At 70.7% G+C, this 56,439-nt stretch carries 51 protein-coding genes, 2 tRNA genes and 1 riboswitch (1 of these 54 cut by a window edge); of the genes, 32 read left to right on the forward strand and 21 right to left on the reverse strand.

Going from position 1 to position 56,439, the window contains the following annotated elements:
• Positions 1–41 carry the 5' end (the start) of a mycoredoxin gene (locus tag ACFY2Z_RS20375; RefSeq protein ID WP_390745510.1) on the reverse strand. It extends 217 nt beyond the left edge of the window, so only the first 41 of its 258 coding nucleotides appear in the window; the start codon lies at positions 39–41; its stop codon lies off the left edge, out of view.
• Between the two features lie 258 nt (positions 42–299).
• Here ACFY2Z_RS20375 and ACFY2Z_RS20380 point away from each other — a divergent pair, with 258 nt between their 5' ends.
• The 4 genes from ACFY2Z_RS20380 (at position 300) to ACFY2Z_RS20395 (ending at position 3,855) form a co-directional block, all read left to right on the forward strand.
• Positions 300–2,507 carry an ATP-dependent DNA helicase UvrD2 gene (locus ACFY2Z_RS20380; RefSeq protein ID WP_390745511.1) on the forward strand — a complete coding sequence of 736 codons (2,208 nt, stop codon included), beginning with the start codon at positions 300–302 and terminating at the stop codon, positions 2,505–2,507.
• A gap of 166 nt (positions 2,508–2,673) precedes the next feature.
• Positions 2,674–2,991 carry a hypothetical protein gene (locus tag ACFY2Z_RS20385; RefSeq protein ID WP_390745512.1) on the forward strand — a complete coding sequence of 106 codons (318 nt, stop codon included), beginning with the start codon at positions 2,674–2,676 and terminating at the stop codon, positions 2,989–2,991.
• A 175-nt stretch (positions 2,992–3,166) separates the two neighbouring features.
• Positions 3,167–3,535, forward strand: coding sequence for a WhiB family transcriptional regulator (locus tag ACFY2Z_RS20390; protein WP_010984500.1), 369 nt, complete (start codon positions 3,167–3,169; stop codon positions 3,533–3,535).
• Positions 3,532–3,855 carry a hypothetical protein gene (locus ACFY2Z_RS20395; protein ID WP_390745513.1) on the forward strand — a complete coding sequence of 108 codons (324 nt, stop codon included), beginning with the start codon at positions 3,532–3,534 and terminating at the stop codon, positions 3,853–3,855. Before ACFY2Z_RS20390 ends, ACFY2Z_RS20395 begins: the two co-directional genes overlap by 4 nt.
• A gap of 101 nt (positions 3,856–3,956) precedes the next feature.
• On the opposite strand, the gene ACFY2Z_RS20400 is transcribed toward ACFY2Z_RS20395, so the two are convergent.
• Both ACFY2Z_RS20400 and ACFY2Z_RS20405 read right to left on the reverse strand, forming a co-directional pair.
• Positions 3,957–5,309 carry an ABC1 kinase family protein gene (locus ACFY2Z_RS20400; RefSeq protein ID WP_390745514.1) on the reverse strand — a complete coding sequence of 451 codons (1,353 nt, stop codon included), beginning with the start codon at positions 5,307–5,309 and terminating at the stop codon, positions 3,957–3,959.
• Entirely contained in the window at positions 5,302–6,525 is a 1,224-nt protein-coding gene (locus tag ACFY2Z_RS20405) for a TOMM precursor leader peptide-binding protein (RefSeq protein ID WP_390745515.1), read from the reverse strand. Before ACFY2Z_RS20405 ends, ACFY2Z_RS20400 begins: the two co-directional genes overlap by 8 nt.
• A gap of 212 nt (positions 6,526–6,737) precedes the next feature.
• Here ACFY2Z_RS20405 and ACFY2Z_RS20410 point away from each other — a divergent pair, with 212 nt between their 5' ends.
• The 4 genes from ACFY2Z_RS20410 to ACFY2Z_RS20425 all read left to right on the forward strand — a co-directional run bounded on the left by ACFY2Z_RS20410 (position 6,738) and on the right by ACFY2Z_RS20425 (position 10,590).
• Positions 6,738–7,334, forward strand: coding sequence for a M48 family metallopeptidase (locus tag ACFY2Z_RS20410; RefSeq protein WP_311692956.1), 597 nt, complete (start codon positions 6,738–6,740; stop codon positions 7,332–7,334).
• A 141-nt stretch (positions 7,335–7,475) separates the two neighbouring features.
• Positions 7,476–9,125, forward strand: a complete 1,650-nt coding sequence (locus tag ACFY2Z_RS20415; protein ID WP_390745516.1) for a TerD family protein — start codon at positions 7,476–7,478, stop codon at positions 9,123–9,125.
• Between the two features lie 12 nt (positions 9,126–9,137).
• The gene (locus ACFY2Z_RS20420) at positions 9,138–9,818 is read left to right on the forward strand and encodes an AIM24 family protein (RefSeq protein ID WP_390745517.1); all 681 of its coding nucleotides are present in this window, start codon (positions 9,138–9,140) and stop codon (positions 9,816–9,818) included.
• A 16-nt stretch (positions 9,819–9,834) separates the two neighbouring features.
• Positions 9,835–10,590: an AIM24 family protein gene (locus ACFY2Z_RS20425; protein ID WP_390745518.1), complete on the forward strand. Its 756-nt coding sequence runs from the start codon at positions 9,835–9,837 to the stop codon at positions 10,588–10,590.
• 74 nt (positions 10,591–10,664) lie between these two features.
• Here the strand turns inward: ACFY2Z_RS20425 and ACFY2Z_RS20430 are convergent, their stop codons facing one another.
• Positions 10,665–11,180 (reverse strand): NUDIX hydrolase, encoded by a 516-nt coding sequence (locus ACFY2Z_RS20430; RefSeq protein WP_390745519.1) that lies wholly within the window; start codon positions 11,178–11,180, stop codon positions 10,665–10,667.
• Entirely contained in the window at positions 11,177–12,610 is a 1,434-nt protein-coding gene (locus tag ACFY2Z_RS20435; RefSeq protein WP_390745520.1) for a zinc-dependent metalloprotease, read from the reverse strand. The genes ACFY2Z_RS20430 and ACFY2Z_RS20435 overlap by 4 nt, the downstream gene beginning before the upstream one ends.
• 190 nt (positions 12,611–12,800) lie before the next feature.
• On the opposite strand from ACFY2Z_RS20435, the gene ACFY2Z_RS20440 reads away from it, so the two are divergent.
• The 4 genes from ACFY2Z_RS20440 to ACFY2Z_RS20455 all read left to right on the forward strand — a co-directional run bounded on the left by ACFY2Z_RS20440 (position 12,801) and on the right by ACFY2Z_RS20455 (position 16,104).
• A complete protein-coding gene (locus tag ACFY2Z_RS20440; protein WP_390745521.1) occupies positions 12,801–13,964 on the forward strand; it encodes an SDR family oxidoreductase in 1,164 nt (387 codons plus the stop codon).
• Positions 13,965–14,121: 157 nt separating this feature from the next.
• Positions 14,122–14,583 carry a molybdenum cofactor biosynthesis protein MoaE gene (locus tag ACFY2Z_RS20445; protein ID WP_365159840.1) on the forward strand — a complete coding sequence of 154 codons (462 nt, stop codon included), beginning with the start codon at positions 14,122–14,124 and terminating at the stop codon, positions 14,581–14,583.
• Positions 14,584–14,759: 176 nt separating this feature from the next.
• Complete coding sequence (locus ACFY2Z_RS20450) at positions 14,760–14,924, forward strand: hypothetical protein (protein WP_355918258.1); 165 nt, start codon at positions 14,760–14,762, stop codon at positions 14,922–14,924.
• 82 nt (positions 14,925–15,006) lie between these two features.
• The gene (locus ACFY2Z_RS20455; RefSeq protein WP_390745522.1) at positions 15,007–16,104 is read left to right on the forward strand and encodes a PDZ domain-containing protein; all 1,098 of its coding nucleotides are present in this window, start codon (positions 15,007–15,009) and stop codon (positions 16,102–16,104) included.
• 347 nt (positions 16,105–16,451) lie between these two features.
• On the opposite strand, the gene ACFY2Z_RS20460 is transcribed toward ACFY2Z_RS20455, so the two are convergent.
• Positions 16,452–16,994, reverse strand: a complete 543-nt coding sequence (locus tag ACFY2Z_RS20460; protein WP_390745523.1) for a PPA1309 family protein — start codon at positions 16,992–16,994, stop codon at positions 16,452–16,454.
• Positions 16,995–17,169: 175 nt separating this feature from the next.
• Between ACFY2Z_RS20460 and ACFY2Z_RS20465 the strand changes: the two genes are divergently transcribed.
• The 4 genes from ACFY2Z_RS20465 to ACFY2Z_RS20480 all read left to right on the forward strand — a co-directional run bounded on the left by ACFY2Z_RS20465 (position 17,170) and on the right by ACFY2Z_RS20480 (position 22,573).
• Positions 17,170–20,160, forward strand: coding sequence for a UPF0182 family protein (locus ACFY2Z_RS20465; RefSeq protein WP_390745617.1), 2,991 nt, complete (start codon positions 17,170–17,172; stop codon positions 20,158–20,160).
• A gap of 43 nt (positions 20,161–20,203) precedes the next feature.
• Positions 20,204–20,277, forward strand: a tRNA-Met gene (locus tag ACFY2Z_RS20470).
• Positions 20,278–20,527: 250 nt separating this feature from the next.
• Positions 20,528–22,381, forward strand: coding sequence for a tetratricopeptide repeat protein (locus tag ACFY2Z_RS20475; RefSeq protein WP_390745524.1), 1,854 nt, complete (start codon positions 20,528–20,530; stop codon positions 22,379–22,381).
• Positions 22,382–22,499: 118 nt separating this feature from the next.
• Positions 22,500–22,573, forward strand: a tRNA-Met gene (locus ACFY2Z_RS20480).
• A gap of 236 nt (positions 22,574–22,809) precedes the next feature.
• Here ACFY2Z_RS20480 and ACFY2Z_RS20485 read toward each other — a convergent pair.
• Positions 22,810–23,226, reverse strand: coding sequence for a Fur family transcriptional regulator (locus ACFY2Z_RS20485; protein WP_390745525.1), 417 nt, complete (start codon positions 23,224–23,226; stop codon positions 22,810–22,812).
• Positions 23,227–23,369: 143 nt separating this feature from the next.
• Here ACFY2Z_RS20485 and ACFY2Z_RS20490 point away from each other — a divergent pair, with 143 nt between their 5' ends.
• Positions 23,370–24,824 carry a catalase gene (locus tag ACFY2Z_RS20490; RefSeq protein ID WP_390745526.1) on the forward strand — a complete coding sequence of 485 codons (1,455 nt, stop codon included), beginning with the start codon at positions 23,370–23,372 and terminating at the stop codon, positions 24,822–24,824.
• A gap of 108 nt (positions 24,825–24,932) precedes the next feature.
• Here the strand turns inward: ACFY2Z_RS20490 and ACFY2Z_RS20495 are convergent, their stop codons facing one another.
• Together ACFY2Z_RS20495 and hisN are read right to left on the reverse strand one after the other, a co-directional pair.
• On the reverse strand, positions 24,933–25,334 hold the full coding sequence (locus ACFY2Z_RS20495) for a cyclic nucleotide-binding/CBS domain-containing protein (protein ID WP_390745527.1): 402 nt from the start codon (positions 25,332–25,334) through the stop codon (positions 24,933–24,935).
• Between the two features lie 237 nt (positions 25,335–25,571).
• The gene (hisN, locus tag ACFY2Z_RS20500; protein ID WP_390745528.1) at positions 25,572–26,372 is read right to left on the reverse strand and encodes a histidinol-phosphatase; all 801 of its coding nucleotides are present in this window, start codon (positions 26,370–26,372) and stop codon (positions 25,572–25,574) included.
• Between the two features lie 236 nt (positions 26,373–26,608).
• Here hisN and ACFY2Z_RS20505 point away from each other — a divergent pair, with 236 nt between their 5' ends.
• A complete protein-coding gene (locus ACFY2Z_RS20505; protein WP_390745529.1) occupies positions 26,609–27,214 on the forward strand; it encodes a TetR/AcrR family transcriptional regulator in 606 nt (201 codons plus the stop codon).
• Between the two features lie 42 nt (positions 27,215–27,256).
• Here the strand turns inward: ACFY2Z_RS20505 and ACFY2Z_RS20510 are convergent, their stop codons facing one another.
• The 4 genes from ACFY2Z_RS20510 to ACFY2Z_RS20525 form a co-directional block, all read right to left on the reverse strand.
• Complete coding sequence (locus ACFY2Z_RS20510; RefSeq protein WP_390745530.1) at positions 27,257–27,580, reverse strand: DMT family transporter; 324 nt, start codon at positions 27,578–27,580, stop codon at positions 27,257–27,259.
• Between the two features lie 127 nt (positions 27,581–27,707).
• A complete protein-coding gene (rsgA, locus tag ACFY2Z_RS20515) occupies positions 27,708–28,721 on the reverse strand; it encodes a ribosome small subunit-dependent GTPase A (protein ID WP_390745531.1) in 1,014 nt (337 codons plus the stop codon).
• Between the two features lie 16 nt (positions 28,722–28,737).
• Positions 28,738–30,054 (reverse strand): 3-phosphoshikimate 1-carboxyvinyltransferase, encoded by a 1,317-nt coding sequence (gene aroA / locus ACFY2Z_RS20520; RefSeq protein WP_390745532.1) that lies wholly within the window; start codon positions 30,052–30,054, stop codon positions 28,738–28,740.
• A 107-nt stretch (positions 30,055–30,161) separates the two neighbouring features.
• Complete coding sequence (locus ACFY2Z_RS20525; RefSeq protein WP_390745533.1) at positions 30,162–30,893, reverse strand: M50 family metallopeptidase; 732 nt, start codon at positions 30,891–30,893, stop codon at positions 30,162–30,164.
• Positions 30,894–30,942: 49 nt separating this feature from the next.
• Here ACFY2Z_RS20525 and ACFY2Z_RS20530 point away from each other — a divergent pair, with 49 nt between their 5' ends.
• The 10 genes from ACFY2Z_RS20530 (at position 30,943) to ACFY2Z_RS20575 (ending at position 41,242) form a co-directional block, all read left to right on the forward strand.
• Positions 30,943–31,758, forward strand: a complete 816-nt coding sequence (locus tag ACFY2Z_RS20530; protein WP_390745534.1) for an SOS response-associated peptidase — start codon at positions 30,943–30,945, stop codon at positions 31,756–31,758.
• A 64-nt stretch (positions 31,759–31,822) separates the two neighbouring features.
• Positions 31,823–32,470: an alpha/beta family hydrolase gene (locus ACFY2Z_RS20535; protein WP_390745535.1), complete on the forward strand. Its 648-nt coding sequence runs from the start codon at positions 31,823–31,825 to the stop codon at positions 32,468–32,470.
• 255 nt (positions 32,471–32,725) lie between these two features.
• A complete protein-coding gene (gene sigR, locus ACFY2Z_RS20540) occupies positions 32,726–33,409 on the forward strand; it encodes an RNA polymerase sigma factor SigR (RefSeq protein WP_311693176.1) in 684 nt (227 codons plus the stop codon).
• Positions 33,406–33,708, forward strand: coding sequence for a mycothiol system anti-sigma-R factor (gene rsrA, locus ACFY2Z_RS20545; protein WP_311692913.1), 303 nt, complete (start codon positions 33,406–33,408; stop codon positions 33,706–33,708). Before sigR ends, rsrA begins: the two co-directional genes overlap by 4 nt.
• Positions 33,709–33,926: 218 nt before the next feature.
• A complete protein-coding gene (locus tag ACFY2Z_RS20550) occupies positions 33,927–35,405 on the forward strand; it encodes an HD-GYP domain-containing protein (RefSeq protein WP_390745536.1) in 1,479 nt (492 codons plus the stop codon).
• Complete coding sequence (locus ACFY2Z_RS20555; RefSeq protein ID WP_390745537.1) at positions 35,402–36,646, forward strand: HD-GYP domain-containing protein; 1,245 nt, start codon at positions 35,402–35,404, stop codon at positions 36,644–36,646. The genes ACFY2Z_RS20550 and ACFY2Z_RS20555 overlap by 4 nt, the downstream gene beginning before the upstream one ends.
• Before the next feature lie 139 nt (positions 36,647–36,785).
• Entirely contained in the window at positions 36,786–37,766 is a 981-nt protein-coding gene (locus ACFY2Z_RS20560; RefSeq protein WP_390745538.1) for a tetratricopeptide repeat protein, read from the forward strand.
• 99 nt (positions 37,767–37,865) lie between these two features.
• Complete coding sequence (gene def, locus ACFY2Z_RS20565) at positions 37,866–38,516, forward strand: peptide deformylase (RefSeq protein ID WP_390745539.1); 651 nt, start codon at positions 37,866–37,868, stop codon at positions 38,514–38,516.
• A 270-nt stretch (positions 38,517–38,786) separates the two neighbouring features.
• Positions 38,787–39,872 carry an epi-isozizaene synthase gene (cyc1, locus tag ACFY2Z_RS20570; RefSeq protein ID WP_390745540.1) on the forward strand — a complete coding sequence of 362 codons (1,086 nt, stop codon included), beginning with the start codon at positions 38,787–38,789 and terminating at the stop codon, positions 39,870–39,872.
• Positions 39,869–41,242: a cytochrome P450 gene (locus ACFY2Z_RS20575; RefSeq protein ID WP_390745541.1), complete on the forward strand. Its 1,374-nt coding sequence runs from the start codon at positions 39,869–39,871 to the stop codon at positions 41,240–41,242. Before cyc1 ends, ACFY2Z_RS20575 begins: the two co-directional genes overlap by 4 nt.
• Before the next feature lie 16 nt (positions 41,243–41,258).
• Here the strand turns inward: ACFY2Z_RS20575 and ACFY2Z_RS20580 are convergent, their stop codons facing one another.
• The 7 genes from ACFY2Z_RS20580 to ACFY2Z_RS20610 all read right to left on the reverse strand — a co-directional run bounded on the left by ACFY2Z_RS20580 (position 41,259) and on the right by ACFY2Z_RS20610 (position 49,893).
• Positions 41,259–42,221, reverse strand: coding sequence for a GlxA family transcriptional regulator (locus tag ACFY2Z_RS20580; protein WP_390745542.1), 963 nt, complete (start codon positions 42,219–42,221; stop codon positions 41,259–41,261).
• A 211-nt stretch (positions 42,222–42,432) separates the two neighbouring features.
• Positions 42,433–43,443: a ribonucleotide-diphosphate reductase subunit beta gene (locus ACFY2Z_RS20585; protein ID WP_390745543.1), complete on the reverse strand. Its 1,011-nt coding sequence runs from the start codon at positions 43,441–43,443 to the stop codon at positions 42,433–42,435.
• A gap of 58 nt (positions 43,444–43,501) precedes the next feature.
• Positions 43,502–45,898, reverse strand: coding sequence for a ribonucleoside-diphosphate reductase subunit alpha (locus tag ACFY2Z_RS20590; RefSeq protein WP_390745544.1), 2,397 nt, complete (start codon positions 45,896–45,898; stop codon positions 43,502–43,504).
• Positions 45,899–46,041: 143 nt separating this feature from the next.
• Positions 46,042–46,135: riboswitch (cobalamin riboswitch) on the reverse strand.
• 87 nt (positions 46,136–46,222) lie between these two features.
• Positions 46,223–46,729: a GNAT family N-acetyltransferase gene (locus ACFY2Z_RS20595; RefSeq protein ID WP_390745545.1), complete on the reverse strand. Its 507-nt coding sequence runs from the start codon at positions 46,727–46,729 to the stop codon at positions 46,223–46,225.
• Positions 46,730–47,110: 381 nt separating this feature from the next.
• On the reverse strand, positions 47,111–48,739 hold the full coding sequence (gene mctP, locus ACFY2Z_RS20600) for a monocarboxylate uptake permease MctP (RefSeq protein ID WP_390745546.1): 1,629 nt from the start codon (positions 48,737–48,739) through the stop codon (positions 47,111–47,113).
• Complete coding sequence (locus ACFY2Z_RS20605) at positions 48,736–49,002, reverse strand: DUF3311 domain-containing protein (RefSeq protein ID WP_390745547.1); 267 nt, start codon at positions 49,000–49,002, stop codon at positions 48,736–48,738. The genes mctP and ACFY2Z_RS20605 overlap by 4 nt, the downstream gene beginning before the upstream one ends.
• Positions 49,003–49,128: 126 nt before the next feature.
• Positions 49,129–49,893 carry a GntR family transcriptional regulator gene (locus ACFY2Z_RS20610; protein ID WP_311692889.1) on the reverse strand — a complete coding sequence of 255 codons (765 nt, stop codon included), beginning with the start codon at positions 49,891–49,893 and terminating at the stop codon, positions 49,129–49,131.
• Between the two features lie 425 nt (positions 49,894–50,318).
• On the opposite strand from ACFY2Z_RS20610, the gene ACFY2Z_RS20615 reads away from it, so the two are divergent.
• From ACFY2Z_RS20615 to ACFY2Z_RS20630, 4 genes are all read left to right on the forward strand, one after another.
• Positions 50,319–51,593 carry an extracellular solute-binding protein gene (locus ACFY2Z_RS20615; protein WP_390745548.1) on the forward strand — a complete coding sequence of 425 codons (1,275 nt, stop codon included), beginning with the start codon at positions 50,319–50,321 and terminating at the stop codon, positions 51,591–51,593.
• Positions 51,594–51,682: 89 nt separating this feature from the next.
• A complete protein-coding gene (locus ACFY2Z_RS20620; protein WP_390745549.1) occupies positions 51,683–52,669 on the forward strand; it encodes a carbohydrate ABC transporter permease in 987 nt (328 codons plus the stop codon).
• Positions 52,666–53,508: a carbohydrate ABC transporter permease gene (locus ACFY2Z_RS20625; RefSeq protein WP_390745550.1), complete on the forward strand. Its 843-nt coding sequence runs from the start codon at positions 52,666–52,668 to the stop codon at positions 53,506–53,508. The genes ACFY2Z_RS20620 and ACFY2Z_RS20625 overlap by 4 nt, the downstream gene beginning before the upstream one ends.
• 9 nt (positions 53,509–53,517) lie before the next feature.
• The gene (locus ACFY2Z_RS20630) at positions 53,518–55,005 is read left to right on the forward strand and encodes a glycoside hydrolase family 3 protein (RefSeq protein ID WP_390745551.1); all 1,488 of its coding nucleotides are present in this window, start codon (positions 53,518–53,520) and stop codon (positions 55,003–55,005) included.
• Positions 55,006–55,083: 78 nt separating this feature from the next.
• Here ACFY2Z_RS20630 and nagB read toward each other — a convergent pair whose 3' ends face one another.
• The gene (nagB, locus tag ACFY2Z_RS20635) at positions 55,084–55,869 is read right to left on the reverse strand and encodes a glucosamine-6-phosphate deaminase (protein ID WP_390745552.1); all 786 of its coding nucleotides are present in this window, start codon (positions 55,867–55,869) and stop codon (positions 55,084–55,086) included.
• Positions 55,870–56,439: the final 570 nt, after the last annotated feature.

The following is a 56,439-nucleotide window of genomic DNA, read 5'->3' on the forward strand; positions in this document are numbered from 1 at the left end:
CCGCACCACGAGGTGCTGTACATCGTCACAGTGCCCGACATGGCGGTCGCGCTCCTTCACGGCTAGGGATGCGTGCTCTGTTTGCTCGCTCAGAAGGGAACGTACGTGAACGTTCCACCATTCCCGACACCCCTCCGGCGCCTCCGACACCGCCCCCATCCCGCCGCGCGCCGCACGGACACTCCGGCATCTTCCGCCCGGGCACGCACCCGGCAGCCTCCCCGGCATTCGTACGACCGCCGCCGCCCCCCTGTGGACAACCGCAACACCCGCCCCCGGGGACCTGGCAGCATGGCGGGGTGACAGCAGCAACGCACTCCACCCTCTTCCCGCCGGTTCCGGACTCGGCCGACGCGGTGCTCGAAGGGCTCGACCCCGAGCAGCGTGCCGTGGCGACCGCGCTGCACGGCCCGGTGTGCGTGCTGGCCGGAGCCGGCACCGGCAAGACACGAGCCATCACCCACCGCATCGCCTACGGAGTCCGGGCCGGCATCCTCCAGCCCCCCAGCGTGCTCGCCGTCACCTTCACCAACCGCGCCGCGGGCGAGATGCGCGGCCGTCTCCGCCAGCTCGGCGCCGCCGGAGTCCAGGCCCGGACGTTCCACTCCGCCGCGCTGCGCCAGCTCCAGTACTTCTGGCCGAAAGCCGTCGGTGGCAGTCTGCCCCGCATCATCGACCGGAAGATCCAGGTCGTCGCGGACGCGGCCGCCGCCTGCCGCCTCCGCCTCGACCGCAACGAGCTGCGGGACGCGGCCGCCGAGATCGAATGGGCCAAGGTCACCCAGACCGTCCCCGCCGACTACGCCGCCGCGGCCGCCAAAGCCGGCCGTGAAGCCCCCCGCGACCCCGCCGAGATCGCCCAGCTCTATGCCACCTACGAAGACCTCAAGCGCCAACGCGCCGTCATCGACTTCGAGGACGTCCTCCTGCTCACCGTGGGCATCCTCCAGGACCGGCACGACATCGCCGAAGCGGTCCGCGCCCAGTACCAGCACTTCGTCGTCGACGAGTACCAGGACGTCAGCCCCCTCCAGCAGCGCCTGCTCGAACTGTGGCTCGGCGACCGCGACAGCCTGTGCGTCGTGGGCGACGCCAGCCAGACGATCTACTCCTTCACCGGAGCCACCCCCGACCATCTGCTCGACTTCCGCCTCCGCCATCCCGGAGCCACCGTCGTCAAACTGGTCCGCGACTACCGCTCCACCCCCCAGATCGTCCACCTCGCCAACGGCCTCCTCGCCCAGGCCCGCGGCCGCGCGGCCGACCACCGGCTCGAACTCGTCTCCCAGCGCGACCCAGGACCCCACCCCGTCTACACCGAGTACACGGACGAACCCGCCGAAGCCGAAGGCGCCGCCCGCCGTATCCGCGACCTGCTGGCCTCCGGCACACCCGCAGCGGAGATCGCGATCCTGTTTCGCACCAACTCCCAGTCCGAGATCTACGAACAGGCCCTCGCCGACGCCGGTATCCCCTACCAGCTCCGCGGCGCCGAACGGTTCTTCGACCGCCCGGAGGTCCGCAAGGCCGGTATCGCGCTCCGCGGCGCCGCCCGCTTCGGAGCCAACGACTCCCTCCTCGACGACGCCGTCGACCTGCCCTCCCAGGTCCGCGCCGTACTGTCCGGCGAAGGCTGGACCCCTGCGCCCCCGGCGGGCTCGGGCGCCGTCAGAGAGCGCTGGGAGTCCCTGGCCGCACTCGTGAACCTCGCCCAGGACTTCGCCGCGGCGCACCCCCGCGCCACCCTCGCCGACCTCGTCGCGGAACTCGACGAACGCGCGGGCGCCCAGCACGCCCCGACCGTCCAGGGCGTCACCCTCGCCTCCCTGCACTCGGCGAAGGGCCTGGAATGGGACGCCGTCTTTCTCGTCGGCTGCGCCGAGGGCATGATGCCGATCACCTACGCCAGAACCGACGAGCAGATCGAGGAGGAGCGCCGTCTGCTCTACGTCGGCGTCACCCGGGCGAGAGAAATCCTGCACGTCTCCTGGTCGCTGTCCCGCACGCCGGGCGGCCGTGCCAATCGGCGCCCCAGCCGCTTCCTCGACGGACTGCGCCCCGGCTCCTCCGCCACCGCCGGCCGCCCCTCGTTCGGCGGCACGGGCGGAACCGGTGGCATCGAACGCGGCTTCGGCGCCCTCCCCACGAGCAGCGCCCCACGTCGGACCAACAGGACCCCGGCCCGCTGCCGGGTCTGCGGGCGCACTCTGTCCGAGGCCGGTGAGATGAAGCTGATGCGCTGCGACGACTGCCCCTCCGACATGGACGAGGGTCTCTACGAGAGGCTGCGCGAGTGGCGGACGGAGCAGGCCCGGCGCAGCGGCCAGCCCGCGTTCTGCGTCTTCACCGACCGAACTCTGATCGCCATCGCCGAAGCCGCCCCCGACGACGAGGGTGAACTCGCGCGCATCCCCGGAGTCGGAGTCCGCAAGCTCAACCGCTACGGAGCCGATGTTCTGGCCATCTGCGCAGGTGGACACGGAGGCCAGGCTGGCAACGGCGACTGACACCAACTCGTCGAAAAAATAGTTTGCGCATGCCCCAGCAATCCCCATAGGTTCTTAGCCACGGGGACGGCGGCCTTCTCGGAGGCCCCGAATCCGTGCTGTACTTATGTATCCGTCGGACTGGCTCACCCCCAGTCCTCTGAGACGCCGAGAGGAGGCGATTGAAGTGATCAGCATCAAGACCAGCTCCACCCGCACCGTCAAAATGACCGATCGCTCGGTCGTCTCCACGTGCATGCTCGGCGCCTCGGTCCTGGGCACCGGTCTGTCCGGCATTTCCGCCGGCCGCCCGGCGTCCGCCCTGTCTCTCGCGGGTCTTCCCATCCGTGAGCGCAATGAGCGACCGACCAAGGCACTGGAAGCAGTAGCGGCACAGGCACAGGCCTATGCCTTTGCAGCGGCCGGTGCCGGATTCCGGAAGCAGACGCAGCACCACCTGATGTGGGCCTTCCGTGGGCCAGAACCCTGGAGTGATCCAGCCTGATCGCCGATCAGGCCGGCGCCTTCAGGGCCGCGGAACCCCACCCGGGATCCGCGGCCCTTCTGTTTTCCCCGAACGGGGAGAGCGGACCGAAGGGGCCTCGGGACAAGAAAAGAACCCGGTACCAAGCCGCACCCGGCCCAACAGGGCCGGAACGACCAGACGAGGAAGACGACCCGTGCAACTCGAAGCGCACGCCCCGTCCGTACCGCCTTCCGAAACGATCCCCCCGCCCGGCCTCACGGAGGACTCCACCTTGATCCCGCTCACCGCGCTCACCGCGCTCGACGACGCCATCGAGAACCTCGGCGTACCCGTCCCCTGCCGCTCCTACGACCCGGAGGTCTTCTTCGCCGAGTCGCCGGCCGACGTGGAGTACGCCAAGTCCCTGTGCCGCACCTGCCCGCTGATCGAGGCCTGCCTCGCCGGCGCCAAGGAGCGGCGTGAGCCCTGGGGCGTCTGGGGCGGCGAGCTCTTCGTCCAGGGTGTCGTCGTCGCCCGGAAGCGGCCGCGTGGCCGCCCGCGCAAGAACCCGGTCACGGCATGAACACCCCAGGAACGATCGATCACCCCCTCACGCACGACCCCAAGAAGCAGGCCCCGATGAAGCCGTCCGCCAACGAGCCCGCAGGCTCCGCGACCCCTGACGTCACCACCACAGGCGCGAACGCCTCGCGTCAGAACAGGACCCGAGAGATGCAACTCATCCCAGAAGCCTTGGCTCGCGCGCATATGCGCGAGCAACTGCAAGAGGCCGAGCGGCAACGCCGGGCCGTGCGCCTGGTGATGGCCCGCCGGATGCAGCGCAAGGCCGAGCGTGCCTCGCTGCGTGCCCGGCGTGCGCTGGCCATGGCCGTGATGCAGTAGCCGACCACCGTCGGCGGTGGGAAGACCCGGCGGGGGCCGGTCCGAACGGACCGGCCCCCGCAGTGCGTTGACTCAGAGCTCAGAACAGAGCTCCTGGCCCGTCATGCCTCGACCGCCGGCTCCTCCTCCGGCAGGAAGCCCGGGAGCCACTCCTCCAGTTCGTCGCGCAGCCGGACCGTCGCGCCCAACTGGCACAGCACACCGATCGTGCTCAGGGTCACCCGGTGGATGAGGAGGTACGCCGGGGGCAGGTTCAGCTGCTTGCCCAACTGGTAGGCGGGAGAGCGCGGGTCGGCGATACGGGCCGCCTGGCTGCGCATCCAGCCACGGGTGAAGGTGAACTCGTCCATCTGGGCGGGCTCGATGATCGGCACGAGGTAGTCGAGGACCGCATCGGGGTCGAGGTCGATGGACTCCTTGACGAAGCCCTCCTCGCAGAGGAGCTCGTAGACCGACTGAGCGTCGCCCTCGATGGCCATGCGCAGGGACGGGCCGATCGGGGTGGGCAGACCGCCGGGGAGGCGGTCGACCGTGCCGAAGTCGAGGACGCCGAGGCGCCAGTCGTCCTTCCGGGTGGCGCCGGGCAGCAGACGGAAGTTGCCCGGGTGCGGGTCGGCGTGCAGAAGGCCCGTGCGGGCCGGGCCGGAGAAGAGGAAACGGGCCAGCAGCTGACCGGCGCGGTCGCGCTGCTCCTTGGTGCCGTCCGCGATCACCTCCGACAGCGGTATGCCGTCGACCCAGTCGGTCACCAGGATCTGCTCGCACTGGTGCACCACGTTTGGCACCATCACGTCCGGGTCGTCCGCGAACTCCTCCGCGTGCGCCCGTTGCGCCTGTGCCTCCAGGCCGTAGTCCAGCTCCTCGGAGACCCGGTCGCGCAGCTCGGTGATCAGCGGCTTGATGTCCATGCCCGGGATGAGAGGGCCGAGCAGGCGGGCGAATCGACTGAGCTGGTTGAGGTCGGAGAGCAGCGCCTCCCCGGCGCCCGGGTACTGCACCTTGACCGCGACCTCGCGGCCGTCGTGCCACACCGCGCGATGGACCTGGCCGATGGACGCGGCCGCCGACGGCTTGTCCTCGAACTCCTGGAACAGCTCGTGCCAGTCGGGGCCGAGGTGCTCCTCGAGCACGGTGTGCACCGTACGTGTCGGCATCGGCGGGGCCGCCTCCTGAAGCTTGGTCAGGGCGGCCCGGTAGGGCCCGGCGACCTCCTCGGGGAGCGCGGACTCGAACACGGACAGAGCCTGGCCGAACTTCATGGCACCCCCTTTCAGCTCACCCAAAACCTTGAACAGCTGCTCGGCGGTGCGCTGCTGGAGTTCGCGGCCGACGATCTCGGCCGATTCCCCGACGATGCGTTTGCCCAGTCCCCATGTGGCCCGCCCGGCGAAGCCGAGCGGCAGCGCGGCGAGCTTGGCGGTACGGGTGACCGCCTTCCGGGGAAGATCAGACATGCGCCCTCCAGGTCCCAGACAGCCGTGCCGCGTGTGTCCTACGGGACGAGTTGCTCGACGGTCGTTGCTCCGCCATTGTCTCGTGCGGCTCCCCGTCCTTTGAGGTGTGTTCCTCGTTACCTTTCTCCGCCGTGCCGCACCCGCATGCGGGGTGCGGCCATACGGGTCGGGTGTGCCAGTGCAGTCGAGGCACGGATGCCTCCCAGCGTGCGCCGGCGCTGGAGGGCGCGTCGCCGTCGAGAAAGGCGAGCGCGTGTCCGGCGGCGACTCCGGCGACGGCGGTGGCCAGGGCGAGGTCACAGGCCTGGATCTGCCGTGGGCGTCCGGAGCGCCACTGCGCGACCAGCCGGGGCCAGGTCTCGTCCCGGTCCGTGCGGGCCCGGTCCAGGCAGCCGGCGCAGGCCGTTTCACCCGGCAGGACGAACGGGCCGACGACTCCCGTGCCCTCCACGACCCCGGCGTACAGATGGGGCGTGCCGGAGGCGATCAGGGGTTCGGCGGTGAAGGGGTCGGGTGCGTGGACGGCCAGGCCGTCGCGCGGGGCGAGGATCACCAGGGAGTGACCGGGGCCCGGGTCGTCGCGGGGTGAGCGCCGGGAGATGCGCTCCCGGCGGGGCGGCCGGTCCGGGGCGGCCGCCCGCACGGCACGGCGGGCCGCATCCTCGCGGCGTGCCCCGATCGAGTCGGCCGGGAGGCCGCCCGGTGCGACGTCCCACGGTTCGACGCAGCCGACGTCGAGGACGTCGACCTCGCCGACGCCCGCGCCCGCGAGCAGCGAGGCGAGAACGGTTCCCACCCGGCCCGCGCCGCGGACCTGGACGCGATGGCTGCGGCGGGCGGCCAGACGCCGGGCGGGCTCGCCCGGCGCACGGGCGACGAGCGACAGGGAAGCCAGGTCGGGCCGCAGGCGGTCCAGGACGCCGGCCTTCGCGCGCAGGGCGTCGGCCTGTGGGCCGCCGCCCGTGGCGTCGTCCAGCAGGCCCGAGCCGGACAGGCTGTCGACCAGGGCGTCCACATGCCCGTCCGGCAGGCCCATGCGGTGGGCCTCCTCACGCAGCAGAGCCAGACCGCGGGTGCCGTCGAGCAGGCCGAGGAAGCTGCCCGTCGCGGTGTCCACAGGCCCCAGCACCATGGCGTGCGCGGGTGCCATCCCGAACTGCACGGTGTTCAGATCGCGCCAGCCGCGCCGCAGCGCGGGCTTCACCATCGGATGCATGAGCGGCCCCCGTAGCTGTCGTAGGTTCCAGTTCGTCGGCGGGTGTTCGGTGTGCTGACGGATGCCAGGATGCCCCCGGCGGGTAAGGGCGTGCCGAAGGTTGTCCACAGGCAGGGGTGTTGGTCGTACTAATCAAGCGCATGGGGTGCGGATCAGCACGGAACCGTTCCCGAGGGGGGACTTCCCGCTGGTGCAGCGGGTAACGTCGGGGCGTGCCCGCCGATCCACTGCCCCGCGCCGGAAAGCCACAGCGCAGCACGACCAGCCAGCCGCCGAGCGGCTCGAGGGCGAGCGCGATCGAGGTTCGCAGGAGCGCGCGTCGCCGTAGAACGGTCTCCGCGTACCGCGAGGGCGATCGCACCATCGTGCTGATCCCCGCCCGGATGTCCGAGGCCGAGGAGCAGCGCTGGGTGACCGTCATGCTCGACAAGCTCGCCGCCCAGGAGAGCAAGCGGGTGATCGGTGATGTGGAGCTGGCCGAGCGTGCGGAGCGGCTGTCGGCGCAGTACTTCGAGGGGCGGGCGCGGCCCGCGTCGGTGCGCTGGGTCACCAACCAGAACACGCGCTGGGGCTCCTGCACCCCGTCCGAGGGCAGTATCCGTCTGTCGCACCGGTTGCAGGGGATGCCGGAGTACGTCGTGGACTATGTCCTGCTGCACGAGCTGGCGCATCTGCTGGTGCCCGGTCACGGGCCGCGGTTCTGGCGGCTGCTGGAGGCGTATCCGCGCACGGAACGTGCCCGTGGCTATCTGGAAGGGGTCGTCGCGGCCGGCCGGCTGCCGCACCAGCCGGTGCCGCCCGCCGAGTAGCCGGCCGTCGTCGTCCCTCTTGCCGGGTGCGGTCCGTGAAGCGGTTGTGTACCGGGTCTGTACCGGCTGCGTCCGCTGTGGGCGATTGCCGTTAGCCTGGCGCGACGCACTCACACTCGGAATGGGGGACGGTCGTTACGCATGGCCAGGGAATTCCAGCGCGGCCACAAGGCCAGGATCAGTGACCTCACCGCGGGCACGGATCTGTACGTAGGCGTGCAGATCTCCGGGCCCGGGCTGACCTTCGACATCAGCTGCTTCGGTCTGGACGGCGACGAACGGCTCTCGGACGACCGGTACTTCGTCTTCTTCAACCAACCGAAGTCGCCGGAGGAGGCCATTCAGCTCCTCGGGCCGCAGGCGGGCGACACGGAGTCCTTCCGGATCACGCTCGACAGGGTCCCCCCGCAGATCCAGAAGCTGTCCTTCACGGCGACGCTCGACGGCACCGGGCAGATGTCGCAGATCGGCCCCGGATATCTGCGCATCGTGGCGGGTGGCGAGGAAGTGGCCCGATACCCGTTCAGCGGCGCGGAGTTCAGCACCGAGCGTGCGGTCATGCTCGGCGACTTCTATCTGAAGGACGTCTGGCGGTTCGCCGCCGTCGGCCAGGGCTTCGACGGCGGGCTCGAGGCGCTGCTGAAGAACTTCGGCGGTGAGGTCCTCGAGGAGGAGCAGCCGTCCGCGCCGCAGGAGCCGGGGCCCGGTGCGGCTCCCGGGTTCGCCCCGCCCGCCCAGGCGTCCGCGCCGCCCGCGTTCGGCGCGCCGGCCGCGCCCGTCGCCCCGGTGCCGCAGCAGCCGCAGCCGGCGCCGGGTGGCTTCCCGCCGCCCGCGCCCGCCCCGGCCGCACCCTCCGTGCACCACGCGCCCACCATCGTCGCGCCCCTGACCACGCCGCCCGGCGGCACCGTGCCGCCGCCCCCGGGCCCCGCGCCGTACGCCCAGCCGCCCGGGCAGCCGGGCCCGCCCCCGGGCTACGGCGGCCGGCAGCCCGCCACCATGCCGCCCGGCTACGGGCAGCAGCCCCCGGCGCCCCCCGGATACGGTCAGCAGCCGTCCTACGGCCAGGTTCCCGGCCAGGCAGGCGCGCCCGCCCCGTACGGCGCTCCCCAGGGCGCCCCGCAGGCCGGTGCCGGGGTGGCCGCCGCCCTGCAGCTGTACAAGGAGACACCCACCGGTCAGCGGTGGACTCAGCAGAACAAGAAGCTCGTCCGCGTCGACCTCGGCATCGGCGGCCAGCCCGTGCTGGCGCGGCAGGGCAGCATGGTGCTCTACCAGGGCAAGGTCGACTTCAACTACAAGGGCGCCGGTTTCGCCGGGCGCATCGTCGGCAACGCGACCGGCCAGGAGATGCAGCTGATGCGCTGCACGGGCCAGGGCCAGGTGTTCTTCGCCGAGAACGCCACCCATCTGCACCCGATCGAGCTCCAGGGGGACGCGATCTGCGTCTCCTCGGAGAACGTCCTCGCCTTCGACGAGTCCCTCCAGTACGAGGTCCGGCGCATCGAGGGCCACGGCATCCCCGGCGGCGCGCTGTTCACGATGCAGTTCCAGGGGACCGGCACGATCGTCGTGAAGACGCACGGCGCGCCGGTGGTGCTGCCCGTCACGCCGACGACGTTCGTGGACTCCAACGCCGTCGTCGCCTGGTCGGCCACCGCGCAGGTGATCGTCTCCAGCCAGGTGCGGATGCGCCGCAACGCCTACCCGGGGGACACCGGAGAAGGCGTCAACCTTCAGTTCCGTGCCGCGCCCGGCAACTTCGTCGTCGTCCAGCCCTACGAGGTCTAAGGGGAGCCCGTCATGAACCAGCCGCTCGCGGGCTTCGCCCCCGCACCCGTCACCGCCCGCATGGAGAACCACGGCAGCCACATGCTGAAGGTCGCCATGCAGACGGGGAACGACCTCTTCGCGCGCGTGGGGTCGATGGTCGCCTACGAAGGGTTCGTCACCTACGAGCCCAACCCGCCAGCCGTGCGCCAGATCGCACGGGACTGGCTCACCGGTGAGGGCGCGCCCCTGATGAAGTGTTCCGGGGACGGCCTGCTCTACCTCGCCGACTACGGGGCGAACGTCGTCGTCATCGACCTGGCCGGGGACGCGATCTCCGTCAACGCCACGAACCTGCTCGCCTTCGACGCGCATCTGCAGTGGGGTGTCGAACGCGTCAAGGGGCTCGCCAAGTTCGCCGGGCAGGGTCTGTGGAACACGAAGATCTCCGGTCAGGGCTGGGTCGCCCTGACCTCCCGGGGCACGCCCATCGTCGTCGACTGCGGCGGCGGTGAGGACGAGACGTACGTCGACCCGGACGCGCTCGTCGCCTGGTCCCCGAACCTGAAGGTGAAGGGCAAGCGCAGCTTCAAGGCGCAGTCGCTCATCGGGCGCGGCAGCGGCGAGGCGTACCAGATGGCGTTCTCCGGGCAGGGCATCGTGGTCGTCCAGCCCAGCGAGGACAGCACCGACCGCCTCCGGATCCGGGGCTGAGGGGGAACCGCACACCATGCAGAGCACGCTTTTCGGCTACAACGAGCAGCAGACCCAGGAGCGCTACAGCCTGCAGAACCCGCAGCTGCTGCGCGTCCTGCTGGAGGGCCACGACGACATCCTGGCGCGCAAGGGCACCATGGTCGCCTACCAGGGGCTCATCGAGTTCGACGCCGAGTACCAGAGCAGCGGCCAGCACCGTGCGCGCGCATACACCGGCGAGGGGCTGGACCTGATGCGCTGTCACGGACAGGGCACCGTCTACCTCGCCAATCTCGCCCAGTACGTCCACCTCATGGACGTCGAACAGGACGGGCTCACCGTCGACAGCAGCTATGTGCTGGCGATGGACTCCTCGCTGCACCACGAGGTCATCGCCGTGGACAGCCAGTACGGCATCTCCGGCTCCGGCAAGTACCAGCTCAACATCACCGGGCACGGCAAAGTCGCGCTCATGACGTCGGGCGCGCCCCTGCTGATGCAGGTCACGCCCGACAAGTACGTCAACTGCGACGCGGACGCGATCGTCGCCTGGTCCACCGGCCTGCGGGTGCAGATGCAGGCCCAGACGCACACCTCAGGGGTGTGGCGCCGGCGCGGCAACACCGGTGAGGGCTGGGAGCTCAGCTTCATGGGCAGCGGCTTCGCGCTGGTGCAGCCCAGCGAACTGCTGCCGCCGCAGAACGCGGTGATCGGACAGGGGCTGCGCGCCCAGTACGGCATGGGCCAGCACGGGGCACGGGCGCAGAACCAGGGCAACGTCTGGAGCTGACCACCCGGAGAAGCGGGACCGGGTAAGGGGCGACCGCCATGGCGACCGCCCCTTACGCGCATCCATACCTGCCGTCACAGCCTCGCGCGCGTCGTCTCCAGCAGACGTACGACCGAGTCGTCCGCCACGGTCGCCACCTCGTCGTAGGCGAACCAGCGCAGGTCCAGCGATTCGTCGCTGATCGCCTCGACGGCACCGGCCGGAGCGAGCGCCGCGTACTGGACGTCGAGATGCCAGGCGCACGGAGTGTGATGACGGTCCAGGCGCGCCGGGCCGCCGGGCAGCAGGGTGAGCCCCGCGATGCCCGACTCCTCCGTCGCCTCCCGCAGGGCCGCGTCCGCCAGCGTCGCGTCGGACGGCTCGCAGTGGCCGCCCATCTGCAGCCACATCCGCAGCTTCCCGTGCAGGGTCAGCAGCACCCGGTCGTGCTCGGGGTCGATCACCAGGGCGCTCGCCGTGACATGCCCGTCACGGCAGGCCTTCCACATGCCGTCCGGATGCGTCGCCAAGTGGTCCAGGTAGCCCTGGCGCAGCTCTTCCTGGCCCTCGTATCCCTTCAGGACGAGGACCGCGTCGTCATGGAGGCTCACTCGGCGTCGTCGCCCTCGGCGTCGCCCTCGTCCTTCTTGGTCAGGTCGGTCTTCCCGGTGGAGCCGCCCGCCGCCTCGCCGAGCATCTTGTCCAGCTCGGAGAAGTCGAGCTGCTCACGGTGCACAAAGCCGTCCGGGTCGTCCAGGTCGGACGCCGTGGGCAGCATGTCCGGGTGTGCCCACAGGCCGTCCCTGCCGTCCACGCCACGCGCGTCGGTGAGCGAGGCCCACAGACGGGAGGCGTCCCGCAGCCGGCGCGGACGCAGCTCCAGACCGATCAGCGTGGCGAACGTCTGCTCGGCGGGGCCGCCCGAGGCGCGGCGGCGACGCAGGGTCTCGCGCAGCGCGTCCGCGGAGCCCAGGCGCGGCTTCGCCGCGGCGTGCACCACCGCGTCCACCCAGCCCTCGACCAGTGCCAGCGCCGTCTCCAGACGGGCCAGGGCCGCCTTCTGCTCCGGGGTGTCCTCCGGCTGGAACATGCCCTGCTGGAGCGCCTGCTGCAGCTCCTCCGGGTTCTGCGGGTCGAACTGGCCGACCACGTCCTCCAGCTTGGCCGTGTCGACCTTGATGCCGCGCGCATAGCCCTCGACCGCGCCGAACAGGTGCGAGCGCAGCCACGGGACATGGGCGAACAGACGCTGGTGGGCGGCCTCCCGCAGGGCGAGATACAGCCGCACCTCCTCCTGGGGCACGCCCAGGTCCTTGCCGAGCGCCTCGATGTTCAGCGGCAGCAGCGCGGCCTTGCCGGCCGGGCCGAGCGGCAGACCGATGTCGGTGGACCCGACGACCTCGCCGGCGAGCACGCCGACGGCCTGCCCGATCTGCGTGCCGAACATGGCGCCGCCCATGGAACGCATCATGCCGATCAGCGGGCCCGCCATGGCCTGCATCTCCTCCGGCAGGACGTCGCCCATGGCCGCGCCGACGCGCTCGGCGACCGGGTCGACGAGCTCCTTCCACACCGGCAGGGTCGCCTCGACCCACTCCGCGCGGCTCCAGGCCACGGCGGAGCCGGCGCCCGACGGCAGCGACGTCACATCGTCGAGCCACAGGTCGGCAAGGCGGACGGCCTCCTCGACCGCGGAGCGCTCGCCGGGGCTCACGCTCGCGTCCTTGGTGCCGTCCGGGGTGCCCTGGGAGACCGTCTGGCGGGCGATCTGCTTGGCCATGTCCCAGTTCACCGGGCCGCCCTCGTAGGAGAGCATCTGACCCAGCTGCTGGAACGCGGCGCCCAGGTCGGTGGGGTTCAGGGAACCGAACATCGCGGCGAGCGGGTTGTCGGCGCCGGCTCCGCCGGCTCCGGACAGCCCGAAACCGAACGGGTTGGCCGGTCCCTGACCACCACCGCTCTCCTGGTCCTTCTTCTTGCCCTCGTCGCCGTTCTCCGGCTCCTCCGGCGGAAGGCCGAATCCGAATGGGGTGTCACTCACGGGATTCCTCGGCTGGTAAGGCCACCGGCTTTCTCCGGCGGCTGGCTGCCCGACAACACACCCAGCGTAGACACCCCGGCGCGATCGGGCCTGGGTGCTTCATCGACACCTGGGCTGCGGCAGGATGGATGCCACCTGGTACGGCCGCGTGTGCCGCGCCCGTACTGAAGACAACCGCTGGAGACGCCCGGTGAGTTCCCCAGATCCACAGGTTCGCGCAGCGCGAAACCATTCGGCCCGCCCGTCGCCCGACGACCGTCCCCGCCCGGCGGCGCAGCGCGGTGACCAGACGCCCGCCCTCCGCGGGCCCGTCGTCGCGGTCACCGGCGCCGCGTCCGGCGTCGGCGCGCTGCTGACCGAGCGGCTCGCCGCGTCCGACGAGATCAAGCAGGTCATCGCCATCGACGAGCGGCGCGGGGAGTGCGCGGCGGCGCAGTGGCACATCCTGGACGTGCGGGATCCGGCGATCGCCGACAAGCTGCGCGGCGCGGACGTCGTGGTGCACCTGGCCCTCGACCTCGACCTGGAGACGGATCCCGCGGCGCGCACGGCGTACAACGTGCGGGGCACGCAGACCGTGCTGACCGCCGCCGCGGCCGCCGGGGTGCACCGGGTGGTGCTGTGCACATCCGCGATGGTCTACGGGGCGCTGCCGGACAACGAGCTGCCGCTCTCGGAGGACGCCGAGCTGCGGGCCACGGCGGAGGCGACCGGGGTCGGGGACCTGCTGGAGATCGAGCGGCTGGCGCGGCGGGCGCCGCGCGCGCACCCGGGACTCAATGTCATCGTGGTACGGCCGGCCGTGCTGGTCGGCGGCACGGACACCGCGCTGACCAGGTATTTCGAGTCGCCCCGGCTGCTGGTGGTGGCGGGGTCGCGGCCGGCCTGGCAGTTCTGCCATGTCGAGGACCTGTGCAGCGCCCTGGAGTACGCCGTCCTGGAGAAGGTGGAGGGGGAGCTCGCCGTCGGGTGCGACGGATGGCTGGAGCAGGAGGAGGTCGAGGAGCTGAGCGGGATCCGGCGGATGGAGCTGCCCTCGGCGGTCGCCCTGGGGGCGGCGGCCCGGCTGCACCGGATCGGACTGACGCCGTCGCCCGCCGGTGACCTCGCGTACACGATGTACCCGTGGGTGGTCAGCGGCAGCCGGCTGCACGACGCCGGATGGCGGCCCCGGTGGACGAACGAGGAGGTCCTCGCGGAGTTGCTGGAGGAGGCGTCCGGGCGGCACACCGTGGCGGGCCGGCGGCTCGGCCGCAAGGACGCGACGGCGGCGGGTGCCGCGGGCGCCACGGTGGCTCTGCTCGGTGCGGCCGCGGTGGTGCGGCGGGCGCGCAAGGCCCGGCGGCGCATCTGAGGGCTCGCCTCTCGCGCGCGTGCCGGCGGATCTCTGCCTCGGGGCACCACTCCGCGTGCGCGTACCGGCGGATCTCTGCCTCGGGGCACCACTCCGCGTGCGCGTACCGGCGGATCTCTCCTTTTCTCGCCCCGGAGGCGTACGGCACGATGGGGGCATGGCACCCCACAGCAACCACCCCGGTGAGCGCGCGGCGGACGATCCGATCAAGCTGCTCGCGATCCGCGACACCCCGCTCTCTCTCGACGAGGTCTTCCGGGCGGTCGGGGACGACGCGGCCGGGGGGACGGCGCTGTTCGTCGGGACCGTGCGCAACCACGACGCCGGGGCGGACGTCGAGGAGCTGGCGTACTCGAGCCACCCCAGCGCCGAGGCGGAGATGCGGCGGATCGCCGAGAAGGTCGCCGCCGACCATCCCGTGCGGGCCCTCGCGGCCGTGCACCGCGTCGGGAACCTGAGGGTCGGCGACCTCGCCGTGGTCGTCGCCGTGGCCTGCCCCCACCGGGGCGAGGCCTTCGAGGCGTGCCGCAGGCTGATCGACGATCTCAAGCACGAGGTGCCGATCTGGAAGCACCAGACGTTCTCCGACGGGACGGAGGAATGGGTGGGCGCGTGCTGACCCCCGGGCGCCGTCCGGCGGCGCCGTCCGCCCCCGGCGCACTCCGCTCATAGGGTTAACCAAGCTCTCACCGGGCTCCGGTTGCGTAACCGCACCCCTGACGCGAGCGTTGACAGGGCGGATGGTTAATCTGCTGATCAGTCAGTTGCGGTCGCTCATGGGGTTGGGAGGTCGGCATGGCGGCGCTCGCCTGGTTGCTGATTCCGCTTTTGGCTGCGATCGGTGCCGGACTGTGGGGCGGCTGGGCCGGTCGTCATCGCAAGACCGCGGGTGACGGCACCGAGCTCGCCGGATACGCGCGATTCCGCGAAGCCATGGAGAAATCCCACTCAGGCACCTGAGATCCTGCCGCCCGAGGGGCCGCCCACACGGATGGGACGGCCCCGGGGGTGCACTGACAGGACCGTCCCGTACTGTCGTTCCATGCCACGCCGCACCGCGACGATGCTCGCCTCCACCCTGATGCTGATCGCGCTCCTGTGCGCGGGAGTGTTCATCAAAGTGCCGTACTCGGAGATGTCCCCGGGGCCGACGGTGAACACCCTCGCCGAGCACGACGGCGAGCCGGTGCTGCAGATCTCCGGGCGCAAGACCTATCCGACGACCGGCCATCTGAACATGACCACCGTCCGGGTCACCAGCGCCGACTACAACATGAACCTGGTCGAGGCCGTCTACGGCTGGCTCGCGCACGACGACAAGGTCGTCCCGCACGACACGCTCTACCCGGACGGCAAGACCGAACAGCAGTCCACGCAGGAGAACGCCGAGGAGTTCTCCCAGTCCCAGGAGAGCGCCAAGGTCGCCGCCCTCAAGCAGCTGGGCATCCCAGTGAGGTCCTGGGTGATCGTCGCCACCGTCCTCAAGGGCTCGCCCGCCGAGGGCAGGCTGCACGCCGGTGACGTCATCAAGGCCGTCGACGGGGCGCCCGTGAAGGGGCCCGACGACGTCGCCAAGCTGGTCACCAAGCACAAGCCGGGACAGGACGTCGTCTTCACGATCGTGCCCGCCAAGGAGCAGGCCGCCGCCGAGAAGGCGCAGAAGACGGCCACCAGGACCCAGAATGTGACGATCACCACGGCGAAGTCTCACGACAGCGGTCGGCAGCGGGCCATCGTCGGGATCTCCGCCGGGACGGACCACACCTTCCCGTTCACGATCGACATCAAGCTCGCCGACGTCGGCGGTCCGAGCGCGGGGCTGATGTTCGCCCTCGGCATCGTCGACAAGCTCACCCCGGACGACCTCACCGGCGGAAAGTTCGTGGCCGGCACCGGCACCATCGACGACGACGGGAACGTCGGTCCGATCGGCGGGGTCGAGATGAAGACCGTCGGCGCGCGCGAGAAGGGCGCCCAGTACTTCCTGACGCCCAAGGACAACTGCGCGGCCGCCGCCCACGACACCCCCGAGGGCCTCACCCTCGTCCGGGTCAACACCATCGGCGACGCCCTGAACGCCCTCAAGGACATCCGCACCGGCAAGACCGCCGACCTGCCGAAGTGCACCACCAAGGGCTAGGTGTTCTTCCCGCCGGGCGCGCGACTCCCCCGGCCCGGCGGCTGGGAGGTGCCCCCAGGCACGGCACCTCGTCGCGTGGTCGGGTCACCCGAGTACGTCCGGTGCGCGGATGAGCCTCCGCCTTGCGATGCTCCCCCGGCTACCGCTGGGAGGCCTGCGCCGGACGCCGCGCGCTGATCCGGCGTGAATTGTCAGACACTCCCTAAAGACGCACGAACGGGCTCCGCGCGCCCGGGCGCAGGGCCCGCGCTCCCGGGCGCGCGCCGCGCCGCGGGGCGCGTACTACGACGGCGGGGGCGCCCCCTGATCATCAGGGGGCGCCCCCGCCGTCGTAGTACGCGCGGGCCTCAGTCCGCGAACGTCGCCGTCAGTGCCTCCGCGAGCCCCGGCACCAGGTCCGGACCCGTCAGCACCTCCGTCGGCGAGTCCTTCTCGCGCAGTCGCAGGGCCGAGTCGCGCGCACCGTCGCGCAGCACCGCCACCGTCATCCGCACCTCCTGGCGGTCCGGGTGCTCGGCGACCCACCGGGCGAGCTTCTTGTCGCTCAGCCCCTGCGGGACCGTGGCTTCCGCGGACGGCGGCAGCATCAGCCGCTCCACCGCGAGCGCGCAGCCGACGACCGCGTCGGGCCAGGCGATGGTGGCGAGGAACTCGTCCAGCGGCCTGTCGGCAGGGACCTCCTCCTGCTCGATCGGGGTGAGGCCCGCGGACTCGGACTCGTCCTCCAGGCCGAGCTGGGCCGCGAGCGAGGGTTCCTGGGCCCGCAGTCGCGCGGTGTCGACGAGGGCGAAGAGGCGAGCGGGCTGGTCCCACCCGAGGCCGGAGACGTACTCGTCGATCTCGAGTACGGCCCGGGTGAGGGGGCTCGCTGCCATGGGAGTGTTGGACATGGTCACAATCCTGCCTCGTTCACACCCGGAATCGGGAACCGAGTAAAGCGCCAGTAAGTTGCATAGGTGGGGCTCCGCGATGGTGGAGCCTCATCCATGGTCCGCGTTCACGGGGGCCTGACGGATCAACACGGATCAACCAGCGAACTTCGAGGTGCGCACCTTGGCTTTCCAGATGCCGGACCGCGGCGGAGGCCCGACGGGGCCGCGGATCAGAGTGGGCCGTCCGTCCGGGCGCGCCCGGACCCTGCTCATGACACTGGGGGTCCTCGCCGTCCTCGGTATGGCGTTCGTCATGTTCGCCGGCTTCTGGACGGACTGGCTCTGGTACCGGTCGGTGAACTACTCGTCCGTCTTCACGACCACACTGTGGACCAAGATCGGGCTCTTCTTCGTCTTCGGTCTGCTGATGGCGGCCGCGGTCGGCTTCAACGTCTGGCTCGCGCACCGGATGCGTCCGCCGCTGAGTGCCATGTCCATGGAGCAGCAGAGCCTCGACCGCTACCGGATGGGGATCGCGCCCTACAAGAGGTGGCTGCTCCTCGCGATCACCGCCCTGGTGGGCCTGATCGCGGGCGCCTCCGCGGCCGGCCAGTGGCAGACCTGGCTGATGTGGGTCAACGGCGTGCCCTTCCACCAGAAGGACCCCCAGTTCCACCTGGACGTCTCCTTCTACGCCTTCGACCTGCCCTGGTACCGCTTCCTGCTGGCCTTCGGCTTCGCCGCCACGGTGCTGTCGCTGATCGCCGCCGCGCTCACGCACTACCTCTACGGCGGTCTCCGGCTCACCTCCCCGGGAGCGCGCGCCACGGCCGCCGCGACCGGACACCTGTCGGTGCTGCTCGGCGTCTTCGTCGCCCTGAAGGCGGTCGCCTACTGGCTCGACCGGTACGGACTCGCCGTGAAGTCCAGCGACTTCAAGGCGACCGGCGACTGGACCGGCCTGAGGTACGTCGACGCGAACGCCTACCTGCCCGCCAAGACCATCCTGTTCTGCATCGCGGTCATCTGCGCGCTGCTCTTCTTCGCCACCCTGTGGCGGCGCACCTGGCAGCTGCCCGTCATCGGCTTCGGCCTGATGGTCCTGTCGGCGATCCTCATCGGCGGGCTGTACCCGGCGATCGTGCAGAAGTTCCAGGTCCAGCCGAACGAGCAGGCCAAGGAAGCGCCGTACGTCGCGAAGAACCTCAAGGCGACCCGCGAGGCCTACGGCATCGACGACGCCCAGGTCACCGAGTACGACGGCACGAGCAACACCAAGGACAAGGACAAGCTGCGCACGGACGCCGACGCCACGGCGAGCATCCGACTGCTGGACCCGAACGTCGTCTCGCCGACGTTCCAGCAGCTGCAGCAGATGAAGAACTACTACGCCTTCCCGACCAACCTGGACGTCGACCGCTACACCAAGGACGGCAAGGACCAGGACACGGTCATCGGTCTGCGTGAGCTGAACCTGGCGGGCATCCCGAAGCAGAACTGGATCAACGACCACTTCCGCTACACCCACGGCTACGGTGTGGTCTCCGCCAAGGGCACCACCGCCGACGGCAACGGCCAGCCCGTGTTCACCGAGTCCGACCTGCCGTCCTCCGGCGATCTCGGCACGTACGAGCAGCGGATCTACTACGGCGAGAAGACCACCGAGTACTCGATCGTCGGCGGTCCCCAGAAGGAGATCGACTACTCCGACGACAGCGGCGAGAAGACCACCTCCTACCAGGGCAAGAGCGGCGTCAGCCTCTCCAACCCGATCAACCGGGCCGCGTACGCGGTCGCGTTCGGGGAGCCGCAGATCCTCTACTCCGGCGCCATCGGCGACGGCTCGCGGATCCTGTACAACCGCACGCCCAAGCAGCGCGTGGAGGCGGTCGCGCCCTGGCTGACCATCGACGGCGACGCCTACCCTGCGGTCGTCGACGGCCGGATCCAGTGGATCGTCGACGCCTACACGACGACGAACGGCTATCCCTACGCGTCTCGTACGACGCTCGGCGACACGACGGCCGACTCGCTCACCGCCGGCAACACCCAGCGCGCGGTGATGGCCCAGCAGAACCAGGTCAACTACATCCGCAACTCGGTGAAGGCGACCGTCGACGCGTACACCGGCGAGGTCAAGCTCTACCAGTGGGACACCGAGGACCCGGTGCTGAAGACCTGGATGAAGGCGTTCCCGGGGACCGTGAAGCCGCGGACCGACATCTCGCCCTCGCTGATGTCCCATCTGCGGTACCCGCAGGACCTGTTCAAGGTTCAGCGTGAACTCCTCACCCGCTACCACGTGAAGGACGCGCAGACGTTCCTCAGCGGCAGCGAGGTGTGGCAGGTGCCGGACGACCCCACCAACAAGTCGGGCAACGCGGTGCCGCCGTACTACCTGAGCATGAAGATGCCCGACCAGTCCGCGCAGGCGTTCTCGCTGACGACGACGTTCACACCGAACGGCCGCGACAACCTGAGCGCCTTCATGTCGGTCAACGCCGAGGCGGGCAGCCCCGATTACGGCAAGATCAGAGTCCTGAAGCTGCCGACGAGCAAGACGGTCGACGGCCCCAAGCAGGTCCAGAGCCAGTTCAACTCCGAACAGGACATCGCCGAGTCGATCAGGCTCCTCAAGGGCGGTGACTCGGACATCGAGTACGGCAACCTGCTCACCGTCCCGATCGACGGCGGCCTGCTGTACGTGGAACCGGTCTATGTGCGCGGTGGCGGCCTCAAGTACCCGCTGCTGCGCAAGGTGCTGGTGACCTACGGCGGCAACACGGCGTTCGAGGACACCCTCGGCCAGGCGCTCGACAAGGTCTTCGGGGCGCAGACCTCGACCTCCCCGCCGGGGACCGGGACCACCAACCCGCCGCCGCCGTCCGGAAACCCGACGGTCCAACAGGCGCTCCAGGACGCCCAGAAGGCGTTCGACGCCGGCCAGGAGGCCCTCAAGAAGGGTGACTGGGGGGCGTACGGACAGGCGCAGAAGGATCTTCAGGACGCGCTGAAGCGGGCCGCGGAGGCACAGTCCAAGGCCGGCAAGACCACCGGCGGCAGCAGCGGGGCGAAGGGCGGCACGAGCCCGTCCGCCGGTCCGAGCGGCTCGCCCGGCAGCTCACCCAGTGGTTCACCGAGCAGCAGCCCGAGCGGTTCGCCCAGCGGTTCGGGCGGCGGCTGAACCGAGAGCCCTCCCGCGCCGTGATACTGTTGCACAACAACGGCGCGGGGTGGAGCAGCTCGGTAGCTCGCTGGGCTCATAACCCAGAGGTCGCAGGTTCAAATCCTGTCCCCGCTACTGAAGTCGAGGGCCCGGATCCTGATCAGGATCCGGGCCCTCGACGTGTGCGGACGCATGACGGGGGCGTGCGAAGACACGACGAGGCGTACGGCGTGACCTGGCGACTCATGTGAAGTGGGGCGGAATGCGCGGGCAGTTGGCCTCCTCTGTGTTTGACTTGTCTCTCTGTGGGCATGTCGACAAAACGCTGAAGTGACCTCACTGGCTGCGGTATACCAGGTGTACCCAGGTTGCAGGTGGTGCGACGATGGACGTTATGGGGGACAAGGCAACTCTGTTCGAATCAGGGCGAATTGTGCAGCCCGCCAGGCGGGACGAGGTGGGCGAAAAAGGCGAGGCCGTCGAGACCGGGGAGGCCGTCGTCGAGACCGGTGAGGCCGTCGAGGAGGTACGCAACCGACTCGCCGCGGAGGCCGGTGACATCGAGGCGATGAGCGTCCTCGGGGCGATGCTGCTGCGCCGTGGCGATCTGGACGGGGCCGAGCCCCAGCTGCGTGCCGCCACCGCCGCGGGTGACCGTGCCGCGGCCAACAACCTGGGTGTCCTGCTGCACCAGCGGGGGTACGCCGACGAGGCCGCGGGCTGGTGGCGGGTCGCCGCCGTCGCCGGGTCGGCCGCCGCGGCGCACGCGCTCGGCCGGCACCACCGCGAGCGCGGCGACGAACCCGCCGCGGAGTACTGGCTGCGCCAGTCCGCGGAACAGGGTCACACCCTCGGCGCGTACGCGCTCGCGGATCTGCTGGAGCACCGTGGTGACGAGAGCGCCGAGCGGTGGATGCGGGCCGCCGCCGAGCGCGGTCACCGCGAGGCCGCCTACCGGCTGGCGCGGACACTGGACCGCAGGGCCCTGGAGGTCCAGGAGACCGTCGGTGACAACGGTGTCAGGGCGTCCGGCCCGGAGGAGGCCGAGCAGTGGTATCGGCAGGCCGCCGCGCGCGGCCACCGCCGGGCCGCGCTGCACCTCGGCGCGATCCTGGAGAAGCGGGGGGAGCTGAAGGAGGCGGGGCGCTGGTATCTGACGAGCGCCAAGGACGGCGAGGCGCGGGCCGCCTGCGCGCTCGGCTTCCTGCTGCGGGACGCGGGGGACACCGAGAGCGCCGCCGTGTGGTGGCTGCGGGCCGCGCAGGAGGGCGACGGCAACGCGGCGAACGCACTCGGCGCGCTGCACGCCGAGCGGGGCGAGACGCAGACCGCCGAGCGCTGGTACCGGGCCGCGATGGACGCGGGCGACATCAACGGCGCCTACAACCTGGCCCTGCTCTGCGCGGAGCAGGGCCGCACCGCGCACGCCGAGCAGTGGTACCGGCGGGCGGCCTACAGCGGGCACCGCGAGGCGGCGAACGCGCTCGCCATCCTGCTGCTGCACGGCGGGGACACGACGGGCGCCGAGCCGTGGTTCTCCAAGGCCGCGGAGGCGGGGAGCGTGGACGCCGCCTTCAACCTCGGGATTCTGCACGCCGGGCGCGGCGACGACACGACGGCGCTCGCCTGGTACGAGCGGGCGGCGGCCGCCGGGCACACCGAGGCCGCCCTCCAGGTCGGGATCGCGCGGCTGCGGGACGGGGACGAGCAGACGGCCGAGCGGCATCTGCGGTGCGCCGCCGGGGGCGGCAGCGCCGAGGCCGCCTATCGGCTGGCCACCGTGCTGGACGCGCGCCGACCGCCCCCGCCCGCCCACGAGCTGGGGGAGGCGTCGCAGGAGAAGAGCGAGTGCGAGGAGTGGTACGAGCGGGCGGCGACGCAAGGACACCGGCGGGCGCAGGTGCGGGTCGGCATGCTGGCCGCGGCGCGAGGTGATGTCGTGGAGGCGGCCCGGTGGTACCGGGAGGCTGCCGAGGGCGGATCGCGCAACGGGGCGTTCAACCTGGGACTGCTGCTGGCCCGGGAGGGGAGCGAGCCGGAGGCCGCGCTGTGGTGGACGCGGGCGGCGGACGCGGGCCACGGCCGGGCGGCGCTGCGGCTGGCCCTTGTGTACGCGCGACGGGGAGAGCTGGCGGAGGGTCAGCGGTGGGCCGACCGGGCCGTGTCGCTCGGGCCGGCCGAGGTGTCCGAACGGGCCGAGCGACTGCGGGACGCACTGCGGCAGGAGCTGTCGGCGTGACGACCTGCGCGACCCGTGGCGGCGAGGGCCGCGCCAGGCCCGTCCCGCCCCGGCGGCCCCGCCTCGCGGGAGTGATTTGCCTCTGTCCGCGCTGTTGACGTAATGTTGCGTTCACCGACGCGGGGTGGAGCAGCTCGGTAGCTCGCTGGGCTCATAACCCAGAGGTCGCAGGTTCAAATCCTGTCCCCGCTACTGAAGGCCAGGGCCGGAATCCGAAAGGGTTCCGGCCCTGACTTGTATACGGCCGCTGATCGCCTGTCTCGTCCGCCGGAGCACGGATTTTCGTCCGTCGGAGAACAGCCGAATCCCGCCCCCCGGGGGATGAGTACGCGAGCGAGCCCCGGGGAAGATCACCCGCCATGGACGCGGCCCGCACAGCAGACAGCCCCGGCACCTGTGCGGTGCCGGGGCCCCCGGGAGAGCCGTGCTTATGCCGTCACGCAGTCCGGGCACAGCCCGCGGTACGTCACCTCGACGTCCGAGACCGTGAAGCCGAAGCGCTCCGAGGTCGGAAGGTCGGCCATCGGGTCGCCGGTCGGGTGGACGTCACGGATCGCGCCACAGCGGGCGCAGACCAGGTGGTGGTGCGGCCGGTGGGCGTTCGGGTCGTACCGCTTGGCGCGCTTGTCCGTCGCGACCTCGAGGATCTCACCGAGGGACACGAGCTCACCCAGCGTGTTGTAGACGGTCGCCCGGGAGATCTCGGGCAACCTGGCGACGGCCCGCGCATGCACCTCGTCGGCCGTCAGGTGGACGTGTTCACCGTCGAGGACCTCGGCCACGACACGCCGCTGCGCGGTCATCCGCCATCCGCGTCCGCGCAGCCGTTCCAACAGGTCACTCATACAGACCAGCCTAACAGCAAGGGGACCAGGTCCCGAATGGGTGTGACTTTGGAGCTTTGCTTGACTTAGACATTGTCCATTGTAGGATCGACATCGACTTTGGCCAAGAGACAGGGTTGGTCAGAAACGATGCAGGAGGCGCAGTGACGCAGGGACCGCTCACGACGGAAGCCGGTGCTCCGGTAGCCGACAACCAGAACAGTGAGACCGCGGGCGTCGGCGGCCCGGTTCTCGTTCAGGATCAGCACCTCTTCGAGAAGCTGGCCCACTTCAACCGGGAGCGCATCCCGGAGCGTGTGGTGCACGCCCGTGGCGCGGGCGCCTATGGCACCTTCACCCTCACCGCCGATGTCACCCAGTACACGCGTGCCAAGTTCCTCTCCGAGGTCGGCAAGCAGACCGAGGTCTTCCTGCGCTTCTCGACCGTGGCGGGCAACCTGGGTGCCGCGGACGCCGTGCGTGACCCCCGCGGCTTCGCGCTGAAGTTCTACACCGAGGAGGGCAACTACGACCTCGTCGGCAACAACACCCCGGTGTTCTTCGTCAAGGACGCCATCAAGTTCCCCGACTTCATCCACACCCAGAAGCGCGACCCTTACACCGGTTCGCAGGAGCCGGACAACGTCTGGGACTTCTGGGGTCTGTCGCCCGAGTCCACCCACCAGGTGACCTGGCTGCACGGCGACCGCGGCATCCCGGCGTCGTACCGCCACATGAACGGTTACGGCTCGCACACCTACCAGTGGAACAACGAGGCGGGCGAGGCCTTCTGGGTCAAGTACCACTTCAAGACGGACCAGGGGATCAAGACCCTCACCAACGACGAGGCCAACAAGCTCGCCGGTGAGGACCCCGACTCGCACCAGCGCGACCTGCGCGAGGCCATCGAGCGCGGCGAGTTCCCGAGCTGGACCGTGCAGGTCCAGATCATGCCGGCGGCGGACGCGGCGACCTACCGCTTCAACCCGTTCGACCTCACCAAGGTGTGGCCGCACGAGGACTACCCGCCGATCGAGATCGGCAAGCTGGAGCTCAACCGCAACCCGGAGAACATCTTCGCCGAGGTGGAGCAGTCGATCTTCAGCCCCGCCCACTTCGTGCCGGGCATCGGTCCCTCGCCGGACAAGATGCTCCAGGGCCGCCTCTTCGCCTACGGCGACGCCCACCGCTACCGCGTCGGCATCAACGCCGACCACCTGCCGGTGAACCGTCCGCACGCCACCGAGGCGCGCACCAACTCCCGCGACGGCTACCTGTACGACGGCCGCCACAAGGGTGCGAAGAACTACGAGCCGAACAGCTTCGGCGGCCCGTTCCAGACGGACCGTCCGCTGTGGCAGCCGTTCGACGCCTTCACGGCCGGCACCGGCACCCACGAGGCTCCGGTCCACGCCGAGGACAACGACTTCGTGCAGGCGGGCAACCTCTACCGGCTCATGTCGGAGGGGGAGAAGGAGCGCCTGATCGGCAACCTCGCGGGCGCCATCTCGAAGGTCTCGCGCGACGACATCGTCGAGCGCGCGATCAACAACTTCCGTCAGGCCGACGGGGACTTCGGCAAGCGCCTGGAGGCCGCGGTCCAGGCCCTGCGCGGCTGACCCGGGTTGGACCGCTTGTCGTAGGGGACGGGCCGGACTCCCGAGGGAGTCCGGCCCGTTCGTGTGCCCGCGGCGGGTCGGAGGGGTGTCCGCGGGCTGAGGGTGGCTCTACCGGGCCCCGGCGGGCACCCGCTGTCGGGCCGGGGCCCAGCAGCGGATGATGTCGCGGACCGAGACGACCCCGACCGGTTCGTCGCGGTCGAGCACGATCAGATGCCGGAAGCCGCCGTGGGCCATGGCGGCCGCGGCCTCTTCGAGGGTCCAGGTGGGCGCGGCGAAGACCACGTCCGTGGTGGTGTGGGCATCGGCCCGCTCGGTGTCGGGGTTCTGGCCGAGGCCGACGGAGTTCAGGATGTCACGTTCGGTGAGGATGCCGAGCCCGCCGGCGTCCGGATCGAGGACCACGGCCGAGCCGACGCGGCGGGCCGACATCAGGGTTGCTGCCTGGCGCAGGGTGTGTGCGGGGCCGATGGTGAGGACCATCGTGCTCATGGCGTCGCGGACGAGCATGGACGAAGCCACCTCCTGGGGTGTGCGGAATGCACTGGCTCAGGGCCCCGGATCCGAAGGATGCCGCCCGCCGGAGGCGCCTGTTCCGCGCTTCACAAATTCACAAGTGGGGGATTCCCAGGGTTGCAGGCAAAGCGCGGGTCAACAAGAGGGCGCGCGTCGTGAGTTCAGGGGCGCTTGCGGTGCACAACAGCACCGTTGGACGCACCGATGGCGGACCGACGGCGGCAGAGACGTCTAGTAGCGGCCGCTCAGATAGTCCAGCAGGGTGTCGTGGAGCAGCCCGTTCGACGCGGCCGCATTGCCGCTGTGCGGGCCCGGGCGGCCGTCGAGACCCGTGAAGGAGCCGCCGGCCTCGGTCACGACGATCGCGGTCGCCGCCATGTCCCACAGGGACAGCTCCGGCTCGGCGCAGATGTCCACCGAGCCCTCGGCGACCATCATGTACGGCCAGAAGTCGCCGTAGCCGCGGGTGCGCCACACCGCGCGCGTCAGGTCCAGGAAGCCGTTCAGCCGTCCCTGCTCCTCCCAGCCGGACAGCGAGGAGTACGCGAAGGAGGCGTCCGACAGCTCCGCCACGCGGGAGACCCGCAGCCGGGACGCCGAGGACAGGCTGCGGCCGGTGAACGCGCCGTGCCCCTTGGCGGCCCACCAGCGGCGGTTCAGCGCGGGCGCGGAGACGACGCCGACGACAGGCTGATAGCCCCCCTCGCCCGCTTCCATCAGGGAGATCAGGGTGGCCCAGACCGGCACTCCGCGCACGTAGTTCTTGGTGCCGTCGATCGGGTCGACGACCCAGCGGCGCGGCCCCGTGCCCTCGATGCCGTACTCCTCGCCGAGGATCGCGTCCCGCGGCCGGGCGCGCTGCAGCTGGCCGCGGATCAGCTCCTCGGCGGCCTTGTCGGCCTCGCTCACCGGTGTCATGTCCGGTTTGGTCTCGACCTTGAGGTCGAGGGCCTTGAACCGGGCCATGGTCGCGGCGTCCGCGGCGTCCGCGAGTACATGCGCGAGCCGCAGGTCATCGAGATAGTCGGGCATGAACGAACCGTATCCGCCCGTTCCGGGGCAGGGCCAGACGACCCGGGGGTCTTCCAGGGCTCCCCGAGGTCGCGGCCGTCCAGGGCTGCGGCGTGCGCCGCGCTGGCCAGGCGCGGTGGCGTGATCGCGGCGTGTACCGGACCCTGGGCGCCCCCTTGCACCGCCGCGAACCCTTGACAGTGCTGGCCCGCACGTCAAATCTGTGCGTCAGAGCCGCCGGCCCGAGGGAGGCGATGATGCCTGCAGCGCGGGAATCCCTACTGGACGCCGCTTATACGGCGCTCGCGCGGCGCCCGTGGGCCGCCGTGCGCATGGTGGACGTGGCCGCGGCGGCCGGTGTCTCCCGCCAGACCCTCTACAACGAGTTCGGCAGCAAGGAGGGGCTCGCCCGGGCCCTGGTGCGGCGGGAGGCGGACGGCTATCTCGCCGGTGTCGACCGGGCGCTGGCCGTGCACACGGACCCCCGGGAGCGGCTGGCCGCGATCGCCGAGTGGATGACCTCCGCCGCCCACGGCAACCCACTCGTACGCGCCATGCTCACCGGCTGCTGGAGCGAGCGGCTGCCCGCGCCGACGCTCGCGGCCGTGCCGTCCACCTCCGCGGTGCCCGCGCAGCGCCGGGCCGACGGGCCGCTGCCGTCCCCGGCGGACTTCGTGTCCCTGGTGCGCGACCGTGCCGTCACGGCGGTGGCCGGACCGGTGCCGGCCAAGGCGGAGGCGGCGGAGCTGGCGCGCGTCTGCGAACTGGTCGTACGGCTGTCCCTGTCCTGTGTCGCGGCCCCGCCGGGAGAGGGCGGGGTCACGGAGCTGGTGCGTCAGGCCCTGCCGCGGCCGGTGCGGTAAGGGCGCGCCCAGCGGTCCCCACGCCCTGGACGGGTGCGTTCCTCAGTGGGCCGATCCGGACAGCTGGAGGCCGATCACGCCCACGATCACCAGCGAGATCGAGACGATCTTCAGGGTCGAGACCAGGTCGCCCAGGAACACCATGCCGTAGATCGCCGTTCCCGCCGCGCCGATCCCGGTCCACACCGCGTACGCCGGGCCCACGTCCAGCTTTCTCAGGGACAGGGTGAGGAGACCGAAGCTGCCGAGGGCGAAGCTGCAGAACGCGACCGTGGGCCAGAGTCGGGTGAATCCGTGCGAGAGCTTGAGACAGACGGCGAAGCCGGTCTCCAGGAGTCCGGCCACGATGACCAGCAGCCACGCCATGTCTCGTCCTCCCGCGTCCCCACGTCGACTGCCTCGTCGGCCGGTCAGGTCCGGTGCGAGTTAAGCAATTACCTGAGTGCGGTGGACGCAAACACGAGCAGGCCAGACGCGAGGGGGTCGGGGGAGGTCAGTCCCCGTCCTTCCGCTCACGCGTGGCCAGCAGCCGGCGCAGCGAGTACAGCCGTGCCGGGTCCGCGTGCCCCTCGGCCACCCAGGTGTCCAGCGCGCAGTCCGGCTCGTCGTGGCTGCACGCCCGCGGACAGCCCTCGGTGCCGGGCTCCAGGTCCGGGAAGGCGTGGATGACGCGGGAGGGGTCGATGTGCGCGAGGCCGAAGGACCGCACCCCCGGGGTGTCGATCACCCAGCCGTCGCGGCCGTCACCCAGGGGCAGCGCGAGCGCCGACGTGGTGGTGTGCCGCCCACGGCCGGTGACCGCGTTGACATGGCCCGTCGTGCGCCGCCGGTCCTTGGGCACCAGTGCGTTGACCAGCGTCGTCTTGCCCACGCCGGAGTGCCCGACGAACGCCGTGACCTTGCCGTCCAGATGCTCGCGCACGTGGTCCGCCGCGCCGCCGCTCTCCAGCTCCTCGCGACTGGTGACGACGTACGGTATGTCCAGTGCCCCGTACAGCTCCAGGAGCTTGTCGGGCGGGGCGAGGTCGGACTTCGTCATCACCAGGAGCGGTTCGAGGCCGCCGTCGTAGGCGGCGACCAGACAGCGGTCGATCAGCCGCGGGCGCGGCTCCGGGTTGGCGAGGGCGGTGACGATGGCCAGCTGGTCTGCGTTGGCGACGACCACGCGCTCGTACGGATCGTCGTCGTCCGCCGTACGGCGCAGGACGGACGAGCGTTCCTCGATGCGGACGATGCGGGCGAGGGTGTCCTTGGCGCCGGACAGATCGCCGACCAGGGCGACGCGGTCGCCGACCACCGCCGCCTTGCGGCCGAGTTCCCGGGCCTTCATCGCGACGACCGCACGGCCGTCGACGAGACAGGTCAGCCGGCCGCGGTCCACGGTGAGGACCATGCCCTCCGCCGCGTCCTCGTGCTTGGGGCGGATGTGCGTACGCGGCCGGTTGCCCTTGCGGTTGGGGCGGCTGCGGATGTCGTCCTCGTCGGTGTGCTTGCCGTAGCGGCGCATGATCTCGGTCCGCCCGTCAGTTCCCGAGCATCCCGGCCCACAGCTCGGGGAAGTCCGGCAGGGTCTTGGCCGTCGTCGCCACGTTCTCGATCTGCACGCCGTCGACCGCGAGACCGATGACGGCGCCCGCCGTGGCCATCCGGTGGTCGTCGTAGGTGTGGAAGACGCCGCCGTGCAGGGGGCGCGGGCGGATGTGCAGTCCGTCGGCGGTCTCGGTGACGTCGCCGCCCAGCTCGTTGATCTCCTTGGTGAGCGCGGCCAGCCGGTCCGTCTCGTGCAGTCGCAGATGCGCCACCCCGCGCAGGGTCGACGGGGAGTCGGCCAGGGCAGCGACCGCCGCGATGCCCGGGGTCAGCTCGCCGACCTCGCTCAGGTCCACATCAATCCCGTGGAGGGCACCCGAACCGGTGAATTCGAGGCCGCGCTCGGTCAGCTCGCAGGCGCCGCCCATCTCGGTGAAGATCTCGCGCAGCCGGTCGCCGGGCTGGGTCGTGCGGGCCGGCCAGTCCGGGATGACGACCTTGCCGCCGGTGACCAGCGCGGCCGCGAGGAACGGCTGGGCGTTGGACAGATCCGGCTCGACGGTCAGATCCCGGCCCAGCAGGGCGCCCGGCGTGACCCGCCAGACGTTCGGCTCGCCGCCCGACTCCGGGGTGTCCACCTGTGCGCCCACCGCGCGCAGCATGTCCACGGTCATACGGATGTGCGGCATGGAGGGCAGCGTCGAGCCGGTGTGGCGGACCTCGACGCCCTGGTTGAAGCGCGGCGCCGACAGCAGCAGGGCGCTGACGAACTGGGACGAGGAGGACGCGTCGACGGACACCGGGCCGCCGTCCAGCGCGCCGCCGCCGTGCACGGTCAGCGGCAGGGCGCCGCGGCCGTCGTCGTCGATGCGGGCGCCGAGGACGCGCAGGGCGTCGATCACGCCGTTCAGGGGGCGCTCGTACGAGCGGGGGTCGCCGTCGAAGCGCACGAGGCCGTCGGCGAGCGCGGCCACCGGGGGCAGGAAGCGCATCACGGTGCCGGCGTTGCCGACGTCGACCGTGGCCGGTCCGTGCAGCGCGGCCGGAATGACCCGCCAGGTCTCCCCGGAGCCGTCGGGGCCGACCCCCTCCTCGATGCCGACGCCGAGCGCGCGCAGGGCGCCGGCCATGAGCAGGGTGTCGCGCGAGCGCAGGGGGCGGCGCAGCCAGCCCGGCTCGGAGGCGAGCGCGGCGAGGACGAGGGCACGGTTGGTGACCGACTTGGACCCGGGCACGTGGACCGTCGCGTCGACGGCTCCGCTCGCGTGCGGGGCGGTCCAGAGGGCGGTGTGCGCGGGGTTCACGGTCATGCGCCCCACTGTAGTGGCTGGGCCAGTCCGTAGATCTTGATCAAAAAGGGCGAAACCGGAGCGAAATCCTGGTCTGGTAGTGGCCCGGAACGTGCAGGTGCGGTCCGTCAGAGCCGCAGCAGCCACTGTGCGCCGCCCATCAGCGAGCACAGCGACACCACGTGGAACAGGAAGAGCCACATCGCCGCAGGTACATGGGTGAGCCGGGACAGCTGGTCCGCGTCCGAGTCCCCGGCGCCGCCGCGCGAGCGCTTCGCCTGGAGCTCGAAGGCCGGGCGTACGCCGCCGAGCAGCAGGAACCACACCACCGCGTACGCGAACGCCGCCTGCACCTGAGGGCCGGCCAGCCAGGACACCAGCAGGAAGGTGCCGCCGGTGAGGACCACGGTCAGCACCCCGTACGCGTTGCGGATCATCACCAGCATGATCAGCAGCAGTGCGGTGGCCAGCCACAGCAGCAGTGTGATGTGCCCGGCGGCGAGCAGCGCCGCGCCGCCAAGACCGAGCAGTGGGGGAGCGGTGTAGCCCGCGGCGGCGGTGAGGATCATGCCGAGGCCGTACGGCTTGCCACGGCTGACCGTGAGGCCGCTGGTGTCGGAGTGGAGCCGGATGCCCGTGAGCGTACGGCCGGTCAGCAGCGCGATCAGTCCGTGGCCGCCCTCGTGCGCGATGGTGATGGCGTTGCGGGCGATCCGCCAGGCACCCCGCGGGACGACCACGGCGAGCGCGGCGACCAGGGTGGCGATCACCACCCACAGATCGGGATCGGGCTGGCTTCCGAAGATCCGGTCCCACAGGTCGGGGAGGGCGCTCAGGGATGTGGAGGCGAGGCTGTCCATTGCGGTGAGTGGCTCCTGGGCTGTGGGCGGATCTGGCAGGGTGGCACGTATGTGCGGACGGTATGCAGCGAGTCGCAGGCCCGAGGATCTCGTAGGAACCTTTGACATCGAGAAGTGGGAGCCCGAGGAGACGCTGGCACCCGACTACAACGTGGCCCCGACCAAGCAGGTCTACGCGATCCTGGACCGTCCACTGAAGGACGCCGACGACCAACGGCCGGTTCGCCAGTTGCGCAGGCTCACCTGGGGCCTCGTCCCGTCCTGGGCCAAGTCGCCCGAGGGCGCCGCGCGGATGATCAACGCACGCGCGGAGACCGTGCACGAGAAGCCGTCCTACCGCCGCGCCTTCGCCGCCCGCCGCTGCATCGTCCCCGCCGACGGTTACTACGAGTGGGTCACCGGCGCTCAGGAACGCGACCTGGAGGTCGAGGGCCGGAAGAAGAGGCCGCGCAAGCAGCCGTACTTCGTGCTGCCCGCCGACGGCTCGGTCTTCGCGATGGCCGGTCTCTACGAGTTCTGGCGGGACCGGACGCTGCCCGACGACCACCCGCGCGCCTGGTGGGCGACCTGTTCGGTGATCACGACGGAGGCGGAGACGACCCCGCTGGCCGTGGCCCCCGCCGACGGGCCGGGCTCCCTGGCCGAGATCCACCCGCGCATGCCCCTGATGCTCACCCCCGACCGCTGGGACGCCTGGCTGGATCCCGCCCGCACAGACCCGGACGATCTGCGCTCCCTGCTCCAGGCGCCGCCCACGGGTCTGATGCGCGCCTACCCGGTCTCCACGGCGGTCAGCAGTGTCCGCAACAACGGCCCGGAGCTGCTGAAGGAGCTGGCGGCCCCCGAGGAGGGCACACTCTTCTGACGTGTCCCGAGGGGACGCGGGACCGAGGCGACAGGCCGCGCAGGGCGGCCGGAGGGCGGCGGACGTGACGGATGACGCGACGCAGAGCGTGGAGACCGAGGCCGGTACGGCCCGTGTCACCTGGCACCGGGCGCGCGAGGCCGCGCTGGTGCTCGCCCTCGGCCATGGCGCCGGCGGCGGCGTCGAGGCGCGCGACCTCCAGGCGCTCGCCCGGGTCCTGCCCGCGCACGGGGTGACCGTGGCGCTGGTCGAGCAGCCCTGGCGCGTCGCCGGCAGGAAGGTGGCCCCCGCGCCTAAGACGCTGGACGCGGGCTGGCACGGGGTGTGGCCAGCCCTGGCGGGGCCGGGGCTGCCCGTGGTCGCGGGCGGTCGCAGCGCCGGGGCCCGGGTCGCCTGCCGCACGGCCGCCGACCTCGGTGCCGTCGCGGTCCTCGCGCTGAGCTTCCCGCTCCACCCGCCGGGCCGGCCCGAGAAGTCCCGCGCCGACGAGCTGCTGGGGGCCGGTGTGCCCACCCTGGTGGTCCAGGGCGGCCGGGACCCCTTCGGCGGACCGGAGGAGTTCCCGCAGGGCTCCTACGAGATCGTCGAGGTGCCGTACGCCGATCACGGCTTCGCGGTCCCCAAGCGCGCGGAGCTCGGCCAGGAGCAGGCGCTGGAGATCATCACCGGCGCCGTGACGAAGTGGGTCATGTCACTCGAGTCGTCCGGGTGACGCCCGGGAATGTTGCGGGGCGGACCACTGTTGTGCGGAATCAGACAGCACCGGCCGTGCTGCACCGCACGACGAGAGGAAGTCCGCCGCATGGGTTCGACCATCTGCCCGAGCCGCAGCAGCAGCGTTGACCTGGACTGGACGGTGCTGCACGCGTCGAAGGCCGCCTCTGTTCAGGCGGCGGCGAGCAAGGGTGTTCGTCTATCCTCCGATCTCAGTGGGACCGGTTTCGGTTCTGCCACGTCGCTGGAGGAGGTGGGTCCGGTCACCGGTACCGACGCAGGGACCGAACACGGCCAGGCGGAGCAGCCCGAGGGCCGGGGGACGAGCGCGGAGTCGTCCTCCGCGCGCAGTGCGCGCTTCGAGCGGGACGCGCTGGAATTCCTCGACCAGATGTACTCCGCCGCGCTGCGCATGACGCGCAACCCGGCGGACGCCGAGGACCTGGTGCAGGAGACCTACGCGAAGGCGTACGCGTCCTTCCACCAGTTCCGCGAGGGCACCAACCTGAAGGCCTGGCTGTACCGGATCCTCACCAACACGTTCATCAACTCGTACCGCAAGAAGCAGCGCGAACCCCAGCGCAGCGCGGCCGACGAGATCGAGGACTGGCAGCTGGCGCGCGCCGAGTCGCACATGTCGACCGGTCTGCGCTCCGCCGAGTCGCAGGCGCTCGACCACCTGCCCGACTCGGACGTCAAGGAGGCGCTGCAGGCGATCCCCGAGGAATTCCGCATCGCCGTCTATCTCGCAGACGTAGAGGGCTTTGCGTACAAGGAGATCGCGGACATCATGGGGACACCCATCGGTACGGTGATGTCCCGGTTGCACCGGGGCCGCCGTCAACTGCGCGGCATGCTCGAGGACTACGCCCGCGAGCGCGGGCTGGTCCCGGCCGGCGCCGGAGAGTCGGACGAAGCGAAAGGCTCGGGCTCATGAGCTGCGGAGAGCCGCACGAGACGGACTGCACTGAGGTCCTCGACCATCTCTACGAGTTCCTCGACCGTGAGATGCCGGACGTGGACCGCACGAAGATCCAGCACCACTTCGAGGAATGCTCGCCGTGCCTCGAGAAGTACGGTCTGGAGCAGGCCGTGAAGAAGCTGGTCAAGCGGTGCTGCGGCCATGACGACGTGCCGAGCGACCTTCGGGCGAAGGTCATGGGCCGCATCGAGCTGATCCGTTCGGGTCAGACGGTGCCCGAGCACGATGTGACGGCGACGCAGCGGGAGTCCTGAACTCCTGACCGCGACAGCCCTTGAACTCTTGTTCGAAGCGGCGGTCAATCCTTGACGGTTCGTCACCCGAACGTGCTAATCCGTGGGTCATAGGCCCACGGATTCCCCCCAAAGCCACCCTCCTGGGCTGCGCTCCCCTCTAGGCTCCCGAGCCTGAACGGGGCATGACCGGACCCACCCGGTCCGGGACAACGGCGCGGGTTCGGGGGAGGTACGTCATGGGGCCGGTCCGGCCGTCGGCAGTCGTGTACGTCGGCTGCGCCGTGCTCGGCGCCCTGGGGTGCCTGGCCCCCCTGCCGGACCTCTCCGTCTCCTGGTGGGCGGTCGCGCTGCTCGCCGCGCTCTACGTCGGCTGCGAACAGCTGCCCCTGCCCCGGACCCTCGGCCGTACCCGAGCCGGACGGACCACCCCCGCGCCCCCCGGCGGCCACCGGGTCCCGGACGGCATGGGCACCTTCTACCCCGTACTCCTCGCCGGGGCGTTTCTGCTGCCGCCCGCGGCCGCCGCGCTCGTACCGCTGCCGGGTGCCCTGGGGGCCCACGGCGCCGAACGGCCGTCCTGGCCGCGCCGCGCCTGGCGGGCCGCACGGCTCTCCCTCGCCGTGTGGGCCGCGTCCAGCGTCCACCGGTCCCTCGGCGGCCCCACCGCGGTGACCGGTCCCCACTTCCCGCACGCCCTGCTGACCGCCGCGGCCGCCGTCGTGGCCTTCTGTCTGGTGCTCACCGCCCTCGACGGCGGCATCCTGGCGCTCGGCGTGGGAGCACCGCCCGAACCCTCGCGGCAGCGGTGCCGGGCACCGGCGCGCACCGCCTGGCGCGGGCTGTTCCTGCGCTCCCTCGCACCCGTCTCCGTGCACGGGCTCGCCGGGCTGATGATGGCCGTGCTGTGGCGCAGCCCCTACGGGCCGGCGACCGCGCTGCTCGTGCTGCTGCCCATGTACGTCTCCTGCTGGGTCTTCGCCCAGTACCACCGGGAACGGGCCGCCCACCAGGCGACGATCCGCGCGCTCGTCCTGGCCGTCGACCTCAAGGACGGATACACCCGCGGCCACAGCGAACGCGTCGGACAGGCCTCCATGATGATCGCGCGTGAACTGGGTCTGGACGACCACCGGGTCGAGGTGCTGCGGTTCGCTGGGATCCTGCACGACGTGGGCAAACTCGGCGTGCCGACCCGGCTGTTGCGCAAGGACGGACCGCTCACCCCCGAGGAGCGCCGGATCATCGAGCTGCACCCGGAGTACGGCCATGAGATCGTCCGCGGCATCGGGTTCCTCGGCGAGGCACGGTCCGCGATCCTCCACCACCACGAGCGGCTCGACGGCACCGGATATCCCTACGGGCTGAGAGGCGGCCATATCCCGGAGTCCGCACGGGTGGTCGCGGTCGCCGACGCCTTCGACGCGATGACGTCGACCCGCTCCTACCGGCGCGCCCGGCCCGTCGCGGCGGCACTGGAGGAACTGCGGCGGTGCGCGGGCACGCAGTTCGACCCGGCGATGGTGCACGCGCTGATCCGCGCGCTGGAGCGCTGGGGGCGTCCAGGCTCGGACGAGACCGGGAACGGCCAGGGCTGGTACCCGGCGGTGACCGCCGACGAGCAGCACCGGGACGGGCGGCCCGGGGACGTAACACCGTCGGCCCTGCCCGTGGCCGGTCAGCCGGCCGGGCGGTGGCACGGCGGGGGCGGCGCATGACCGCCGGCCGCCTCCCTCTCGCCCTCGCCCACACGACCGCAGCGCTGCTCGCCGCCGGCTGCCTCGGCCTGACCCTCTGGCACGGCCTGGAGGAACCCGCCGCCGCCCTCGCCTTCGGCGTGCTCATCGCCGTCGGGGAGCTGTCCCGGTGGAGCGGCAGCGACGAGCGGGAGCCCGCACCCCTCGGCGCGGCCGGGGCGCTGTCCTACGCCCTGCTCGGGCAGATCGCCGGACGGCCCACCCACCAAGGGGTGCCGCAGGTCGTCACCGTGGTCCTCGCGGCCGCCCTCGCCGGCTGTGTCCCGCATGCGGCCCGGGGCCGCGGCTCCACCGCCGACCACCTCACCCGCCGCCTGCTGACCGTGGGCTTCGCCGCCCTCTGCTTCCAGCCGGTCTACCGCCGACCGGGACCGCACGGCTGGGGCGGACCCGCGTACACCCTGCTGGTCGTCTCCCTGCTGGTGCTCACCACCCTGTGCGACGCCGTGCTCGCCGCCGCCCTGGCGCACTCCCGCACCCGCTGGCCGTTCGGGCCGCTGCTGCGGGACGAACTGCGCGCCAGGCTCGGCATCGGCTCCGCCGTCTGCGCGACCGGCGCCGTGATGTCGCCGGCCGTCGCGGTGGTGGGCCTGTGGGCGCTGCCCGTGTTCTCGCTGCCGCTGCTGCTCACCCAGCTCTCCTACCGGCGCTACGCGGCCGTGCGCACCACCTACCGGCAGACCATCGCCTCCCTGGCGCGCGCCACCGAGATCGCCGGGTACACGCCCCCCGGGCACGCCCGCCGGGTCGCCGCCCTCAGCCGGGCCGTCGGCCGTGAGCTGGGCCTGAGCGAGCCCGAGCTCACCGTGCTGGAGCACGCGGCGCTCATGCACGACATCGGGCAGCTCAGCCTCGTCGACCCGGTGCCGGCTGGCGCCACCGCCGCGCTGCCCACCGAGGAACAGCGGCGTATCGCGCTCCTCGGCGGCGCCGTGGTCCGGCAGACCGGGGTGGACGCCGAGGTCGCGGTCGTCGTGGAACGGCAGGCGGACCCCTACCGGGACCAGCCGGTCAGCGCCAGGATCGTCCGGGCCGTGAACGCCTACGAGGAGATGGCACGGGAGACAGCGGGTCCCGGGGGACCTCTCAGCGCGCTGGAGCGGCTGCGTCTCGCCTGTGCGCGCGACTACCAGCCCGAGGTCGTGGAGTCACTCGCGAGGGTGTTGCAGAGAGACGGTCTGACCTTGCCTACAGCGGGGTAACCCATGGGTAATGAGCGCCCGTCCGGCGGTACGTGGTTGGATGCGAGGAGAGGGTGTTCGGGGGCACTGCTCGCGCGTGACCCCGCAAACGGCAGGGAACCGGCAGGCGGGAATCGCAAGGGACTGGCAGGCGGGAATCGTGAGGATCTTCGGGAAGGGACGACACCGGCCCTCCGCCTCCTGGCGGCAGGCCACCGACCGCGCGTTCACGCTGATCGGCGACGGCCGGTACGAGGACGCGGGTGCGCTGCTGACCCGCGCCGCGGACCTGGAGCCGTGGCTCTCGGAGTCCTGGTTCAACCTCGCCCTGCTGCACAAGTTCCGCCACGACTGGGAGCAGGCGCGCGCGGCCGGACTGCGCGCCGTGGCCCTGCTCGACCGGGAGACCGGCGCACCGGACTGGTGGAACGTGGGCATCGCGGCCACCGCCCTGCAGGACTGGCCGCTGGCCCGCCGCGCCTGGCAGGCCTACGGGCTGCGGGTGCCCGGTGGGGCCACCGTCTCCACCGAGCCCGCCGGGATGGATCTGGGCAGCGCCGCCGTGCGGCTGTCGCCGGAGGGCGAGGCCGAGGTCGTGTGGGGGCGCCGGCTGGATCCCTCACGGATCGAGGTGCTGTCCATCCCGCTGCCGTCCTCCGGGCGCCGCTGGGGCGAGGTCGTGCTGCACGACGGGGTGCCCCACGGGGAGCGCACCACGAGCGCCGGGCACGCCTATCCCGTGTTCGACGAGATCGAGCTGTGGGCGCCCTCGCCCGTGCCCACCTGGGTCGTGCTGCTGGAGGCCGCGACCGAGGACGACCGGGACGCCCTGGAGCAGCTGGCCGCCGACGCCGGTTTCGCCGCCGAGGACTGGTCCTCGTCGGTGCGGCTGCTGTGCCGCGCGTGCTCCGAGTCCCGGATGCCGTCCGACGAGGGCGACGGCGAGCATCTCGATCCGCACGACCACAGTGAGCCCGGGCATCCGGGACCGCTCGGGCACCGCACGAACGGGCAGCTGTGGGTGCCGGAGCGGGAGTGCGGCATCGCGGCGCCCGACTCGCTGGTGCGGGGGCTGCTCGACGGCTGGGTGGCGGACAGTCCGGACTCCCGGGACTGGCGGGATCTCGAAGAGGTCTGCTGACCAGCGGCTCGGCCCGGGCAATCCCGGGGAAGCACCCGGGCGTGCCCCGTAGTCTGTACTGGCAGGATTTTCATGGTTGCAGGAAGGCGTACGTCGGTCATGGCGCAGCAGGACACCGATCAGCAGCACGGGGGCGTGCTCCCCGTGGACGACGAGGGCTTCGTCATCGACACCGAGGACACCGAGGAGCGTGAGGCGGCCTGGCGTGAGCGCGGCACCTCGCGGCCGATCACGGTCGTCGGGAACCCGGTGCTGCACAAGGAGTGCAAGGACGTCACCGAGTTCGGCGCGGAGCTGGACCAGCTGGTCGCGGACATGTTCGCCAGCCAGCGCACGGCCGAGGGTGTGGGCCTGGCCGCCAACCAGATCGGCGTCGACCTGAAGGTCTTCGTCTACGACTGCCAGGACGACGAGGGCGTGCGACACGTCGGCGTCGTCTGCAACCCCAAGCTCGTCGACCTGCCCGCCGACCGGCGCCGCCTCGACGACAGCAACGAGGGCTGCCTGTCCGTCCCGACCGCGTACGCGCCGCTGGCCCGGCCCGACTACGCCGAGGTGACCGGCCAGGACGAGAAGGGCAACCCGATCAAGGTGCGCGGTACGGGCTACTTCGCCCGGTGTTTGCAGCACGAGACGGACCATCTGTACGGCTACCTGTACATCGACCGGCTGTCCAAGCGCGAGCGCAAGGACGCCCTGCGGCAGATGGCCGAGAACGAGCCCCGCTACCCCGTGGTGGCCAACGACTGAGGTCCCTCAACGACGACGCCTGGCCGGGCACTGCTCCCGGCCGGGCGTCGCTCATGTGTGCGTCGCACATTCGATCCTGTGTACGTCTGAACTGACCCATATTCAGTCACACAAGGGATATTCTCGGCACGGTCGGAGATGGGTGGGCCAAATCCGTTCCCAGACCGGTCAGTTGTGGTGCTGAATGGAAAGCGCGGGGATACGCAACGGCGCGCGCCCGGCACGGCGGGAGGGGCGTGACGCCAACCGGCGGCTGAGAGGGGTTTGTTCGTGCCAGCTTTCCCACACAGCACTTCACCGACGACGATCGCGGTTGCGGTACCACCGGCGCTCTGCTTGCCGGTCATCGAGACCGCGTTTCCCCGTCGACTGCACCCGTATTGGCCCCGTCTGCAGGAGAAGACACGTTCCTGGCTGCTGGAAAGGCGGCTCATGTCGGCGGACAAGGTCGAGGAACACGCCGACGGGCTCCGTTACACCGACCTCATGGCGGGCTACTACCTCGGGGCGCCCGACGAGGCGCTGCAGGCGATAGCCGACTACAGCGCGTGGTTCTTCGTCTGGGACGACCGCCACGACCGTGACATCGTCCACCACCGGCCGGGCGCCTGGCGGAAGCTGAGGCTCCAGCTCCATACGGCCCTGGACGCACCCGGGCACCATCTGCACCACTCCGATCCTCTGGTCGCAGGGTTCGCGGACAGTGTGGGACGCCTGTACACGTTCCTGGGCGAGCGGTGGAACGCGCGCTTCGCCCGGCACTTCCACGCGGTGATCGAGGCGTACGACCGGGAGTTCCGCAACCGCACCCGCGGGACCGTCCCGACGGTCGAGGCCTACCTGGAGCTGAGGCGGCTGACCTTCGCGCACTGGATCTGGACCGATCTGCTGGAACTCGGCGCGGGATACGAACTGCCGGACGCCGTTCGGAAACACCCCGCATATCGACGGGCGGCACTGCTCAGTCAGGAATTCGCCGCCTGGTACAACGATCTGTGCTCGCTTCCCAAGGAAATCGCGGGAGACGAGGTCCACAATCTGGGGATCAGTCTCGTTCAGCACGAGGGGCTGACGCTCGAGGAAGCCATCGGAGACATGCGCCGGCGGATCGAGGAATGCATATCCGGTTTCCTCGCCGTCGAAAAAGAGGCACTACGGTTCGCCGATTCCCTCGCGGACGTGTCCGTGGAGGGAAAGGAACTGAGCGATGCCGTGAAGGCGATCGTCGCAAACATGCGGAACTGGTTCAGCGCCGTCTACTGGTTCCACCATGAGTCCGGCCGCTACCGGGTCGACAGTTGGGACGACCGCTCGACACCCCCGTACGTCGACAACGAAGCGGCAGGTGAGAAATGACCCTGGAATCGGTCGGATCGAAGGCGCCCGAGGCGCCGGCGCCCCCGCGTGTCGCCCCGCTCGCCGCGGGCGGCGTCCCCCTTCTCGGCCACGGCTTGCAACTCTTCCGCGACCCGCTCGGATTTCTGGGCCGGCTGCGCGACGACGGCGGCGTCGTCCGGCTGAGGCTCGGGCCCAAGACGGTGTACGCGGTCACCACTCCCGCGCTCGCCGGGGCCCTCGCGCTCAGCACCGACTTCCAGATCGGCGGCCCGCTGTGGGAGTCCCTGGAGGACCTGCTCGGCAAGGAGGGCGTCGCCACCAGCAACGGTCCGCTGCACCAGCGCCAGCGACGCGCCATCCAGCCCGCCTTCCGGCAGGAGGCCGTCCCCGGCTACGGGCCGGTCATGGCCGAGGAGGCGCGCGCGCTCGTGGAGCGCTGGCGGTCCGGCGCGACCATCGACGTCACGACGGAGTCGTTCCGTGTGGCCGTGCGCATCGCCGCCCGCTGTCTGATGGGGGGCACCTACATGGACGAGCGGGCCGACCGCATCTGTGCCGCGCTCGCCACCCTCTTCAGCGGCATGTACCAGCGCATGGTGATACCGCTCGGACCGCTGTACCGCCTGCCGGTTCCGGCCAACCGGGCATTCAACCGGGCACTGGCCGATTTGCATCTCCTGGTCGATGAGATCGTCGCCGCCCGCCGGGCATCCGGTATAAAGCCGAACGATTTGCTCATGGCTTTGCTGGACGCGAAGGACCACGACGGTGAGCCCATTGGGGAACAGGAGATCCACGACCAGGTCGTCGCCATCGTCACGGCCGGGAGTGAAACAGTGGGCTCCATGGTCATGTCGCTTCTCCAGGTGCTCACGGATCACCCGGAACAGGGGGACAAGATCCGCGACGAAGTGAAAGCCGTGACGGGCGGCCGACCCGTCGCATTCGAGGACATCCGGAATCTGACGTACACCGCCAATGTCATCGTCGAGACAATGCGGCTGCGCCCCGCCGTATGGATTCTGACGCGGCGGGCCGTGACCGAAACCCAGCTCGGCGGGTATCGCATTCCGGCCGGGGCGGACGTCGTGTACAGCCCCTACGCGATCCAGCACGACGCGCACTCCTACGAGGAGCCGGAGCTGTTCGACCCCCACCGCTGGCTCCCGGAGCGCGCCAAGGACGTCCCGAAGTACGCGATGACCCCGTTCGGGGTCGGCAACCGGAAGTGCCCCGGGGACCACTTCTCGATGGCCGAACTCACCTTGATCATGGCGGAGATGGCGTCCGCCTACCGTTTCGAGGAGGTGCCCGGGTCCGACCCGAGGCTCCGCATCGGCATCACCCTCCGCCCGCGCAGGCTGCTGCTCAGGGCACTGCCGAGGTGACCTTCCGGGCGCACGTTCAGGCGGCCTCGGGGCCCCTGAACGTGCGCCGGTAGGCGGCCGGCGTCGTCCCCAGGGCGCGCCCGAACTGATGGCGCAGCGCCGCCGCGGTGCCGAATCCCGTGCGGTCGGCGATCGCGTCCATCGTCTCGTCGGTCCGCTCCAGCAACCCCTGGGCCAGCAGGACCCGTTGACGCAGGATCCAGCGGTACGGCGTGGTGCCGGTCTCCTGCTGGAAGCGTCGGGCGAAGGTGCGCGGGGACATGTGCGCGCGGGCGGCCAGCTGCTCGACGGTCACCTCCTGGTCGAGATGGCGCTCCATCCACACCAGCACCTCCGCGACCGTGTCGCACTGCGACCGCGGCAGCGGCCGCTCGATGTACTGGGCCTGGCCGCCGTCGCGGTGCGGCGGCACCACCATCCGCCGGGCGATCCTGTTGGCCACCTCCGGCCCCTGCTCCTTGCGCACGATGTGCAGACAGGCGTCGATCCCGGCGGCGGTGCCCGCGGAGGTGATCACCGGGTCCTCGTCGACGTAGAGCACGTCCGGTTCGACGACCGCCCGGGGGAAGCGGCGCCCGAGGGTGTCGGCGTGCCGCCAGTGAACCGCGCACCGCCGCCCGTCCAGCAGCCCGGCCGCCCCGAGCACGAAGACGCCGGAACAGACGCTGAGCACCCGGGTGCCGCGCGCGACAGCTCGGCGCAACGCGTCCAGCAGCTCCGGCGGATACTCCCGGGTCGCATAGGTGTCACCGGCCGGCAGGGCGATCAGATCGGCCTCCTCCAGCCGCTCCAGTCCGTGGGGCGTGGACACGGTGAATCCGCAGTGGGTGCCCAGCGTGAGGGTCTCGGCCGAGGCCACCGCGAAGTCGTACACGGGCAGGCCCTCGTCGCTGCGGTCGATGCCGAACACCTCGCACACGACGCCGAGTTCGAAGGGGTGCACACCGTCGAGGAGGACGGCGACGACGTTCTTCAGCATGCTGCCAGTGTGCCCGGGAAGTGGCAGCAATTCGAGGGTGGAGGGCAGTCCTGCCACTGTCAGGAGCATCGGCCGTGAACGACAGTTACCGCATGAACGCATTCACGGGATACGCGACCGTCCTGCTCCTCCTCCTTCTGCTGGCGGGCCCGGCGCTCGTGGGTCTGCTCCACGAGCGCCGGACCGACCGTCAACTGAGGGCGGCCGGGGCTCAGAAGTCCTCGTCGAGGTCGACGGTGCCCTCCACCGCCACCTGGTACGCCGAGGGACGCCGCTCGAAGAAGTTGGTCAGCTCCTGAACACCCTGCAGCTCCATGAAGGCGAAGGGGTTCTCCGAGCCGTACACCGGGGCGAAGCCGAGGCGCGTGAGGCGCTGGTCGGCGACACACTCCAGGTACTGGCGCATCGAGTCGGTGTTCATGCCGGGCAGGCCGTCACCGCACAGGTCCCGGCCGAACTGCAGTTCGGCCGCGACGGCCTCCCCCAGCATGTCGGTGACCTCCTGCTGGAGCTCGTCGTCGAAGAGCTCCGGCTCCTCCTTGCGGACCGTGTCCACGACGTCGAAGGCGAACGACATGTGCATCGTCTCGTCCCGGAACACCCAGTTGGTGCCGGTGGCCAGACCGTGCAGCAGACCCCGGCTGCGGAACCAGTAGACGTACGCGAAGGCGCCGTAGAAGAACAGGCCCTCGATGCACGCGGCGAAGCAGATGAGGTTGAGCAGGAAGCGGCGGCGGTCGGCCTTCGTCTCCAGCCGGTCCAGGTTCTCCACCGAGTCCATCCACTTGAAGCAGAACTCGGCCTTCTCCCGGATGGATGGGATGTTCTCCACGGCCGCGAAGGCGGCGGTGCGGTCCTCCGGGTCGGGGAGGTAGGTGTCCAGCAGCGTCAGATAGAACTGGACGTGCACGGCCTCCTCGAACAGCTGGCGCGACAGATACAGGCGCGCCTCGGGGGAGTTGATGTGCTTGTACAGCGTCAGCACCAGGTTGTTCGCGACGATCGAGTCGCCGGTCGCGAAGAAGGCCACCAGACGGCCGATGAGGTGCTGCTCGGCCGGCGTCAGCTTGGCGAGGTCGGCGACGTCCGAGTGGAGGTCGACCTCCTCCACGGTCCAGGTGTTCTTGATGGCGTCCCGGTAGCGCTCGTAGAAGTCGGGGTAGCGCATCGGGCGCAGGGTCAGTTCGAAGCCCGGGTCGAGCAGGTTGGTGTTACGGGTCATTTGTCTGTCGGCGCGAAGCGCCGTCCTCCAGGGGCGGTGGTCGGGCGACGGGTGGGCATTACTGGCAGGCCTCGCAGGACTCGGGGTTCTCAAGGGAGCAGGCGACCGCGTCGGGGTCGGCGACCTGCTGCGCGGGGATGGTCGCGGGGGTCTGCGCCTGGGCCGCGCGGGCGATCCGGGTCGCCGGGCGCGAGCGCAGGTAGTACGTCGTCTTCAGACCCTGCTTCCAGGCGTACGCGTACATCGAGGAGAGCTTGCCGATGGTCGGCGTCTCCATGAACAGGTTCAGGGACTGCGACTGGTCCAGGAACGGGGTGCGGGCCGCGGCCATGTCGATGAGTCCGCGCTGCGGGATCTCCCAGGCCGTGCGGTACAGCGCCCGGACGTCCTCGGGGATCCACGTGAAGCCCTGCACCGAGCCGCCCGAGTCGCGCAGCGCCTCGCGGGTGCGCGCGTCCCAGACGCCGAGCTGCTTCAGGTCCTGCACCAGGTAGGAGTTGACCTGAAGGAACTCACCGGACAGCGTCTCGCGCTTGAACAGGTTGGAGACCTGCGGCTCGATGCACTCGTACACGCCCGCGATGGAGGCGATGGTCGCGGTCGGGGCGATCGCGAGGAGCAGCGAGTTGCGCATGCCGACCGTGGCGATCCGCTCGCGCAGGGCCGCCCAGCGCTCGGGCCAGGTCAGCTCGGCGCCGTAGTGGTCGGGGTGCAGGACACCCCGGGCCGTACGGGTCTTCTCCCAGGCGGGCAGCGCGCCGTTGCGCTCGGCGAGGTCGGCGGAGGCCTCGTACGCGGCGAGCATGATGCGCTCGGCGATCCGCGTGGACAGCGCCTTGGCCTCGGGCGAGTCGAAGGGCAGGCGCAGCTTGAAGAAGACGTCCTGCAGACCCATCGCGCCCAGGCCCACCGGGCGCCACTTGGCGTTGGAGCGGCCGGCCTGCTCGGTCGGGTAGAAGTTGATGTCGACGACGCGGTCGAGGAAGGTGACGGCGGTGCGGACCGTCTCGTCCAGGCGCTTCCAGTCGATGTCCCCCTCGCTCACGAACGCACCGAGGTTGACCGAACCCAGGTTGCAGACCGCGGTCTCGCCGTCGTCCGTGACCTCCAGGATCTCCGTGCAGAGGTTGGAGGAGTGGACGACATGGCCCGCGGTCGCCGTCTGGTTGGCCGTGCGGTTGGCGGCGTCCTTGAAGGTCATCCAGCCGTTGCCGGTCTGCGCGAGGGTGCGCATCATGCGGCCGTACAGGTCACGGGCGGGGATGGTCCGCTTCGCGAGCCCCGCCGCCTCCGCCTCGCGGTAGGCGGTGTCGAACTCCTCGCCCCACAGGTCGACCAGCTCCGGCACGTCCGCCGGGGAGAACAGGGACCACTGCTCGTCGGCGTCGACCCGGCGCATGAACTCGTCCGGGATCCAGTGCGCGAGGTTGAGGTTGTGCGTACGCCGGGCGTCCTCACCGGTGTTGTCGCGCAGCTCCAGGAACTCCTCGATGTCGGAGTGCCAGGTCTCCAGATAGACGGCGGCCGCGCCCTTGCGCCGGCCGCCCTGGTTCACGGCGGCGACGGAGGCGTCCAGGGTCTTCAGGAACGGGACGATGCCGTTGGAGTGCCCGTTCGTGCCGCGGATCAGCGAACCGCGGGAGCGCACGCGGGAGTAGGCGATGCCGATGCCGCCGGCGTGCTTGGAGAGGCGGGCGACCTGGTGGTAGCGGTCGTAGATGGAGTCCAGCTCGTCCAGCGGGGAGTCGAGCAGATAGCAGGACGACATCTGCGGGTGGCGCGTACCGGAGTTGAACAGCGTGGGGGAGGAGGGAAGGTAGTCGAGGCGGCTCATGAGCCCGTAGAGCGCCGCGACCTCGCCCATCGCGCGGGCGCTGTCGTCCTCGGCGAGACCGGCCGCGACCCGCAGCATGAAGTGCTGCGGCGTCTCGATCACCTGACGGGTGATCGGGTGGCGCAGCAGATAGCGGCTGTGCAGGGTGCGCAGCCCGAAGTAGCCGAAGCGGTCGTCGGCGGCGGGGTCGACGAGGGCGTCCAGCCGGGCGGCGTGCCGGTGCACGAAGGCGGCGGTCCGGTCGGCGATCAGGCCCTCCCGGTGCCCGACGGCGACGGACTCGGTGAACGACGTGACGCCCTGGGAGGCGGCCTCGGCGCGGACGGAGATCGTCAGCAGCCGGGCGGCCAGCCGGGAGTAGGCGGGGTCCTCGGAGATGAGACCGGCGGCCGCCTCCGTGGCCAGCTCGCGCAGTTCCGCGGCGATGCCGGAGTCCGTGCGCCCCGACCGGCCGCGCAGCGCGGCGGCGGCGACCCGGCCGGGGTCGGCGTCGGGGAGGTCGGCGGTCAGTTCCATCAGGGTCCGCAGCAGCGCGGCACCGGGACCGTCGGTCTCCTCGGTCACCGCGGACGACACCGTAGCCGGTGTCGCTGAAGCCGGGTCGGCTGGCGCGATGGTCACGTGGGGCTCTCCCTCGCTGGGCTCGAGGCCTGGCGGAGGGCAGGGGCAGCTCACGAGCGCACGCGGGCGTCGCGTCCACCGGCCCATTCCACGAGGCCCGGACGTCAGGCGCCCGGACCGGTCGGCCGGGCGCGCTGTCGGCAGGTCCTCGGACTGACGCTTGTGCCGCACCGTCACAGGGACGGACATGCACAAGTACACCGTTGCGGGACAGTTCCGGATTCGCACCGGATTCCCCTGCGACGACAGCGAGCATGAGCATACATCTTGTGCCGGGTCGCGGCGTCACCCCCAGATGTTGTGCCGTGTCGGCTCCGGAGCGTGTCAGAGTGTCAACGCATAGGTGAGCAGCCTGAGGTCGAACAGCTCCGGGAGCGGGTTCCAGTCCCGCTCTGGTGTGCGAAGGAAGCCGAGGCGGGCGTAGATCCGGTGGGCGGTGTGCATGGTGCGCTGGGTGGACAGCACCACGCTCAGACAGCCGGGGACCGTCCGGGCACGGTCGACGCAGGCGCGCACCAGGGCCTCGCCGGCGCCGCGCCCCCGCGCGGCGTGGTCGACGGCCAGCATCCGTATCTCCGCCTCGCCGGGACCGGCGATGTCGGCCATGGGCCCGCCCGCCGGTACGAAGGTGACCCCGCCGAGGACCCGCTCGCCTGCCACGGCGACCAGCACCTCGGCGGCGTCGGCCCGCTTGGCCACGTCTCTCAGCTCGTCGAGGTAGGAGTCGCTCTCGCCGAAGTCGAGCAGCCCGTCCCGGAGGTAGGCCTGAGCGGTGATCTCGCCGAGGGTGGCGTACTCCTCGGGCAGTGCCTGGCGGATGGTGAGGTCCATTGGCCGAGTGTGCCCGACGGACACGACGGCGGGCCGCCGGATTTCTCCGACGGCCCGCCGCCTGCTCCGGGTCCCTGTGGCCCGAGACCCGGTCGTCCGGGGTCTGGTGCCGCGACCGGAAGGGTTCACCGGTTCCGGCGAACCTTCCCGGCCACAGCACCAGGGCCTGTCGTCACACTCCCGCCTGCCCCGCGACGCCATGCACGCTCCCCCACGCTCGGCTTCGCTCGCGCGGGCGGTGCCCCTACGGCCGCACCGGGCGAGACCCCACGCACCTCCAGTACGAGGGCCCCCCGAGCTCTTCGAGCAGGGGGTCCCCCGAGCACGCACCTGACGCCGCGGGCCGCCCTCCGGGCGACGACGCGAGTTCGACGACAGGCCCTAGTGGGACGTACCGGCCGTCGCCGGAGGCAGTTCCACCTGCACCCCGGGGTCGCCCGCGTCCGCCGTGTAGTCGTCCGGCCTGGTCTCGTCGACGCCCTCGGGGGCCTTCACGGCCTTCAGGACGAAGGTCAGGACCACCGTGACGACGACGTTCATCGCGAACGCCGTCAGGCCGATGTAGCCGATCTCGCCGATGCCCGGGATCTCCTTCGCCGAGCCCCCGAAGTGCTTCTGCGTCGGGGAGGCGACGCCGTACGCCGCGAGGGTGCCGTAGACCATGCCGACCGCCCAGCCCGCGAGCAGTGCCCAGCGGTGGAACCAGCGGGTGAAGAGCCCGCCCACCAGGGCCGGGAAGGTCTGCAGGATCCAGATGCCGCCGAGCAGCTGGAAGTTGATGGCCACCGTCTTGTCCATCGTCAGCACGAAGACCAGGGCGCCCACCTTCACCAGCAGCGACACGATCTTGGAGACCCGGGTCTCCTCCTTCGGTGTGGCGTCCGGCTTGATGAAGTCCTTGTAGATGTTGCGGGTGAACAGGTTGGCGGCCGCGATGGACATGATCGCCGCCGGGACCAGCGCCCCGATGCCGATCGCCGCGAACGCCACGCCCGCGAACCAGTCCGGGAACATGTCCTCGAACAGCTGCGGAATGGCCAGCTGCCCGTTCTGCACCTTCACGCCCGCCGCGATCGCCATGAAGCCCAGCAGCGCCAGCAGACCCAGCATCAGCGAGTACAGCGGCAGGATCGTGGTGTTGCGGCGGATCACCTCACGGCTGCGCGAGGACAGGGTCGCCGTGATCGAGTGCGGATACATGAACAGCGCGAGCGCGGAGCCCAGGGCGAGCGTCGCATAGGTCCACTGACCCGCCTCCGGCGGTGCGAGGGCCCCGCGCGGCTTCCCGGTCAGCGGACTGGTCTGCGCGAACGCATGGCCCGCCTTGGCGAAGATGTCGTCGAAGCCGCCCAGCTTGATCGGGATGTAGATGATCGCCACCGCGATGACGAGGTAGATCAGCCCGTCCTTGACGAACGCGATCAGCGCGGGGGCCCGCAGACCCGACGAGTACGTGTACGCGGCGAGCACACCGAAGGCGATCAGCAGCGGCAGGTCCTTGACGAACCAGTTGGTGTTCTCGCCGCCGCCCACGCCCATCACGTCCAGCACGGCCTGGATGCCCACCAGCTGGAGCGCGATGTACGGCATCGTCGCCAGGATGCCGGTGACCGCCACCGCCAGCGACAGCCCCTTGGAACCGAACCGGCCGCGTACGAAGTCGGAGGTGGTGACGTATCCGTGGCGGTGCGACACCGACCACAGCCGGGGCAGGAAGGTGAAGATCAACGGATAGACGAGGATCGTGTAGGGCACGGCGAAGAAGCCCGACGCGCCGGCCGCGTAGATCGCCGCCGGTACGGCCACGAAGGTGTACGCCGTGTACAGGTCCCCGCCGAGCAGGAACCAGGTGACCCAGGTGCCGAACGAGCGGCCGCCGAGGCCCCACTCGTCGAGGCTGTGCTCGTTCTCGGCCTTGCGCCAGCGGGCCGCCAGGAAGCCCATCACGGTGACGGCCAGGAAGAAGAAGACGAAGACGCCGAGCGCGACGCCGTTCACGCCGTTTTTCACTCCGACGCACCCCCCTCGCGGCCGGCGCGGGCACGCTGGTCACGCCGCCACAGCTGGTAGGCGAGCATGGTCAGCGCCGTGGAGATCAGCACCCACAGCATCTGGTACCAGTAGAAGAAGGGGATGCCGATGAACGTGGGATCGGTCTTGGCGTAGGAGCCGACCCACAGCATGGCGACAAAGGGTGCTACAAGACAGAGGGCGATGATGACGCGTACAGGCGTCACTCTCGCCTCTCCTGTCACATCCGACTGATCTGACATCCGGTGGCTCCGCTCCCCTCACAGTTCACCTGTGTAATGCGCAGGCAATCTAGGTGACGGGGTGCCAGGGCGGAAGACCTCGTCCGGATATCGGCCCTCAACGGTGAGGAAAGGCCGCCGGGCGGCTCACTCCTGGGGCCGCTTGAGCCTTGCCACGAACTTGTACCGGTCCCCGCGGTACACCGACCGCACCCACTCCACCGGCTTGCCCTGCCGGTCCAGCGAGTGCCGGGAGAGCATCAGCATCGGCAGGCCGACGTCCGTGCCGAGCAGGCCCGCCTCACGGGGGGTGGCCAGCGAGGTCTCGATGGTCTCCTCGGCCTCCGCGAGATGGACGTCGTAGACCTCCGCGAGCGCCGTGTAGAGGGAGGTGTACTTGACCAGCGAGCGGCGCAACGCCGGAAAGCGCTTGGCGGACAGATGCGTCGTCTCGATCGCCATGGGCTCGCCGCTCGCCAGCCGCAGGCGCTCGATGCGCAGCACCCGGCCCCCGGCCGCGATGTCGAGCAGCCCGGCGAGGGTGTCGTCGGCGGTGATGTAGCCGATGTCCAGCAGCTGCGAGGTCGGCTCCAGACCCTGGGCGCGCATGTCCTCCGTGTACGAGGTGAGCTGCAGTGCCTGGGAGACCTTCGGCTTGGCGACGAACGTGCCCTTGCCCTGGATGCGCTCCAGCCGGCCCTCGACGACCAGCTCCTGCAGGGCCTGGCGCACGGTCGTGCGCGAGGTGTCGAACTCCGCGGCCAGTGTGCGTTCGGGCGGTACCGGCGTCCCGGGCGGCAGCGTCTCCGTCATCTCCAGCAGATGCTTCTTCAGACGGTAGTACTTGGGCACGCGCGCGGTGCGGACGGTCGCCCCGCCCTCGCTCTCCGCACTGCTGACGTCGGTGCTCATGGTCTGCCTTCCCGGCTCCGGATGCCGAAGCGACCGACACTCCGCCGGTCGCGGCTCACATCGTGGCACGGCCTGATGCGGGGGGTCCCCGCATGTTCCGCGATCCCCGTCACGCGTCCGGGGATCCCTTCTGTATACCGTCGGCACTCCCGCTGGTCTAGTCCACCGCCCCGAAGTGGTCCAGTCGGCAGGCTGCCGCTGGCCTGCCCTTTTTGCTGGGTTCCTACTTAAAGGTCCTTGCATATGTAGGTCCCATAACGGACGCCCGGACCGCGCCGAACACCCTTGACACTCCTATTGGTCTGGGCCAAGCTCCCCCGTACTGGTCTACACCATTGGTCCAGGTCCCGGCCCCACGGGCGGTACTCGTCATCAAGTCGCCGCGGGGACAAGGGGGGTTGGTGGCATCCCTGAGGAGGGTGGGCGTGAAGCGCAAGCTGATAGCCGCGATCGGAATCGCGGGCATGATGGTCTCCATCGCGGCGTGCGGGAGCGGGGACAAGAAGTCCGGGGGGTCGGACGCCAAGGAACTCACCGTCTGGCTGACGGTCGACGCGCAGAACAACTGGCCCGAGCTGGTGAAGGCCGCGGACGACGCCGTGACCAAGAAGCACCCCGGTCTGAAGATCAAGCACGAGTACTACGGCTGGCCGGACAAGAACCCCAAGCTCGACGCCGTCCTCGCCACCGACAAGGTGCCGGACGTGGTGGAGATGGGCAACACCGAGATGCTCGGCTACATGGTCAAGGGCGCCTTCGCCCAGGTGGACCCGGCCAAGTTCGAGAACTCCGGCCAGTGGCTGGACGGCCTCAAGACCTCCGTCACCTACGACGGCAAGACCTACGGCGTCCCGTACTACGCGGGCGGCCGGGTCGCCAACTGGCGCAAGGACATCGCCGCTTCGGTCGGCGTCAAGACGCCTCCGAAGACGTACCAGGAGCTGACCGCCGACCTGGACAAGATCCAGAAGAAGGAGGGCGACAAGTTCAACGCCTGGTACCAGCCGACGCGCGACTGGTACGCGGCCATGTCCTTCGTCTACGACGCGGGCGGCTCCATCGCCAAGGAGGAGGGCGGCCAGTGGAAGGCCGACCTCTCCTCGCCCGAGTCCGTCAAGGGCCTCACCGAGTTCAAGAACGTCCTCGACAAGTACATGCACGGCGACAAGACCAAGGACGAGTCCGACCGTTACATCGTCTACGGCCAGGGCAAGTCCGCCATGATCTTCGCCGCCGCCTGGGAGGGCGCGACCGCGGCCGACCCGAAGAACGACAAGACCGGCAAGCTGAAGGACAACCTCGAGAACTTCGTGATGCCCGGGCCGTCCGGCAAGAACATCCCGGTGTTCCTGGGCGGTTCCGACCTCGCGATCCCGGTGAAGTCCAAGGCGCAGGACCTGGCCGGCGAGTGGATCAACGCGTTCACCGGCTCGCAGGGCCAGAAGGGCCTGATGGCCAAGGGCAACCTGCCCAACAACAAGACGGACCTCGCCACGCTGAAGAACGACCCGGCGACGGCGGTCCCCGCCACCGCGGCCGAGTCCAACTGGTTCGTCCCCATGGCACCGGGCTGGGGCCAGGTCGAGAAGGCGCAGACCCTGCAGACCATGCTGCAGGACATCGGCACCGGCAAGAAGTCGGTCGAGGCCGCCGCGAAGGATGCGGACGCCGCGATCGACAAGGTCATCAACACCAAGTGACGTGCACGCGGGGCCCCGTAGCCCAGGGGGGAGTCCGGGGCCGGGGCCCCGCGTCCCGTTCGACCTGAGGGACCGCTGAGGAGCGCGCGATGAGTGCCGCAGACACGACCACCCCCGCCAAGGTGCCGCCGCCGCGGCCGGCGCCGCCACCCGCCGTCCCGGAGGGACCGCGCAGAAGGCGCACGTCGAGCGGGGCGACGGCCCCCTGGCTGCTGCTCGCGCCGTGTCTGCTGGTCCTCGTCCTGGTGATGGGCTATCCGCTGGTGCGCCTGGTCACCCTGTCCTTCGAGAAGTTCGGCCAGTCCCAGCTGTGGGGCTTCCAGCCGGCCGAGTCGGTCGGGTTCGCCAACTTCACCGATGTGCTGGGCGACGGCGAGTTCTGGGCCGTCGTCCTGCGCACAATCGTCTTCGCGGTCGGCTGTGTCGTCTTCACGATGGTCGTCGGCATGCTGATCGCCCTGCTGCTGCAGCAGGTCTCCGGCTGGGTGAAGACACTGATCAACATTGCGCTGGTGGCCGGCTGGGGCATGCCCGTCGTCGTGGCCACCACGGTCTTCAAATGGCTCTTCGACTCGGACTACGGCGTCTTCAACGCGTTGCTGAGCAAGCTGCCCGGGGTCGAGATGATCGGCCACAACTGGTTCGCGTCGGGGCCGCAGGGCCTGGCCGTGATCATGCTCCTGGTGGTGTGGGGAGCGGTGCCCTTCGTGGTCATCACGCTCAGCGCGGGCCTCACCCAGGTCCCCAAGGAGCTTCAGGAGGCGGCCCGGCTGGACGGCGCGGGCTCCTGGGGGGTCTTCCGCCATGTCACCCTGCCCGTCCTCAAGCCGATCATCGTGATGCTCACGACGCTCTCGGTGATCTGGGACATGGGTGTCTTCCCGCAGGTCTTCGTGATGCGCGGCGGGCATCCGGAGGCCGAGTTCCAGCTCCTCACCACCTACTCCTACGACCGCGCGTTCGTCGTCAACGACTACGCGCAGGGCTCGGCCATCGCCCTGCTCACCGTGGTGCTGCTGCTCGGTGTGGTGGCCGTGTACATGCGCCAGATGCTGAAGATCGGAGAGGTCGAATGAGCACCCTCGCAGCTCCCGGCCGCCGGAGGCCGAGGCTCGGCTGGAACCTCCTCGGCCTGCTCGTCTTCGTCACCGTCGGCTTCCCGGTCTACTGGATGGTCGACACGGCGTTCAAGCCGGCGAAGGACGCCATCGACCCCGATCCGAGCCTGGTGCCGACGGGCCTCACCCTGGACAACTTCCGCCGGGCGCTGGACATCGCGGACTTCTGGGGCCCGGTCGGCCGCAGCCTGGTCGTGTCCCTGTCGGTGGTGGCGATCGGCATCGTCGTCGGGATGCTGGCCGCGCTCGCCATCTCCCGCTTCGCCTTCCGCGGCCGGAAGATCGTGATCGTGGGCATCCTGGCGGTCCAGATGATCCCGCTGGTCGCCATGATCATCCCGGTCTTCCTGCTGCTCAACGACCTTGACCAGTACGACAGGCTGACCGGCCTGATCATCACGTACCTGACCTTCATCCTGCCGTTCACCGTGTGGACGCTGCGCGGGTTCATCGTCAACATCCCGGGCGAGCTGGAGGAGGCCGCGATGGTGGACGGCTGCTCCCGCACGGGCGCCTTCCTGCGCGTGGTCTTCCCGCTGCTCGCCCCCGGCCTGGTCGCCACCTCGGTCTACGGCTTCATCCAGGCCTGGAACGAGTATCTGTACGCCCTGATGCTGATGAGCCAGCAGCACCAGACCGCGACCGTCTGGCTCGGCAACTTCACCACCAAGCACGGCACCGAATACGCCCCGATGATGGCCGGTGCCACGATGATGGCGGTGCCGATCGTCGTGCTCTTCCTCCTCGTCCAGCGCAAGATGGCCGCGGGCCTGACCGCGGGCGCCGTGAAGGGATAACGCCACCCGATGACGACATTCGCCAGCGGTACCGACACCCTCACCCGCGATGCGCTGACCGTCCTCCAGCCCGGCTTCACCGGCACCACCGCCCCCGACTGGCTGCTGCGCCGGCTCGGCGAGGGGCTGGCGTCCGTGGGGCTGTTCGGCCGGAACATCGCCTCCCCGCAGCAGCTCGCCGCCCTGACGGCCCAGTTGCGCGCCGAACGCGACGACGTGCTCGTGGCGATCGACGAGGAAGGGGGTGACGTCACCCGCCTCGAGGTCCGGTCGGGATCCTCCTTCCCGGGCAACCACGCGCTGGGCGCCGTGGACGACGTGGAGCTGACCCGCGCGGTGGCCGCCGAGCTGGGCCGCCGGCTCGCGGAGTGCGGGGTCAAACTCAACTGGGCGCCCTCCGCCGACGTGAACTCCAACCCCGCGAACCCTGTGATCGGCGTGCGGTCCTTCGGCGCCGACACGGAACTGGTCGCCCGCCACACCGCCGCCTATGTCACCGGACTGCAGTCCGCGGGCGTCGCCGCCTGCACCAAGCACTTTCCCGGGCACGGCGACACGGCGGTCGACTCCCACCACGCGCTGCCGCGCATCGACGTCTCGGCGCAGGTGCTCCAGGAGCGCGAACTCGCCCCGTTCCGGGCGGCGATCGCGGCCGGCACACGCGCGATGATGAGCGCGCACATCCTGGTCCCGGCCCTGGACCCGGACCGCCCGGCCACGCTGTCCCGGCGGGTCCTGACCGGCCTGCTGCGCGGCGAACTCGGCTACGACGGCCTGATCGTCACCGACGGCATGGAGATGCGGGCGATCGCCGCGACGTACGGCATCGAGCGCGGCAGCGTCCTCGCCGTCGCGGCGGGCGCGGACGCCATCTGTGTGGGCGGCGGCCTCGCGGACGACGAGACGGTACGACGTCTGCGGGACGCGCTGGTCACGGCCGTGCGCTCGGGCGAGCTGGCCGAGGAGCGGCTGGCCGAGGCCGCCGAGCGGGTCCGGGCGCTGGCGCGGTGGACGGCGTCGGCGGCGGGCACCACCGCGCGGCCGGCCGCCGGCACCGAGGTCGGTCTGCTCGCGGCCCGGCGCGCCCTGACCGTCACCGGGGCGGACGGCTTCACCCCGCTCACCGAGCCGCCGTACGCAGCCGCCCTCACCCCCGTCGCGAACATCGCGGTGGGCGACGACACCCCCTGGGGCGTGGCCGCGGAACTGGTCCGCATGCTCCCGGGCACCGAGACGGGCAGCTTCGCGGGGGAGACGGCGGGACGGGACGTGCTGGAGGCCGCCGGGACGCGGCGGATCGTGGCGGTGGTACGCGACGAGCACCGGCACCCGTGGATGGCGGGGGCCCTGGACGTGATCCTCGCGCAGCGTCCGGACACGGTCCTGGTCGAGATGGGCGTTCCGCAGGCCGCCCCCCGCGGCGCCCTGCACATCGCCACGCACGGGGCGGCACGGGTCTGCGGACGGGCCGCGGCGGAGGTCATCGCCGGGAGATGACGGCGGGCCGGGGCGAGCGTGGTCCTCGCCCCGGCCGGGAGGGGAAGGCCGCCGGGGCCCGGCGCCCTTCCCCTACGGTCAGATGCCCTGCCAGTCGGGCTTGTTGGCGTAGGTGTGCCGGAAGTAGTCGGCGAGCTTCAGCTTGGACGCGGCGGCCTCGTCCACGACGACGGTCGCGTGCGGGTGGAGCTGGAGCGCGGAGGCCGGGCAGACGGCGGCGACCGGTCCCTCGACGGTCGCGGCGACCGCGTCCGCCTTGCCCTCGCCGGTCGCGAGCAGCACCAGGTGCCGTGCCTCGAGGATGGTGCCGATGCCCTGGGTGATCACGTGGTGGGGCACCTGGTCGATGTCGCCGTCGAAGAAACGCGCGTTGTCGATCCGCGTCTGCTCGGTCAGCGTCTTGATCCGTGTGCGCGAGGCGAGCGAGGAGCACGGCTCGTTGAACCCGATGTGCCCGTCGGTGCCGATGCCGAGCAGTTGCAGGTCCACCCCGCCGGCCTCGGCCAGCGCCCTGTCGTACGCCGTGCACGCCGCCCGTACGTCCTCGGCCGCGCCGTCCGGCCCCATGAACACGCGCATGTCGATCCCGAGCGGCTGGAGCACCTCACGGGCGAGCACCGAACGGTACGACTCGGGGTGGTCGGCCGGCAGGCCCACGTACTCGTCGAGCTGGGCGATCCGCGCCCGTGAGACATCGACGGCGTTGGAGCGCACCCTGGTCGCCAGCGCCTCGTAGACGGGCAGCGGCGTCGATCCGGTGGCCACGCCGAGCAGGGCGTCGGGCTTGCGCCCGAGCAGCTGTGCCATGGCCTCGGCGATGAGCTCGCCGCCCGCCTTGGCGTCCGGGACGATGACAACTTCCACGGTGGGCCTGCCGTTCTGAGGAGGGGCTCGCGTGGGGACCCGGGGGCACACACGCGAGAGAACACATGTGGTATAGACCAATCTAGCAGAATCGGCACCTCGCGGTAGAGGGTGCCGGAGCCGGGGTCGGGGGAGTGGGGACGGGGTCTCGGCCCCGTGTCGAGACGCGTCGGTGGCCCTACGGCGGCAATCCGCCCCCGGGGCGGACCGAAGGCCGCTACCCTGCGGGGAGACATCCGTGGATGTCCGATAAAGAGACAACAACAAACATCCTCCGACGCATGGACACACGCCCTCGGACCCAGCACCATGGTCCCTGCACGTGGTCTAGTCCACAAGCGTAGGTAAAGCACGTAAAGTGTTCTCGTCGCGCACGGACGAGGACAGTCCGCACAAACCTCCGTCTTCCCCGCACAGGAAGACGGACCGAGGAACCGGCGCTCTCTGCCCTGACTGCTCCGGGTCCTCGACCTTCGGCCGACCGGGACCGCACACCCCGTGGCCGTTGCTGCTCCGGGCTGCGGTGCCGGGAGGGTTGAGGGTCCCTCCCAGGCGCCGCGGCCCGCGGGT

It is taken from the genome of Streptomyces sp. NPDC001222 (assembly GCF_042896945.1).
In the GTDB taxonomy this organism is placed as follows: Bacteria; Actinomycetota; Actinomycetes; order Streptomycetales; family Streptomycetaceae; genus Streptomyces; species Streptomyces gibsoniae.

Coding starts and splice junctions, on each gene's coding strand:
- ACFY2Z_RS20395 (WP_390745513.1), top strand. CDS start 3,532: ATGAACACCCCAGGAACGATCGATCACCCCCTCACGCACGACCCCAAG.
- ACFY2Z_RS20400 (WP_390745514.1), bottom strand. CDS start 5,309: ATGTCTGATCTTCCCCGGAAGGCGGTCACCCGTACCGCCAAGCTCGCC.
- ACFY2Z_RS20405 (WP_390745515.1), bottom strand. CDS start 6,525: ATGCATCCGATGGTGAAGCCCGCGCTGCGGCGCGGCTGGCGCGATCTG.
- ACFY2Z_RS20415 (WP_390745516.1), top strand. CDS start 7,476: ATGGCCAGGGAATTCCAGCGCGGCCACAAGGCCAGGATCAGTGACCTC.
- ACFY2Z_RS20420 (WP_390745517.1), top strand. CDS start 9,138: ATGAACCAGCCGCTCGCGGGCTTCGCCCCCGCACCCGTCACCGCCCGC.
- ACFY2Z_RS20425 (WP_390745518.1), top strand. CDS start 9,835: ATGCAGAGCACGCTTTTCGGCTACAACGAGCAGCAGACCCAGGAGCGC.
- ACFY2Z_RS20445 (WP_365159840.1), top strand. CDS start 14,122: ATGGCACCCCACAGCAACCACCCCGGTGAGCGCGCGGCGGACGATCCG.
- ACFY2Z_RS20450 (WP_355918258.1), top strand. CDS start 14,760: ATGGCGGCGCTCGCCTGGTTGCTGATTCCGCTTTTGGCTGCGATCGGT.
- ACFY2Z_RS20455 (WP_390745522.1), top strand. CDS start 15,007: ATGCCACGCCGCACCGCGACGATGCTCGCCTCCACCCTGATGCTGATC.
- ACFY2Z_RS20460 (WP_390745523.1), bottom strand. CDS start 16,994: ATGTCCAACACTCCCATGGCAGCGAGCCCCCTCACCCGGGCCGTACTC.
- ACFY2Z_RS20465 (WP_390745617.1), top strand. CDS start 17,170: ATGCCGGACCGCGGCGGAGGCCCGACGGGGCCGCGGATCAGAGTGGGC.
- ACFY2Z_RS20475 (WP_390745524.1), top strand. CDS start 20,528: ATGGACGTTATGGGGGACAAGGCAACTCTGTTCGAATCAGGGCGAATT.
- ACFY2Z_RS20485 (WP_390745525.1), bottom strand. CDS start 23,226: ATGAGTGACCTGTTGGAACGGCTGCGCGGACGCGGATGGCGGATGACC.
- ACFY2Z_RS20495 (WP_390745527.1), bottom strand. CDS start 25,334: ATGCTCGTCCGCGACGCCATGAGCACGATGGTCCTCACCATCGGCCCC.
- hisN (WP_390745528.1), bottom strand. CDS start 26,372: ATGCCCGACTATCTCGATGACCTGCGGCTCGCGCATGTACTCGCGGAC.
- ACFY2Z_RS20505 (WP_390745529.1), top strand. CDS start 26,609: ATGCCTGCAGCGCGGGAATCCCTACTGGACGCCGCTTATACGGCGCTC.
- ACFY2Z_RS20510 (WP_390745530.1), bottom strand. CDS start 27,580: ATGGCGTGGCTGCTGGTCATCGTGGCCGGACTCCTGGAGACCGGCTTC.
- rsgA (WP_390745531.1), bottom strand. CDS start 28,721: ATGCGCCGCTACGGCAAGCACACCGACGAGGACGACATCCGCAGCCGC.
- aroA (WP_390745532.1), bottom strand. CDS start 30,054: ATGACCGTGAACCCCGCGCACACCGCCCTCTGGACCGCCCCGCACGCG.
- ACFY2Z_RS20525 (WP_390745533.1), bottom strand. CDS start 30,893: ATGGACAGCCTCGCCTCCACATCCCTGAGCGCCCTCCCCGACCTGTGG.
- ACFY2Z_RS20530 (WP_390745534.1), top strand. CDS start 30,943: ATGTGCGGACGGTATGCAGCGAGTCGCAGGCCCGAGGATCTCGTAGGA.
- rsrA (WP_311692913.1), top strand. CDS start 33,406: ATGAGCTGCGGAGAGCCGCACGAGACGGACTGCACTGAGGTCCTCGAC.
- ACFY2Z_RS20550 (WP_390745536.1), top strand. CDS start 33,927: ATGGGGCCGGTCCGGCCGTCGGCAGTCGTGTACGTCGGCTGCGCCGTG.
- ACFY2Z_RS20555 (WP_390745537.1), top strand. CDS start 35,402: ATGACCGCCGGCCGCCTCCCTCTCGCCCTCGCCCACACGACCGCAGCG.
- def (WP_390745539.1), top strand. CDS start 37,866: ATGGCGCAGCAGGACACCGATCAGCAGCACGGGGGCGTGCTCCCCGTG.
- ACFY2Z_RS20575 (WP_390745541.1), top strand. CDS start 39,869: ATGACCCTGGAATCGGTCGGATCGAAGGCGCCCGAGGCGCCGGCGCCC.
- ACFY2Z_RS20580 (WP_390745542.1), bottom strand. CDS start 42,221: ATGCTGAAGAACGTCGTCGCCGTCCTCCTCGACGGTGTGCACCCCTTC.
- ACFY2Z_RS20585 (WP_390745543.1), bottom strand. CDS start 43,443: ATGACCCGTAACACCAACCTGCTCGACCCGGGCTTCGAACTGACCCTG.
- ACFY2Z_RS20595 (WP_390745545.1), bottom strand. CDS start 46,729: ATGGACCTCACCATCCGCCAGGCACTGCCCGAGGAGTACGCCACCCTC.
- ACFY2Z_RS20605 (WP_390745547.1), bottom strand. CDS start 49,002: ATGTCAGATCAGTCGGATGTGACAGGAGAGGCGAGAGTGACGCCTGTA.
- ACFY2Z_RS20610 (WP_311692889.1), bottom strand. CDS start 49,893: ATGAGCACCGACGTCAGCAGTGCGGAGAGCGAGGGCGGGGCGACCGTC.
- ACFY2Z_RS20620 (WP_390745549.1), top strand. CDS start 51,683: ATGAGTGCCGCAGACACGACCACCCCCGCCAAGGTGCCGCCGCCGCGG.
- ACFY2Z_RS20625 (WP_390745550.1), top strand. CDS start 52,666: ATGAGCACCCTCGCAGCTCCCGGCCGCCGGAGGCCGAGGCTCGGCTGG.
- ACFY2Z_RS20630 (WP_390745551.1), top strand. CDS start 53,518: ATGACGACATTCGCCAGCGGTACCGACACCCTCACCCGCGATGCGCTG.